This window comes from Mycolicibacter virginiensis, assembly GCF_022374935.2.
Classification (GTDB): domain Bacteria; phylum Actinomycetota; class Actinomycetes; order Mycobacteriales; family Mycobacteriaceae; genus Mycobacterium; species Mycobacterium virginiense.
Window position 1 is genome coordinate 4,565,233 of record NZ_CP092430.2, and the last position, 57,671, is coordinate 4,622,903.

A 57,671-nucleotide genomic window follows, 5' to 3' on the forward strand; every position below is an offset into this window, starting at 1 on the left:
GGTGACCTGACCGACCGTGCCGAAGTTGCCGGTGCGCAGTTCGGTGGCGCCGGAGAGGAAGAAGTTGCGCCAGGTCGCGTTCTCCGCGCCGTAAGCCAGTTGTTCCAGCGTGTCGGCGTAGAGCCTGCGTGCCCCCGCGTGGTCGGCGTCGGTGAACATCGCATGGTCGAGCAGGGTTGCTGCCCAGCGGAAATCACCGTCATTGAAGGCTGCCTCGGCCAGTTCGACAACGCGGTCCACTCCGCCCAGCGCCGCCGTGTAGCGGGGTCCCAGGGCCTCGGGCGGGTGCGGCCACAACCGGGCCGGGTTGCCGTCGAACCAGCCCAGATACCGCTGGTAGACGGCTTTGACGTTGTGGCTCACCGAGCCGTAGTAGCCGCGGGCGTGCCAGGCGTTTTCCAGCGCGGGCGGCAGCTGGAACTGTTCGGCGATCTCGACTCCGGTGAAGCCGCGGTTGAGCAGCCGCAGCGTCTGGTCGTGCAGGTAGGCGTACAGATCGCGCTGCAGCCCCAGGTACTGCGCGATCCGCTCGGTGCCCCACGTCGGCCAGTGGTGCGAGGCGAAGACGACGTCGGCCCGCCCGGCGAAGGTGTCGATGGCCTCGGTGAGGTAACCCGCCCAGGCCCGCGGATCACGAACCAGCGCGCCGCGCAGTGTCAGCAGATTGTGCTGGTTGTGGGTGGCGTTCTCGGCCATGCACAACGCCCGGAATTGCGGGAAGTAGAAATGCATTTCGGCCGGCGCCTCGGTGCCCGGCGCCATCTGGAACTCGATCTGTACGCCATCGATGACATGGGACTCGCCGGTCTGGGAGATGGTGACGGTGGGGACGATGACCGACACCTCCCCGGTCGAGGTGTTCTGCCCCAGGCCGCAGCCGACCTGCCCGCGCGGGCCGCGGGACAGCACGGTGCCGTACATGTAGCCGGCCCGGCGCAGCATCGCGGTGCCGGCGTAGACGTTCTCGGCCACCACGTGCTCGATGAAGCCCTCGGGGGCGAGCACGGCCACCCGCCCGGCGTCAACGTCGGCCTGCGACGTCACGCCCAGCACGCCGCCGAAATGGTCGGCGTGACTGTGGGTGTAAATGACCGCGGTGACGGGGCGGTCCCCGCCGCGGTGCTCCCGGTAGAGCTTCAGTGCGGCGGCGGCGACCTCGGTGGAGATCAGCGGATCGATGACGATGACCCCGGAGTCGCCTTCGACGAAGGTGATGTTGGAGATGTCGAAGCCGCGCACCTGGTAGATGCCCTCGACCACTTCATAGAGACCCTGCTTGGCGGCCAGCTGCGATTGGCGCCACAGCGACGGGTGCACCGAGGTCGGCGGGTCACCGGCGAGGAAGTCGTAGCTGTCGTTGTCCCAGACCACTTGGCCGTCGGCGGCGGTGATGACGCACGGTGTCAGTGCGGCGATGAAGCCGCGGTCTGCGTCGGCGAAATCCGTTGTGTCGCCGAAGGGCAGCGCCTTGAGGTGCGCGGCGTGGGCGGCTTCGATCGTTGCACTCACCGGCTGGTTCTCCATGGCGTCCAGCTTGCCATCGACGCCGTGCCGCGGTGCGGTTGTCGCGTCAGTGGCGCCGACGCAACGAGGTCAATGCGTGGCGCAGTCGCGTGGGCCACGACGGGCGGGCGACCCGGTCGCGGGTCTCGCGGGCCTCGTGGGCGTAGTCGCGAATGGATTCGTCGCCTTCTTCAGCACGCATCAGATCACTTCTCCGGTGAGTCGTCGGGCGGGGCCGGCGGGTCTTCGGGAACCAGCCGTTCGGGCACCTCGGCAGGAGCGAGTCGTTCCGGCGGTTCCGCGGGCACCAGTCGTTCCGGCGGCTCTTCGGGAACACGCCGGTGTGGCGGCTCTTCCGGCCGGCCCGGTTCGGGTGGCAGTTCGGGATTCATCTGGGTCGCCTACCCGCGGGGCGGCGGGAGCAAACCCCGGGGCAGACGCACGGTGAACGCGGTCCGGCCGGGTTCGCTGCTGACGGTGATGGTGCCCCGGTGGGCCCGGACCACCGCCGAGGCGATCGCCAGCCCGAGACCGGTGCTGCCGCCCTTGCGCGACCGGGAGGTGTCGCCGCGGGCGAATCGCTGGAAGATCTCCGGCAGGAACTCCGCGGGGATTCCCGGGCCGTCGTCGGTGACGCTCAGCACGGCGTCATCTCCGTCGACACCCAGCCGAAGGGTCACCACGGTTCCCGGACCGGTGTGGACGCGGGCGTTGGTGAGCAGGTTGGCCACCACCTGATGCAATCGGGCGGCGTCACCGGGCACCGTCACCGGCTCGTCGGGCAGATCGAGTTGCCACTGATGGTCCGGTCCTCCCACGTGGGCATCGCTGACCGTGTCGACCGCCATTCGGGACAGGTCCACCGGTTCGTGCTCCAGCGGACGGCCGGAGTCCAACCGGGCCAACAGCAGCAGGTCTTCGACCAGTCGGGTCATCCGCTCGGTCTCGGACTGCACCCGGCTCAACGCATGCGCCAACGCTTGCGAGTCCGCTCCGTCTGATACCGGAATTCGTTGCGCCAATTCGGTGTAACCGCGGATCGCAGTCAGCGGCGTGCGTAACTCATGACTGGCGTCGGCGACGAACTGGCGCACCCGGGTCTCACTGTCCTGGCGGGTCGACAGCGCGGCAGCGATGTGGTCGAGCATCCGGTTGACCGCCGCGCCCAGTTGTCCCACCTCGGTGCGGGGATTGGCGTCGGATTCGGCGACGCGCACCGGCAGCGTCGCCTCACCGCGGTCCAACGGCAGGCCGGCGACTTCGCCGGCGGTCTGCGCGACGCGCCGCAGCGGGGTCAGTGCTCGCCGGATCACCACACTGCCGGCGGTGGCCACCGCGGCCACGGCGACCAGGGTGACCAGCCCGAAGATCAGCAGCACCCGGACCATGGTGTCGTCCACCGCGGCCAGCGGCAGCCCGGTGACGATCACGTCGTCACCACGTCGAGCGGTGGTCGCGACCACCCGGTAGCGGCCCACGCCGTCGAGGCGCCGCGTCACCGGGGGTTCGCCGGCCGACACATCGGTCAATCGCGTCGTGGCGGAAGGACTCAGCTCCTCCCGCTGACCCGAGATGCTCAGATAGCCCGCCTCGACGTCTTGACCAGACCCGGGAGTACTCCCGCTTTCCATCACGGCACCGACCATGCCGGCCGGCTGGCCGGGGGCGTCCAGGAAGTCCGGGCCGGGCCCCGGGCGCGGTCGGTGATGCCGATGTCCGGGCGGCGGCAGGGGCTGGCCGTGCAGCCGCGCGGAGCGGCGCGAGGCGTCGGAGAGCTGGTGGTCGAGTTGGCCGACCAGATACTGGTAGAGGGCCAGTTCCGTCACCGCGCCGATACCCAGGCAGGCCACGGTGAGCAGCACGATCTGACCGGCCAGCAGCCGCGCCCGCAGCGACCAGGTGCGCCACAGGCCGGCTTGCCGCGATTTACACAGCCGGCTTGAGCACATAGCCCGCACCGCGCAGCGTGTGGATCATCGGCGGTCGGCCGTTGTCGATCTTCTTACGCAGATAGGAGATGTAGAGCTCGACGATGTTGGCTCGGCCGCCGAAGTCGTAGTCCCACACCCGGTCCAGGATCTGCGCTTTGGACAGCACCCGCTTGGCGTTGTGCATCAGGTAACGCAGCAGCTCGAATTCGGTGGACGTCAACGTGATCGGATCACCGCCCCGGGTCACCTCATGGGAATCCTCGTCGAGCACCAGGTCACCGACCACGATCTGGGCCCCGGCCTCGGCGGTGCTCACCCCGGTGCGGCGCAACAGCGCTCGCAGCCGCAACACCACTTCTTCGATGCTGAACGGCTTGGTGACGTAGTCGTCGCCGCCAGCGGTCAACCCCGCAATGCGGTCCTCGAGGCCGTCCTTGGCGGTCAAGAACAGCACCGGCAGCCGCGGGTTGATCTCGCGCAGCTTGGGCAGGACGTCGAGTCCGCTCATGTCGGGAAGCATCACGTCGAGCACCACCACGTCGGGGCGTTCGGCCTTGGCGGCGGCGATCGCCGAGGCGCCATCCCCCGCCGTCGCGGTGGTCCAGCCCTCGTAGCGCAGCGCCATCGACACCATCTCGGCCAGCACCGACTCGTCGTCGACCACCAGCACCGTGATGGGCTTGCCGTCGGCGCGCGACATCACGACGCGTTCGACCGATCCCCGTGGCGCAGACATCACGTTCCAGTATGTCGGTCGCGCCGATATGTTCATCGCATGGCACGCTCACCGCAGGAAATCTTCGACCACCATCTCCAGGCTCTGCTCGCCCGCGACGTCGACGAGCTGCTCGTCGATTACACCGACGAATCGGAGCTGATCACCGCCGCCGGCGTAGCGCGGGGCAGCAGCGGCATCCGGGCCGCGTTCAGCCAGCTGTCCGCCGCGCTGGCCGACGCGAACTTCGAGATCAAGTCGCAGACCTACAGCGGCAACGTGCTGCTGCTGGAATGGACGCTGGAGGCAGCGGGTTTCAGCGTCGACGGAGTGGACACCTTCCTGTTCGGCGAGGACTCGATCCGGGTGCAGACGATCTCCCAGCAGGTCCGGCCCAATAGCTGACGCCGCTGGAAACGGGGCCCGCGAAATCACCGAATCGCTGCGGGCTGACGGGTTAGGTTTCCCCCCGTGAACCTCGAAGCGGTCGCGGACTGGATGTCCGCCCAGGGCCTGGGCGAGGGCCCGCTGGAAAACGTCACCGAGCTGTCCGGCGGCACCCAGAACGTCATGCTGCAGTTCACCCGATCCGGTCGCAGCTACGTGTTGCGGCGCGGCCCACGGCATCTGCGACCGCGCAGCAACGCGGTGATGCTGCGGGAGACCCGGCTGCTGGCCGCGTTGGCCGGCACCGATGTGCCGCATCCGGGATTGATCGCGGTCTGCGACAACCCAGCGGTGCTCGGTGACGCGGTGTTCTACCTGATGGAGCCGGTCGACGGGTTCAACGCGAGTGGGGAACTGCCCGCGCTGCACGCCGGCGACCCGACGGTCCGGTACGGCATGGGACTGTCGATGGCCGACGCGCTGGCGAAGCTCGGTGCTGTCGACCATGTCGCGGTGGGATTGGCGGACTACGGCAAACCCGACGGCTTCCTGGAACGCCAAGTGCCGCGGTGGCTTTCCGAGCTGGACTCCTACCGGCAGTTCGAGAACTACCCCGGGCCCGACCTGCCCGGACTCGACGACGTCGCCGACTGGCTGCAGCGCAATGTGCCGACATCCTGGCAGCCGGGGATCCTGCACGGTGACTATCACGCGGCCAACGTGATGTTCTCCCCCACCGGCCCGGAGGTGGCGGCCATCGTGGACTGGGAGATGTCGACCATCGGGGACCCACTGTTGGACCTGGGCTGGCTGCTGGCCACCTGGCGCCAGGATGACGGGTCCAGCGTGTTCAGCCACACGCTGACCGGCATGGACGGGCTGGCCTCCCCCGATGACCTGGTGCAGCGCTACGCCGCGGGCAGCTCTCGCGATCTGACGCACATCGGGTGGTACACGGTGATGGCCGCCTTCAAGCTGGCCATCGTGATCGAGGGCACCCTGGCACGGGCGTCGGCAGGCATGGCCCAGAAGGAAGTGGGCGATCAGTTGCACGAGGCCGCCGTCTGGCTCTTCGACCGGGCCCAGACCTGGATGGCGAGCGCGAAATGACGGAGCGTATCGACGACATCGACAGGATCGTTGAGGCCGACACACGGCGTCTGGTCGACATCTTCAAAGACCTGCACCGCAACCCCGAGTTGGGCTTTCAGGAAGTGCGCACCGCGCGCACCGCCGCGCAGGCACTGGGCAACCTCGGCTTCACGGTGACCACCGGGATCGGTCGCACCGGCGTGGTGTCGGTGCTGGCCAACGGCCCCGGCCCAGTGGTGATGTACCGGGCCGACATGGACGCGCTGGCAGTCCCCGAGACCACCGGCCTGGACTACGCCAGCAGCAACCCGGCACTGGGGCACATGTGCGGGCACGACGCGCACGTGACCTGGATGTTGGGGTTGGCCAAGGTGCTCGCCGAGACCACCGACTCCTGGGCGGGCACCGCGGTGCTGATCGGACAGCCCGCGGAGGAACTGATCACCGGCGCCCAAGCCATGATCGACGCGGGCCTCTATGACGTCGCCCCCCGACCGGACGCTTTCCTGGCGCTGCACACCGCGCCGGTACCGGTCGGCATGGTCGCCGCGGTCGGCGGAGAACGAATGGCCGGTACCGATCAGCTCGACATCGTGTTCCACGGCGTTGGCGGGCATGGGTCGATGCCCCAGCTGGCCCTCGACCCGGTGCTCATGGCGGCGCAGGCGGTCGTGCAGTTCCAAAGCATCGTCAGCCGGGCCGTCGCCCCCAGCGAGACGGCGGTGCTGACTGTCGGCTCGGTTCAGGCCGGCAGTACCTACAACGTCATCCCGGACCGGGCACTGCTCAAAGTCAATCTGCGCTGGTTCAACCCCGAGGTACGCGAAACGATGCTGGCCCGTATTCGGGCGATCTGCACGGGCATCGCACGCAGCTACGGCATGCCCGAAGACCGGCTGCCGGAGATCACCATGGCCGGTGGCGCCACCCCACTGGTCAACGACACCGCGCTGACCGACCGGGTGGCAACCGCGCTGGGTGATCTGCTCGGCCCGGACAACGTCGTGCGTCAGCTTCCCGCGCTGACCGGCTCAGAGGATTGCCACCTGCTCAAGGGACCGCACGTCGATGTACCGCTGGCATATCTGCTGGTCGGCGTGGCCGATCCACAGGTGTACGCGAAGTCCGCGGAAAAGGGCCAATTGTTCCCCTATACACCGCACTCGCCGGACTATATGGTCGACCTTTCCGCTATCCCGCTCGGAACCAGGATTGCAGCCCGTGCAATGCTTGAATTGCTTACTCCCAGTCGGTTTTAGTACTGATTACACTCCGCCGAGTTTCTGAAACACTTGTGCGGTCCACGAAGACGAGCTAAGGTGTATTGCTGTGGACGATCGTCACAAAGACCCAACCGTCGTGTTGCCCTACCTCGTGGGCAGGCCGCTAGGAGCGACCGAGGTCTACGAGGCATTCGGCTATCGCAAGTCCGCCTATTACAAGGCGGCCCATGAGGGCCGTCTGATCAGCGCGGACAATCTGATCCGAGTCGCCAGGTACTTCGGCCTCAACCCCGTCGACCTGCAGGTACGGTTCGGATTGATCGAGCACGACGCCGTCGCCGAATACCTGGAGTCCTCAGCGCGGCCGCTGCGGCTGGGTGATCTGAAGGCGGATCTGGACAAACCGCCCGTCTAACCGGACCGCCAGGAAGTACCGTCGACGCATGACGTCGGCGTTAATTGGTGCCACCGTGGCGGTGGCGCTATACACCCTGTGGGTACGCCGTGATACGTGGTGGTCGCGGTGGGAGATCGGTATCACCCTGGCGATCGCATTGGAGACGCTCGCGCTCGTACTGATGTCGCCATGGGCAGCCGAAGCCCTTGGCCCGGCGCTGCACCACGTCACCCGGATATGGAACATCCAGCAGCTGGCCGGTCACATCTGCTTCGTCGTCGCCATCGCGGCCAACATCTACCACGTGCTGGCCCGCCTGGCCGACTTCGACCAATTCCGCCCGCTGTTCCGCCTGCACGTGCAGTTCCCCCTACAGGCCGGCGTGGTGGCGATGGTGGCAGTGTTCCTCGTCGCCGACGCCGGCTATCGGCCAGACGGTTTCTCATCGCTTGGGGGCGGCGGCGCCTGGGCGCGCGCATACTGGGTGCTGCTGTCCCTGATGCTGATCTACCTGTCCGGCTACGCGACGCGGGTGCTATCGATGCTGCGATCCGATCCACGCGCCAAAGAGACCGTCGAGCTCTACACGGCCTCCACGGCCTTCGCGGTGGCGGCCATCATGGCGCTGTTGAGCAATGCTTGGTCCAAAGCCGATGTCAGCCCGCTGATTTGGCTGTGCGCATGTATATCCGTGGCGATCTTCGCCTACGGTTCGGCCCGTTCCTGGCAGGCCAAAGCCGCGTGGTTCACCAGCAGTGACCGTCCGGTTGCGCAGCAGAATCCTCCACAAGCCCTGTCGTGAGGGCACCCGATGACGTCCGGAATCATTGTCACCACATTGGCAGTCGTCGCCTATAGCCTCTGGGTTCGCCGCGACACCTGGTGGACGCGCTGGGAGAACGCCGCCACCTTTGCGTTGGCGCTGGAAGCCGGTGCGCTGCTACTGATGTCGCCATGGGCCGGAGCCAAGATCGGCCCGGTGCTGCACAACGGCCTCGGGGTGTGGAACGTTCAACAGCTGATCGGCCACCTGTGCCTGATCGTGGCCGTCACGGCGAACATCTATCACATGCTGGTGCGCCTGGCCGACCCCGATCAAGTGCGGTTCATCATGCGCCGCCAGCTGATGATCCCGATATGGTTGGGCATCGCCGTGATGGTGCCGGCCTACCTGCGCTCCGACCAGGACTACCAGCCTGATGTGTTCGCCGCACCCAGGACCGACGCCTGGATGGAGCTGTACCAGGTGGTCGGCTGTGCGCTGGTGGTCTACCTGAGCGCCTATGTCACCCGGCTGATGCTGACGCTGCGGCACGATCCGCGCGCCAAGCCCACCATCGACCTCTACCTGGTCTCGATGGCATTCGCCACGGCGGCATGCCTGATCGTGGTCGGTTCGACGTGGGTCGACGGTGACAACGCCAGCCCCGGGATCTGGCTCTGCATCTGCTTGGCGGTGGGCACGTTCGCCTACGGGTCCGCGCGATCCTGGCAAGCCAAGAGCGCCTGGTTCACCGCCAACGGCGACGAGTCGGTGATCGGCGCGCAATGACACCTGCGTTCATCCTGGCCACCGTAGCGATGGTCATCTACTGCCTGTGGGTTCGTCGCGACACCTGGTGGTCACGCTGGGAGGCCGGCGCCACCTTTGCCATCGCGATGGAGGGCCTTGCCCTGCTCTTGCTGACACCCTGGGCGGGCGCCGAGCTGGGGCCGACCCTCTACGCCCTGCTGGGGCGGTGGAACGCCCAGCAGGCACTCGGGCTGCTGTGCCTGTTCGCCGGGGTGATCGGAAACATCTACCACATGCTGGTGCGGCTCGCCGATCCCGCACACGTGGGGCCGATCATGCGCAAGCACCTCCTGGTACCGGTGGGCTTGTGCATGACGGTGATGCTGGTGGCGTTCTTCAAAACCGACCGGGGCTTCGAGCCAGACCTGTTCGCCACGCTGTCCGGGGATCACTGGGTGACCGCCTTCGAGGTGACCGGCAGCGCGGTGTTGCTGTACCTGACCGGTTACGTCGCTCGGCTGATGTTGTCGCTGCGGCACGACCACCGGGCCCGGACGACGCTCGTGCTGTACCTGGCGGCAATGACTTTCGCGATGGGGGCCTGCCTGGCCGGGATCATCTCGATCTGTATCGGCCGCGACGCCGGCCCGGCGATCTGGGCCTGCGTCTGTCTCTCGGTGTCGATCTTCGCCTATGGTCTGGCGCGGTCCTGGCAGGCCAAGAGGGCATGGTTCGCACCGAACGCCTCCGCGCGGCGCAGCGATAAACAAAGCGGGCACTCCTAGCCGACGAGGCGTGGCCCCGGTTCGTCAGGCGCCATCGAGTTCAGTCAACGCTCGCCTGAGCGCGGTGGCTTCGTCGGCGCCGACGCGTTCGACAAAGTGAACCAACGCGGCCTCGCGCCCGCCGGAGTCGGCGACCTGATCGAGCGCATACGACATCAGTTCGGCGACCAACTCGGCACGGCCCTGCGTCGGTACATACCGGTGGGCGCGATTGTCACGCCGCTGGACCACCAGGTTCTTCTTCGCAAGTCGTTGCAGCACAGTCATGATCGTGGTGTAGGCCAGGTTTCGCTTCACCGCCACCGACGCGTGGACCTCGCGGACGGTCAACGCCCCCGACGCCGACCACAGGCACTCCATGACCGTGCGTTCGAGATCACCCAACCCAATGCGCGCAGCCACAACCCATAACCTCCCGCGATGATCCGGAACACGACTACATCCCGACAGAAGGTAAGGCTAACCTAATTCAAAGAATTTGGGGTCCGGAGCGGCCACGCCGAGCCACACCCGGCCCATGAAACAGAAAAACCCCGGCAAAAGCCGGGGCAATCTGTCACCGATGAAAAATGTGCGCCCGAAGGGATTCGAACCCCCAACCTTCTGATCCGTAGTCAGATGCTCTATCCGTTGAGCTACGGGCGCCTGTCTTCAGTTGTCGGTCGAGCAAGCCCGGCCGTTGCGGAGGCGAGAGGATTTGAACCTCCGGTCCCCCGTAAAGGGGACAACTCATTAGCAGTGAGTCCCATTCGGCCGCTCTGGCACGCCTCCTCGAACTCGTTGAGGGTACCGGATCACTCCCCCAGTTCTGAAACCGCGGGGTGAGTGCGGGGAAGTAAGCCGCCGACGACACACATATGCTGTGGTCCGTGACCGCCCGACTGCGCCCGGAGATCGCCGCGCTGCCAGCCTACGTCGAAGGTAAGACGGTCCCCGGATCGATCAAACTCGCCAGCAACGAGACGGTGTTCCCCCCGCTGCCCAGCGTGGCCAAAGCCGTCGAAGCTGCCCTGGCCACCACCAACCGCTACCCGGACAACGGCTACGCCGCGCTGCGCGACCGGCTGGCCGAGCATGTCGGGTTCGGCCGAGAGCACGTGGCGGCCGGCTGCGGATCGGTGAGCCTGTGCCAGCAGCTCATCCAGATCAGTGCCGGCGCCGGCGACGAGGTGGTGTTCGGGTGGCGCAGCTTCGAGATCTACCCGCTTCAGGTACGCACCGCCGGCGCCGTTCCGGTGCAGGTGCCGCTGCGCGAGCACACCTACGACCTGGACGCGATGCTGGCCGCCATCACCGAGCGCACCCGGCTGATCTTCGTCTGCAACCCGAACAATCCGACCTCCACCGTCGTCGACCCCGACGCGCTGGAACGGTTCGTCGCCGCGGTGCCACCGCACATTCTGATCGCCATCGACGAGGCCTACGTGGAGTACATCCGCGACGGCCTGCTCCCCGACAGCCTGGGACTCGTGCGCCGCCACGCGAATGTGGTTGTGCTGCGCACGTTTTCAAAAGCGTACGGGTTGGCCGGTCTGCGTCTGGGCTACGCGGTCGGCGATCCGGAGATCATCACCGCACTGGGCAAGGTCTACGTGCCGTTCACGGTGTCCAGCGTGGCGCAGGTCGCCGGGATCGCCTCCCTGGACGCCGCCGAAGAGCTGATGGCGCGCACCGACGCGGTGGTCGCCGAGCGGGCCCGGGTGTCAGCAGCGCTGCGCGAAGCCGGGTTCGAGCTGCCGGATTCGCAGTCCAACTTCGTGTGGCTGCCGCTGGCCGAGCGCACCGCCGACTTCGTAGCCGCTGCCGCGGCGGCCCGCATCGTCGTCCGCCCCTACGGGCAAGACGGAGTCCGGGTGACCATCGGCGCGCCGGAGGAGAACGACGCGCTGTTACGGTTCGCACAGACGTACCGCTGAGGAGGAACGAAATGCACGCGACCGCGACCGCCACCGTCGCCGCATCCACCGCTCAGGTGTGGGCGGTGCTCTCCGACTACGAGGGCATGTCCAGCTGGGCCCCCGGACTGAAGATCACCGTGATCCGGCCGGGCACACCCGAGCCCAACGGCGTCGGCGCCCAGCGTCGCATCCAGGCGGTGCCGGGCATGGCGCCGCTGGTGGAGGAGATCATCGCGTTCGAGCCGGATCAGCGGCTGAGCTACCGGGGCGTCTCGGGCATCCCGTTCCGCAACTACGTCGGCAACGTGGCACTGCGGTCGACCGGATCCGGCACGGAGATCAGCTACACCGTCAGCGCCGACAACCGGCTGCCCGGCGTCGCCGCGGTGCTGGCCCAGGGCCTGCTGTTCGGCCTCAAGCGGGCCGTGAACAAGGCCGCCTGAGACGATGACCGCCATGAATGACGAGCTGGCCCGCAAGACTTTCAATGCGCTCAAGGAGCGCACCGGGGAGATCCCCGACGCCGAGATCGACGAGTTCTGGGCGACGCTGCCACCGGCCACCGTCGAGCAGATGATCGGCGAGTGGCGCGGCGGGGAGTTCGTCACCGGCCACAAGATGAACGGCCTGTTGGAAAAGGCCCGCTGGTTCGGCAAGACGTTCAACTCGATCACCGACGTGCAGCCGCTGGTGTGCCTGGACGAGGACGGCAACAAGTTCTCCAACACCCAACTCGGCAAGGGCGAGGCGAGCCTGTGGGCCGAGGAGTTCCGCGGCGAGGTGGTGGCGACCATGGTCTACGACGGTCAGCCCACCCATGACCACTTCAAGCGGGTCGACGACAACACCGTGCTGGGCATCATGAACGGCAAAGCGGGAGTGCTGGACAACGGGCGGTACTTCTACTTCTATCTCGAGCGGGTCTAGCGCCACGCCCTAAGCGTGATTGAGGCGGATCGCCACGATTCGCCATGCCGGCCGGCGGGAACCCCCTAGGGCATGTCTACCTACCGAGTACTGAACCCACAGGGCGAAGTCGTGGACACCAAAGACATCGCCAGTGCCGAAGACGCGCACGCCTGGTTCGTCGACGTCAAAGCCGACAACACCGAGCTGGGGTGGCGGATGGAGGTCGATCTCGACGGCCAATGGCGGTTCTTCGACGACACCGAAGGCGACCGCCGGTAAGCCGACCCGCTACGCCGTCAACGGCGCAGCACCAGTCCGGGATCGGTGTCGCTCCGGGTTGCGTCCGGTGCTTTCCGGCGGTGGCGCAGCGAGGCGATGACGGTGCCCGTGAGCACACCGACGATCACCAGCAGCGACGGTCCGGTGCCGATCTCGATGCCGCCGGCGCCCTGTTCGTGCATCGCGTGCATGATCAGCTTCACGCCGATGAACCCGAGGATCACCGCCAGTCCGTAGGACAGGTACACCAACCGGTCCAACAGGCCGTCGATCAGGAAGTAGAGCTGCCGCAGGCCCAGCAGGGAGAAGGCCGTCGCGGTGAACACGAGATAGCTGTTCTGGGTCAGGCCGAAGATCGCCGGGATCGAGTCGAGCGCGAAGAGCACATCGGTGCCGGCGATCGCCAGCATCACCAACACCATCGGGGTGATCGCCCAGCGCCCGTCGATGCGGGTGAACAGCCGGTCGCCGTCATAACGCTCGCTGGTGTGCACCACCTTCTTCACCAGCCCGACGATGACATCGGGAGCTCGGTGAGCCTCCTCTGCGCTGCCCGACCTGAGCATGTTGCCCGCCGCCAGCAGCAGGAGCAGGCCGAAGAAGTAGAAGACCCAGGCGAAACGGTTGATCAGCGCCGCGCCGAGCAAGATGAAGCCGGTGCGGGCGGCCAACGCCATCACAATCCCGAACAGCAGGACCTTCTGCTGGTCGGCGCGCGGCACTCGGAAGCTGGCCATGATGACCAGGAATACGAACAGGTTGTCGACCGAAAGCGCCTTCTCAGTGACGTAGCCGGCGAAATACTCCGAGCCCGGATCAACTCCACCGAAGACAAACACCCCAACCCCGAAGAGCACGGCGACACCGACGTAGCCGGCGGACCAGAGCGCGGATTCCTTCAACGTCGGAATGTGTGCCTTGCGGACATGCATGAAGAAGTCGAACGCCAGGAGCCCTAGTAGGCCGACGATCGTCAATGCCCATAACCATCCGGCAATGTCCATGTCCTACCCACGCTAGGCACCTTGAACGACGCTGGACTGGACAGCAGGTTGCGAGGCTATGACCGTCCGGTAAAGGCGATCAGCTTCTGCAGGCTAGACGCCGAATCGGGGACGTCGACCGGGTCATCGAACCCCGCCCGCACCCGGCCCGCCGGGGTGATGATCACGTGCGCCAGGCTCAACACGTACTCGGCCAGCGGTTCGGCCACCTGCACCGGGCGGCCGGTCGCCGTCGCGTAGTCCCACGCATGCACCAGGAATTCGAGCGACAGAATGCCCACCACCATCGTCGCAGGCAGCTCGTTGGGGCCGATCGCGACGCTGCCCTGCAGGCCACGCGCGTGCCAGGCATCCAAAGCCGGCCGGGCCGCGGCGATGACTTGGCGTTCCGGCGACTCAGCGGTGTCATGGTCGGCAAACACAGCGCCAGCCGCGCCACCCAGCACGCGGATGGAGTTCAGCAGATGCTCGGTCAGCGCTGCGACGTCGAATTCCGAGCACGGCGTCGGATTGGTCAATTCGTCGCTGCTGATGTGATGCAGCACCTGCGCCAACACCCCCAGGGCGGCTTCGGCGCCGGCCAACTCGTCGGCAGGGGGTGCGTCGGGACCGGGTCGCAGATCGGAGGCCATGGTTCCACGCTACGGTCTGGAGTATGGCCGAGACCTATGAATCCCTCACCGTCGAGATCAAAGACCACGTTGCCCAGGTCACACTGATCGGGCCGGGCAAGGGCAATGCGATGGGCCCGGCGTTCTGGGCGGAGCTCCCGGGGGTCTTCGCCGAGTTGGACGCCGACCGTGACGTGCGGGCGATCGTGCTGACCGGCTCCGGCAAGAACTTCAGCTACGGGCTGGATCTGGCCGCGATGAGCGGCACCATGACACCGATGCTGGCCGAGGGGGCGCTGGCCCGGCCGCGGGCGGACTTCCACCGCGAGCTGCAGCGCATGCAGGGTGCGATCACCGCGGTGGCCGACTGCCGCACCCCGACCATCGCCGCGATCCAGGGCTGGTGCATCGGCGGCGGGGTCGACCTGATCTCGGCGGTCGACATCCGCTACGCCGCGGCCGACGCCAAGTTCAGCGTGCGCGAGGTCAAGCTGGCCATCGTCGCCGATGTGGGCAGCCTGGCCCGGCTTCCGCTGATCCTGTCCGACGGTCACCTGCGTGAACTCGCGCTGACCGGCAAGGACATCGACGCCGCCCGGGCAGAGAAGATCGGCCTGGTCAACGACGTCTATGCCGACGCGGAGGCCTGCCTGGCCGCCGCCCACGCCACCGCGACCGAGATCGCCGCCAACCCGCCGCTGACCGTAGCCGGGGTCAAGGATGTGCTCGACGAGCAGCGCACCGACCGGGTGGCGGCCAGCTTGCGCTATGTGGCGGCATGGAACTCGGCCTTCTTGGCGTCCAAGGACCTGATGGAAGGCATCGGCGCGATCATGGGCAAACGCAAGCCGGAGTTCACCGGCGAGTGACGGCCTGGCTCTTCCTGTTCGGGGCGATCAGTTTCGAGGTCGCCGGAACGCTGTCGATGCGCGCCTCCGACGGCTTCGCTCGATGGCAGTGGGTGATCCCGGTGGCTGTCGGTTATGTGGTGTCCTTCGTTTTGCTGGCGATGGTGCTCAAGCGCGGTATTCCGGTCGGAGTGGCCTACGGGGTCTGGTCGGGTGTCGGAGTGGCGTTGACCGCGGTGCTGGCCCGGTTCTTGTTCGACGATCCGTTCACGCCGGTGATGGCCGGTGGCGTGGTGCTGATCGGCGCGGGTGTGTACCTGATGGAGATGGGTGCGCACGGGTGAGCGACGACGTTCCGCACCGCCAGCCGGCGCTGGCCGACATCATCGCCACCCTCGACGTCGACCGCGTCGATGACGAGCACTTCGTGGCCACCCAGCTGGACAATCGGATCCACCACATCGTCGGCGGACATATCGCCGGCCAGGCGCTGATCGCGGCCAGCCGCACCGCGCCGGGACGGGTGCCGCACAGCGTGCACGTCTACTACCTGCGCGCCGGGGATGCCCGCCGCCCGGTGGACCTGCATGTGGAGGTGGCCCGCGACGGCGGCACGCTGTCGACGCGCCAGGTCACCGCCCGCCAGGACGGCCAGATCCTGCTGGAAGTACTGTCGTCGTTCACCACCGCGGTCGACGCACCGGAATACCAGCAGCCGATACCGGATGTCCCCGACCCGGATTCGCTGCCGTCGTCGCAGGAACAATTGGCCGCCTACGCTGAGGAACTCGGTGGCTACTGGGTCCAGCCGCACCCCTTCGACCTGCGCTACGTGGACGCACCGCCGCGGATCGCCATGGAGCGTGCCGAACCGTCGCCGCGGTTGCGGTTGTGGTGGAAACCCGCCGAGGCGGTGCCCGCCGATCCGGCGATGCACAGTGCCCTGCTGACCTACCTGTCCGGCACCACCATGGTGGAGGCCGCGCTGGCGATGCGGCGCACCAACCAGGCCAGCACCTTCAACGCGCTGATCGACCATGCGCTGTGGTTCCAGCGCCCCGTCGACCTGTCGGACTGGGTGCTGTCGGATCAGTTCACGCCCAGCGGTATCGCCGGGCGGGGTCTGACGACCTCGACGATGTACAACCGGGCGGGGCAGCTGGTCTGCGTGGCGACCCAGGAGCTCTATTTCGGCCGGGGCCGCGCCGTCTGAGGCCCGCCGGGCCTCGCACGTAACCTGGCGGGCATGACTCCTGACGGCACCATCCGTGTCCCCGCCGACCTCGACGCCGTGACCGTGATCGGCGACGAGGACCACTCCGGTATCGACCCGGCGGCCGTGGAACGGATCTGGCAGGCCGCCCGGCACTGGTATTCCGCCGGCCTGCACCCGGCCATCCAGTTGTGCCTGCGCCACAACGGTCGCGTGGTGCTCAACCGGGCGATCGGGCACGGCTGGGGCAACGGTCCCGAAGATCCCGAGGACGCCGAGCTGGTCCCGGTGAGCGTGGACACCCCGTTCTGTGTCTACTCGACCGCCAAGGCCATCACCAGCACCGTCATGCACATGCTGGCCGAGCGCGGCGCCTTCTGCCTGGATGATCGCGTCAGCGACTATCTGCCCGACTACGGCCGACATGGCAAGCACCGCACCACCATTCGGCACGTGATGACGCACAGCGCCGGGGTGCCGTTTGCCACCGGACCCAAGCCCGACCTCAATCGCGCCGACGACCCGGAGTACGCCCAGGCGCAGCTGGCCAATCTGCGGCTGGTGTACCCGCCCGGGCTGATGCACATGTACCACGCCCTGACCTGGGGACCGCTGACGCGGGAGATCGTGCGGGCGGCCACCGGCAAGGACATCCGGGATGTGCTGGCCACCGAGATCCTGGACCCACTGGGCTTCCGGTGGACCAACTATGGCGTTGCCCCACAAGATATTCCGCTGGTAGCCCCCAGTCATGCCACTGGCAAGCAGCCAACCGGCGCGGGTGTCGCGGTGTTCCGAAAAGCGATCGGCGGGTCGGTCCACGAGATCATCCCGGTCACCAACAGCCCGTTCTTCCTGACCACGGTGGTGCCGTCGTCGAACACCATCTCCACCGCGTTCGAGCTGTCGCGGTTCGCCGAGATCTGGCGTCGCGGAGGCGAACTCGACGGAGTGCGGGTGCTGTCGCCGGAGACTTTGCGGGGCGCGACGGCCCAGTGCCGCAGGCTGCGGCCGGATGTCGCGACCGGGCTGGCGCCGCTGCGCTGGGGCACCGGCTACATGTTGGGGTCCAAGCGGTTCGGGCCGTTCGGCCGCGGCGCGCCCGCCGCGTTCGGGCATTTGGGCCTGGTCAACTGCGCCATCTGGACAGACCCCGAGCGGGGGCTTTCGGCCGGCCTGATCTCCAGCGGCAAGCCGGGCCAGGACCCGGAGGCCAAGCGCTATACCGCGCTGATGAACACCATCGCCGCGGAGATCCCGCGCGCGTAACAGGCGCCACATCCGTCACCGCCCGGGGTCATGTGGGTTAGCGCCCGCCTCACTCACTCGAAAATAGAAGGTGACCAGAGGCTGGTGAGCGGTCTCTGCGCTGGTGTTAGGCAGCGTCGGTGCGGGGTTGGAGTGTCACGCTGTATCCGAGGGCTTGGAGTTGCTTGATGGCCCTGGCCTTGGCTTTTGCCGGCTGGTGTCGGGTGTAGTAGTCGGGTCCAGGGTCTTGGTAGAAGGTGCCGTTGACGATCATGTGCCATGCGCAGGTGAGCATCTTGTGTTCGATTGCAACGATGGCGATCTGGCCGGCGAGGGACTGGCGACGCGACTTTGTGGTCCCGGACCGAGACGGCCGGCTACCGGCGATGCGTCGGTAACGGATACCGAAGTAGGTGTTGGCGCTGCGCGACGCGGAGAGGGCAGCTACCCCGAGGGCGGCTTTGAGGTGGTGGTTGCCGGGTGGGGTTTTCGCCGATTTGACCCGGCCCGCTGATTCGTTGCTGCCGGATGCGACGCCTGCCCAGGACGCTAGGTGGTTGGCGGTGGGGAACACGCTCATGTCGGCGCCGGTCTCGGCGATGAACACGTTGGCCACGGTGTAGGAGAAACCGGGGATGCTCACGAGGAGCTCCCGAACGGCCTGAAAGGGGACGATCAGCTCCTCGATGCGCGCATCCAGGCGGGCGATGTCGGCGTCGTGGGCGTCGATACGGTCCAGGTAGAACCGCACCATGAATGCGTGGTGGCCGTTGAACCGTCCGGCCAGCGCCTCGGTCAGTGCAGGGATCTTCTTGCGCAACTGTCCTTTGGCCAGATCAGCCAGCACGGCCGGGTCGCGTTGACCAGCGATGAGCGCTTCGAGCATCAGGCGCCCCGACACTCCGATGATCTCGCAGGCCACCGTCGACAGTTTGATCCCGGTGTCTTCGAGCAGCGTCTCCAGCCGCCCGATCTCTTTGGTGCGGGCCTGGGCGATGGTGGTGCGGGCGCGGGTCAGATCGCGTAGCGCCCGGATCGGTTCAGGTGGCACGAACGAGGCGCGGACCAGCCCATGAGCACCCAGTTCAGCCAGCCAGGCCGCATCGGAGACATCGGTCTTGCGGCCGGGCACGTTGCGGGCGTGGCGGGCGTTGACCAGCATCACGTTCAACACGTCGTCGAGCAGAAAGTAGAACGGCTTCCAGTACGCCGCAGTCGACTCGATCACCACACATGTCACCTTCTCGGCAATCAGATGCTCGCGCAGTGCCATGATGCTGGCGGTCATCGATGTCCAGGTGGTCACCGTCGACGACGTCGCTTTGCGCCCGCGGCCCTGGATGCGCACACACACTTTGGCGTCCCTTTTCGACACGTCGATTCCCGCGCACCGCGGGTGAATGACTTCCATGGCAGTTCATTCCCCTTCCGCTCAAATCTGCTGCGATGGAACGTGTTTCGGGGAGGACGTACATGAAACAGAAGTCTCACTCGCGTGCTCACAGGCAACAATCCACATCCCTCGCACAACCGCAAAGGGATGCCCTCCAGCCCCACGCTCTAGAGACGTACTCGACGGCAACAAGGCGGGACGGGGTCGCCGAAACACCCCTTAAGCGTCAACCCGGACCACGACGAACGCAACCACGCACCCCACCCGCACCGGCCCGCGATTTTCATTCCCCACATCGGGGCGCAGCCCCATGCCCGCTCTGAGCGACAGCCCGGATTATGTCAACCGGATTGAGCCCCTACCGCGGCACTCCACGTTGTTGATGACTCTGCGCTCAGGGCGGGAAAGCGCGAGGGGGGTGCGACGTGAGCGCAGAGTGAACGGTTAGGCCGCAAACGCGACCGCGGCCGCCGAGTCCGGTGAGGGACCCGACGGCCGCGATACGCGATCTCTCGGCGTTTAGCCGGCTTTGCCGTTGGTGCCGTTGGCGCCAGTGGCGCCAGTGGTGCCGTTGATTGCGCCGGGACCACCCGCCGCACCACCGGTTCCACCGGTTCCGCCGGTTCCGCGGGTGCCGCCGGCACCACCGGGGCTACCGCCGTTACCGCCGTTACCGCCCTTGCCCCCGGCCGGGCCAGCGCCGCCGTTGCCGTTGGCGCCGTCGGTTCCGCTGGTGCTGTCGCCACCGACGCCGCCCTTACCGCCGGTACCGCTGTTGCCACCGTCGCCACCGGCACCGCCGGCCTGGCCGACACCGGCGTTGACACCGCCGGCGCCACCGTTGCCGCCAGCGGCTCCGGCACCGCCGGCGCCACCGACGCCGCCCTTGCCACCGTTGCCGGTGACAGACGTGCCGCCGTTGCCCGCGGCCCCGCCGTTGCCGCCGTTACCGCCGTCGGTTCCGTTGCCGCCGGCCGTGGTGGTTCCCGTGATGCCAGCGGTGCCTGCCCGGCCGCCTCCACCGGCCCCGCCGTTACCGCCGTTGCCACCGTTGCCGCTGATGGAAGCGCCACCAGTGCCACCGATACCGCCGTTGCCGCCGTTGCCGCCGGGCCCACCGGGCAGCGCCAGGGCCCCGGTGCCGCCGGTGCCACCGACACCGCCGTTCCCACCGTTGCCGCTGCCGGAAGTGCCACCGGCTCCGCCGTTGCCACCGTTACCGGAGGTCGCGCCCGTTCCGATACCACCCGAACCACCGGCGCCACCGGTACCACCGTTGCCGTCGAGGCCACCGTTGATGCCGGCACCACCGGCACCGCCGATGCCGCCGTTGCCACCGTTCAGACCGTTACCGATGGCGTCGACGCCACCGCCGCCGCCACCACCACCCGTGCCACCGACGCCGGCCTTGCCATCGGTGCCGGTACCGGAGGTACCGGCGACACCGCCCTTACCACCGTTGCCGCCATCACCGCCGGCGTTGGTGGTGCCGGTACCGTTGTAGCCGAATCCACCGCTGCCACCGGCACCGCCGTTGCCGGCGGTGCCGCTGGCGGAAGTGCCGCCCGAGCCACCGGTCCCACCATCACCGGCGACTCCGCCAAGGGCTCCTTGGCCACCGGAGCCACCGGTCCCGCCGGTACCGCCGGGACCGGTACCGGAAGTACCACCGGTACCGCCGTTACCGCCGTCACCGGAGGGCCCGCCATTGACTCCGACACCGCCGGCGCCACCGGTGCCTCCGCTGCCACCGGAGCCGTCGACACCACCGTTACTCCCCGAACCGCCGGCACCGCCGTTGCCGCCGTCACCGCCGTTCAGGCCGTTGCCTGCGGAGTCAGAGCCGCCTACGCCACCGGAACCGCCGAACCCGCCGCTGCCGGCGTTTCCGTAAGTGCCAGAGGTGGAGGCACCGCCGACACCGCCCTTACCGCCGTTACCACCGTCGCCGCCAGCGGTTCCCGTGACCGTGCTGCTTCCGATCGCGCCCGCAGCACCCGTACCACCGCCGCCACCGGCGCCACCGGCACCACCGTTGCCGGTGCCGGAAGTTCCGCCCGCACCACCGTTTCCACCGTCACCCGAGGTTCCGCCGTTGACTCCGACACCACCGGTTCCGCCGGCACCACCGGCGCCACCGTTGGCGTCGATACCACCGTTGCCGCCGCTGCCGCCGGCACCGCCGATGCCGCCGTTGCCGCCGTTGAGACCGTTGCCTGCCGCGGTGACACCACCGACCCCGCCGGTACCACCCGCGCCACCGACGCCGGCGTTACCCCAGGTGCCAGTGGTGGAGACTCCGCCGACGCCGCCCTTACCGCCGTTGCCGCCATCGCCACCCGCGGTCCCCGCCACCGTGCTGCTGCCAACCGCGCCCGCAGCACCGGCACCACCGGCACCACCTGCGCCACCGGCGCCACCGTTACCGGTGCCAGACGTTCCGCCGGTACCACCAGTGCCACCGTCACCCGAGGCCCCGGTGGTGCCGATGCCGCCGGCGCCACCGACACCGCCGGCGCCACCGTTGCCATCGAGGGCATCGGTACCGGCAACACCACTGGCGCCGCTGGTGCTGACGCCACCGGCGCCACCCTCGCCGCCAGTACCACCGGTACCGCCGGTGCCACCGTTACCGCCTCTGAGGCCGTTGCCGTCGGCGTCTACGCCACCCTTGCCGCCGGCCCCGCCGACACCACCGGTACCGCCGACACCACCGGTACCGCCCAAACCGCCGGTACCGGTGACCGCGGTGCCGCCGACGCCGCCCTGGCCGCCGGCCCCGCCGTTGCCGCCGGCAAAGCCATCACCACCGGCCGCGCGCGGGTGCGGTACTCCCGTGGTCCCGGCAAGGGCGGTACCGCCCGAGCCGCCAGCGCCGGCATTACCGCCATTGCCGGTGCCCGTTGCAGCACCGCCATTACCGCCATCGCCGGCATCTCCGCCGGAGGTACCGCCACCGCCCGAGCCACCGGTGCCGCCAGCGCCGCCGCTGACCGCGCCAGCTCCGGTGCCACCGACACCGCCGTTACCGCCGTCACCGCCCGGACCGACCGGCAACTTGGAAGTGCCGGGATTGCTAGCGCCCCCGGCCCCGCCGGAACCACCGTTACCGGCGCGGCTGGCACCAAAGGGATTGCCGGGGTTGGTGGCGCCGTCACTGTTGCCACCGGCACCGCCTTGACCGCCGTTGCCACCCGCCAGCTGTGCGGCGCCACCGGCACCGCCGCTACCGCCGTTACCGCCGGAGGCGGTGCCGTCGCCGCCGGCCCCGCCGGTACCGCCGTCCCCGCCCCAGGCGCCGGCAACAATCAGGGTTGGCGGTGCAGCGCCACCCGCGCCGCCGTTACCGCCGTTACCGCCAGTGCTGATGACGTTGGCCCCGGTTGCCCCATCGGCACCGGCTCCGCCGTCACCGCCGAGCCCCGAATACCCGTTGGGCAAGGCCTTGCCGCCGACCCCACCGTTACCGCCGTTGCCACCCTTGCTGAAGATGGTGCCGTCGGTGGACTTCCAGCCTGTGCTGGTGGCGCCGTCAGCACCACGGCCGCCCTCACCGGCGATGCTCGTCGCACCGCCACCGCCCTGGCCGCCCGCACCACCGTTGCCGCCGTTACCGCCGACGTAGGTGCCGGTGCCGGCCGCGCCGCCGTCGCCGCCGTCGCCGCCGGTGCCGATTCGGGTGGGGTTGTTGAGACCTGCGAAACCAGCAGCGCCACCGACACCGCCCTGGCCGCCGTTACCGCCGGTGGTTTTCACGGTGTTGTCATCAGTGGCTGCGTTGCCACCGGCGCCACCGGCACCGCCCTTGCCGCCGACACCGCCGTCGGCAAGGTTGGAAGTGGACGCACCGCCGGTGCCACCGTTGCCGCCATTGCCGCCGGTGATCGCGCCGAAGCCGCCGGCACCGCCGTCACGACCGTCGCCGCCGACGCCGCCGGGCGAAGCGGCGCCACCATCGCCACCTTCGCCACCTTTACCGCCGGTGATTCCGGCTCCACCGTCTCCGGCTGCGCCACCGGCGCCGGCGACCGCTCCGGCCCCTCCGATACCGCCGCTGCCCCCGGCACCACCGTTGCCAAGGTAGTCACCGGTGACCGCGTCCTGGTATGCGTCGCCACCGTCACTGCCGGCGCCGCCCTCGCCGGCAGCCCCGGCTGCGCCGGCGCTGCCGTAGGAACCGTCGAACTTCACGCCCGCCGCACCGGCAGCACCAGCATTGCCGCCATTTGCACCGGCGGCACCATTGAGGTGGGCGGCAATGCCGTCGCTGACGCCGTCGGCAGAGGTGCCCGCTGCACCGGCCTTTCCACCGTCGCCACCATTGCCACCGTTGCCGAACAGGTAGCCGCTTCGGCCACCGGCGCCGCCGGCAGCGCCGCTGCCGCCGTTGCCGCCGACGCCGGTGCCGCCGTTGGCGTAGGTGCCATTGGCGCCGTTGATGCCGTTACCGCCGACACCGCCGTTGCCGCCGTTGCCGAAGAACCAGCCGACCGCGTCGCCGCCGAGACCGCCGGCGCCGCCCCCGCTACCCGCACTGGCCCCGTTACCGCCGGCGCCACCGTCGCCGCCGATACCCATGAACGAGCCGCCGTTACCGCCGTCACCACCGGCACTGCCCTCGAAACCGTCACCGCCGGCACCGCCGTTGCCGAACCATCCCGCGGTGCCGCCGTCGCCGCCGGCCAGTGCGCCGTCATCGCTGTTCCAGCCAGCACCACCATCGCCGAACCACAGGCCGGCGTCGCCGCCGTTGGGGTTGAGCGCGGTCCCGTCGGCACCGTCGCCGATCAGGAACAGCCCGGAGGATTCGTTGATCCAGCCGTTGACCAGTGCGCCGAGATCGCTGTCGATCCAGGCCTCCATACCGAAGTGCAGCGGCTGGTAGAACCACTGGTCGATGATCGTGGACATGTCGAAGAAGCCGCCGGCCGCGGGCAGTGCGACATCGGCCGTCGAGGCCGCGGGGTCGAACAGGTCCAACAGCCAGTCCAGGCCATCGTCGGCCTGCGCTGACGGCAGGCCGGCCAACGGGGTCATCCCGAACGCCAAGAACGCAGTGGCTGCACCACTGGCACCGATCACCCGCTTACGGCGCGACTGGCCAGCCTGCTGCTGACCGCGACGCCGGTTGCTGCTGTGACGACGACTCATTGAGGAACACCTTTCATCAGATGTAAAGCTTTGGGGTAGTTGTGGATTGCGATGACGGATCAGCTGAAGAGCCCGTTGAGCAGGTCTTCCAACCCGCTGAACACGTCAGTGGCCTGCGCGCTCTCGCCGCCGTCATCGAGGAAGGTGTCCGGAATGATCGGCAAGCCGACACCGAACCAGGGCGGTGTCACGGGAACGTTGTTCTTCCCGTCCCAGCCCGAGCCCAGCAGCGATCCGATGATCTGGCCCCACGCCTGCCAGGCCGCGATCGGGCCGATCGCCTGGCCCTCGACGTCGATCTTGTTCAGGACCGGAACACCAACCATTTCCAGTCCTACGGCGTTGAACAGGGAGCCGCCGACCGCGGGAACCGTAGCCAACACTTCGTCGTTCGCGCCGATCACCTGGTAGTTGCCGATCTGCACATTGCCGGTGCTCAGCAATCCACCGAAGGTGAAGTCCAAGCGGTCCAGGGCCATGCCTTGGGGGAGGAACCCGGCGTCGTTGATCATCGGCAGCAGCGAATCCAGGTGCAGGACAGCGCCATTGAGGAAGCCGTTCCAACCGCTGGCGATGATCTCGTTGAGGTCGTCACCGTCGGCGATGCTGTTCATCATGGCAATCCACGGGCTGATGCCGGGGCCCAGCGAGCCCATGATGACGCCGGACATCGGCGAAATCATCCAGTTCAAAGCTGCGTTGACCCCGTCAACATCGGTGCCCGCCGGCAGGTAGCCCGGAACCTGGGAAATCAGTACGAGATGGCCTGACGTGATGGACCCGTCGATGGTGTGGTGGGTGACCAAGTTGTAGGTCTCCTTGGCGACATCCAACGGCAGCGCCCAACCGTCGCGCACCGCCACCCAGTGCTCCTGGATCTGGGTGTTGATGTCGGCGAGCGTGGTGGCGCTCGGGTCGTCCAGGAATTGCTGCGCGTAGCCCATGACGTTCGCGTACAGCTGCTGCCATGCCACCCCCGGCGCCAACAAGAAGTTGTTGATCAGGGTCGTCGCGTTGGCGGCCGATTCGTTGTACACGTCAATCCAGGGCTCGGCGACACTGGGCAGACCCCCGGCGGTGAGCGCGACGTCAATGACCGTGCGGGCCATAGGCGCCGGCGCCACAACCGGCGTCGCGGCGATCAGGCCGGTCCCGGCGATGACGACGCCGGCCGTTGCGTAGGGGCGAAGAATGGCGTGCAAGGGAACTCCTTCAGGTCATGTGACTCAGCACACGGAACGTAACTGAGGGAGACCTGAAAATCACCAGTCAGGACGGGGCCGCCGGTAAAGGGGTGCACCCAGTGCGCGATTGGCAATCTAGCTGGGCAACAAAATCCCAGGCACAGGCGTTAACATGCAGTTCTAGCAAACTTAAAGACCCCACTGAATGGTTCAACTGGAAATTACCGGCGAGTAAGAATTGAAACACGTTCATTCGTGCCTATTCCGAGTCTCGGCGGCGCGTAATGACCGTTGACCTGCGCAGTACCGCTGCTGCGATAAAGTTCAAGCGCGCTTTGTAGAAACAGGTGTCAAGTAATTTCGCTACAGCACGGATCTCTATTAGGGGAACTTTAGCTAACATGCTATTGCCAGCCATCAAGGCAGGTAGCGGGCGTGTGCCCGGAGTGATGTGTCAGGGTCGGGGCGTCTGGACCCGCCGCCGAAAGCCGCATTACCTGAGAATTTTTGAGCGATATCCGGGGGGGCAGATCCAGCCCGGAAACCACGCTCGATCTCAGGTCAGCGGGGGAAGGCCGGTCCGCCGGCAGACGTCACCGAGTGCGATCACCTGCTGACGCGACAGCTGGCCAAGGTAGTGCGCACGAATCCCGCGCGCGTAGGTCACCACCGCGGATGCGAACCGCGCCCGGCCCTCAGCGGTGATGTGGGCAAGCACCGCTCGGCGGTCGCCGGGATGCGGTCGCCTACCGACCAGCGCCTGGGCCTCTAGATGGTCGATCAGTGACGTCACCCGGCTGGGCGCCAGCGCGAAAGCCTTTGCCAGGTCCCGCATTCGGGCCGAACCGGACTCCGAACTGGCCAGCCGGTCCAGTACCAGGACCTCAAAGAGGGTCAATCCATGGGCATGGATCAGGCTGTCGTTCAACGCCGCGATAAGGCGATCGGACGCGTCCACGAACTGGTGCACGCACGCGCTTTCGGCGGCGTCGAGCACCGGCAATTCCCACACTGGCCGCTCAAGCGCCCGCAGGTGCCCCATCGGGCAATGCTAGCGACGCGAAGTGGCGATCGGTGCTTGATTCAGCAACTTGACGCCTCCAACTTGGGCGGGAGGCTAGGTGCTCAGTCGAGCGTCGACTTTTTCGGAAGCTCTGCGGCTTCTAGTGAGGCGCTGATCTGATGGCAACTGGCACCCAGGGCAAGCATTTGCTGCCGAGACATCTGGTTCACGTAGAGCCGGCGGATCTGTTCGGCGTAGGTTTTGCGGGCCTCCCCCAGCCTCGTTCGGCCCTCGGGCGTGAGCTCGGCCCGCACTCCCCGGCCATCACCGGGAATAGGTATCCGGCGGACCAGGCCGCGACTTTCTAGCCGCCGGGTCAGCCAGGTCACCCGGCTGCGGAGCAGCATCAGCGCCGCGGCCAGTTCGCTCATTCGGACAGATCCGCTGTCGGACTTGGCGAGAAGATCCAGCAGTCGAAGCTCAGACAGGTCCAGCCGGTGGCGGCCCAGCAGGCTACGGTTAAGCGCGCCCAACAGATTGGTCGATGACTCGACGAACTCTTGCCAAGAATTCTGCTCGATGTCCTCGAGCCCCGGCAGCCGCATCGCCGGCGCTTGGCCCCCTGTGTCCTCCACGGCGGGCGACGGTACCGAAACCCTTCCCACAATGACCACGAAAAACGGGGGCATTTGCATGCTTCTACATACATCAGTGACGCGCGCCGCCAGCCCGCAACGTCGGAGACCGTCACATCCAGGCTTTTCACAGGCCCTTTTAGGATAGTGCCAGCAAATATACAAACCCCGACGGTTGATTCAACCGGCAACTAACTCGCGAGTAGCAATCAGAACGTGTTCTAGCAGCGGGTCGAAAGCGCCGTTAAGGCCGACGGCAGGCCGGTAACTGCTGGCCACCCGCGATGTCCGAGCTCAACGCGCATTGACCAAGAACCTTGGCAATTAACGTCCGTAGTGCATTTCCCAGCAACTTCACAGGGAATGGGAAACAGCGCGTGAGCAAACCGCGAGACGCCGCTGCGTTGGCGCAGATCAGATCGGCGGCTTGGCCACGAGCTCGCCACCGGGGGTTCGGGAGACATACAGCGTCGAGTCTGCCTGCCTCAGGCCGGAATTAATCCGTCGGCAATTCTCCTCGAGAGTGGCGAGCTGGCGCCGCGAGAGGGTCCCGATGAGGTGGGTCTTGACCCCTTGGGCGTAGTTGTGGCTGGCGTGCCCGGCTACCCGCCGGCCGTCGTCAGTGATCCGAGCGACCACCCCTCGCCGGTCATCGGAATTCTGTTCGCGCTGAACCAAACCCCGCTCTTCGAGTCGACGGATCCGCTTGGTCATGTGGTGCGGGTTCGCGCCCAGCGCGTCGGCCAAGTCGCCCATCCGTGCCGCGCCCTCGTCAGACTTGCCCAGGATGTCGAGCACCCGCAAGTCAATGACGGACAGATTGTGCGCTTCGGTCAGCCAGCGGTCCATCGTGGCATGAAAGCGCAGCGCAGCGTGCAGAAAGTTCTGCCACGACTTCTGTTCGGCGATGTCCAATCCGGGAAGATCACTGGGGGTGCGGCGACGAGCCGGACGTTGCATAGCGTCATGGTAGCCAGGATTAGTTCCAGTGCGCCAACATCATTCCGCACCTGAGTACTGCGTAGCCGTTATCGATCGACGTTTCCGGTGGATCGTTGAATACATTTAATGCGGCCAAGCCGGTCGGTACAAATATCGACCAAGGCCAAGTGGCGCGCGGCATGCACTCACCGGGCCAGAGCCCCAAGGAATTCCAGGACCTACAACTCGTCCATATTTTGCATACAAACATATCGGTAAGCGATGTAAAGGGTGTATCGGAACTGTCGCGGCAGCGTCCGAATTTGCCGCAGAATCCCTACGCGCTGAATATGCGTGCCACCGGGAGGGGGCGACGGCGTCCTGGGGGCCGCCTTGGCTGAATAGGGCGGGGTTGCACGGTATCCGGCCACACCCTGCCGCGGTCATCGGTGAGGTCCCCGCGGACAGACTCGGCCTAACCCGGAGTGTTCGGATGCGAAAAAGGGCGGTGGCGGAGGGATTTGAACCCCCGGACGGTGTTAGCCGTCTCTCGCTTTCAAGGCGAGTGCATTAGGCCGCTCTGCCACGCCACCGCGGGAAATCGTACCTTGGCCGGGTCAGTGCTCCCGCGGGGTCAGCCGGGTTGACCGCTGCCGCCGGTGGTGCCGGGCTGGCCCGGCGGAGTGCCGGTACCGGCCACACCGCCGGCACCACCCGCGCCCGCTGCGCCGCCCGCGCCGTGTGACCCGTTGGTGCCATTGGTGCTGGTGCCGCCGGCACCGCCGGCCGCACCGTTGCCACCGGTTCCGCCGTCGCCGCCATCGCCACCGGGCAGGGTGGTGCCGGCAGAGTCGGTGCCGCCGTTGCCGCCGCGGCTGCCCGCACCGCCGGTGCCGCCGGCTCCACCAGTACCGCCGCTGCCGCCGTTACCGGAGACCGCGGTACCGCCGGCGCCGCCCTTGCCGCCGTTGCCGGCGGCGCCACCGTCGTGGCCGTTACCGCCTGGTTCATGCGCGGGGTTAGTCGCCGGCGCGCCCGTGTAGCCGGTTCCGCCGACGCCGCCGGTACCGCCATTGCCACCATCGACGTTGCCTTGCGCACTCCCGCCTGTCCCACCGGCTCCGCCGTCGCCGCCGGCGCCGATGGTGCCGGTTCCGCCCATCCCGCCGTTGCCGCCGTTGCCGGCGTGGCTGGGGCCGGCACCGTAGGGGTTGTTGGCGGGCATGGCGATTCCGCCACTGTTGCCGCCGGTCCCGCCGGCACCGCCGTCACCGGCGGTGCCGCCTGACCCACTACCGCCGAGAAGGACCATGCCCGCGCCCCCACTGCCACCGGTGCCGCCATTGCCGCCCGACGCCGTGCCGTTGCCGCCGTTTCCTCCTGCGCCGCCCGTGCCGGCATTGCCGCCGCCATACGCGGTGCCGCCGGTACCGCCGCTGCCGCCATTGCCACCAACGCTGATGACACCCGGCCCGGAAGCGCCGTGACCGCCGTTGCCGCCGGCGCCGCCGACCGCACCATCGCCGGTGTAAGCGCCTCCGCCCGACGAGCCGCTGCCGCCGTTACCGCCGTGGCTCCAGATGGTGCCGGTTCCGTCGTCCCACCCGGTGCTGTCGCCGCCGTTGCCGCCGCGGCCGCCAGCCCCGCCGGTGGCACCCGATCCGGCGCCGAAGAAGCTGTCACCACCATTGCCGCCGGCATAGGTTCCGGCACCGCCGTCCCCGCTGTCGCCGCTGGCCCCACCGACTCCGGTCTGACTGCTTCCTCCCATGCCGCCACCGCCGCCGTCGCCGCCGATGGTCTTGACGGTGTTGTCGCCGGTAGCCCCATTGCCGCCGGCGCCGCCGTTACCGCCCACACCACCGGCACCGCTTTGGGACGGAGCGCCCCAGCCGCCCCAGCCGCCGCTGCCGCCGGTACCCGCGGTGGCATCTCCGCCGGCGCCGGCGTTTCCACCCGCGCCGCCAGTGTTGTTGCCGGCGGACTGGCCGCCGTTACCGCCCCAGCCGCCGCCACCACCGTTGAGACCGGCGCCACCGGCGCCGCCGTCACCGCCGTTGCCACCGATATAGCCGTTGCCGGCGATCCCGCCGTCACTTCCGGCCCCGCCGTTGCCCAGGTAGTCGCCGTTGACGTCTTGGTAGGCGTTCCCGCCGTTACCGGCGTCGCCGCCGTCGCCACCGTTTCCGAGTTGCCCGGCATGTCCGTACATGGGGCTGGTGTAGATGGAGGATCCGCGCCCGCCGGCCGCACCGCCGGCGCCACCACCCCAGGACCAGCCGCCGTTGCCGCCGTCGACGTGCTCGGCGGTGCCGGTGGCGCCGTCGCCACCTTTGCCGCCGGCTCCGGCGTTGCCGCCGTTGCCGCCGTTGCCGAACATGAAGCTGCTGCGCCCACCGGCGCCGCCGTTGCCGCCGTAACCGCCGGCTATCCCATTGCCATCGCCACCGTTGGCGAATGTGCCTGCGGCGCCGGCCGTTCCATCCGCCCCGTTGCCGCCGATCCCGCCGTTGCCGAAGAACCAGCCCGACGCGTTGCCGCCGGCCCCACCGTTGCCGCCGGCAACACTGGCATCCAGGGCGATCCCACCATTGCCGCCGGCACCGCCGTTGCCCATCCAGAGTCCACCGGCTCCGCCGTCACCGCCGTTGGCGCCCGCTCCACCATCACCGCCGACACCGCCGTCGCCGAGCCAGCCGGCCGCATTGCCGCCAGCACCGCCGGCCACACCTGCTTCGGTGCTGTCCCAACCGTTTCCGCCGTCACCGAACCACAGGCCACCGTTGCCGCCGTCGGGATTGGCTTCGGTGCCATCAGCACCGTCACCGATCAGGAACTGCCCGGCCGAGGTGTTGATCCAGCCGTTGACCATCGACCCGAAGTCACTGTTGATCCAGGCCTCCATCGAGGTGTGGATCGGGTCGTAAAACCACTGGTCGATCATCGAGGTCCAGTCGAAGGTGCCCGCGTCGACCGGGCCGGCTACCAGCCATGCGGAGGAATCGAAAAGGTCGACGATCCAATCGAATTCATCGGCCTGAGCCGGCGGCGCCACGGTCAGCGGAACCATACCGAAGGCCAGGAATGCGCCGACGGTGCTGGCGGCGCCGATCGCGCGCTGGTGACGACGAGTCATTTCGGACATACCTCTTTCATGACAAACATGCTGTGGGTCAAATGTTTTAGAGAAGTCGGGGGTCGCGGTCCGGTTAGCCGGGTTGCCCGTTGCCACCGACCGTGCCCGGCTGGCCATCGGGATTACCGGCTCCGCCCGTGCCACCGGCGCCACCCGCGCCGGCTGCACCGCCTGCGCCGTGAGTTCCGTTGGTGCCTCCGGTGCTGGTGCCGCCCGCTCCGCCGGCCGCGCCATTGCCGCCGGTTCCACCGTCGCCGCCATTACCACCGGGCAGCACGTTGCCGTCCGAGTCGGTGCCGCCATTGCCGCCCTTGCTGCCGGCCCCGCCGGTTCCGCCCTTGCCGCCGGTACCGCCGTTTCCGCCGTTACCGTCGACGGCGTTGCCGCCTTGGCCGCCGACGCCGCCGTTGCCGGCGGTGCCACCGTCCTGGCCATCACCGCCGGGGCCGTGCGCGGGGCTGGTGGCGGGTCCGCCTGTGGAGCCAGTGCCGCCCTGGCCGCCGTTACCGCCATTGCCGGCGTCGACGGTGCCGAGCGCATTGCCACCGGTACCACCCACCCCGCCGTCGCCGCCGACACCCATCGTTCCGCTGCCGCCCATGCCGCCGTTGCCGCCATTCCCGCCGTGGCTGGGCCCCAGGCCGTAGGGGTTATCAGTGGGCATGCTCACGCCGCCACTGTCGCCACCTCTACCGCCCGCACCGCCATTCCCGGCGGTGCCGCCTTCGCCACCTTGCAACGGAATAGACGCGGTACCTCCAGCACCACCGGCGCCTCCGTTGCCGCCGGTCGCTGTGCCGTAACCTCCGGACCCGCCGGCACCACCGTCGCCGGCCGCACCACCAGTCGTCATCGCTCCGCCTCGACCGCCGTTACCGCCGTTACCGCCGACGCTGATGGTGTTGGGTCCAGTCGCGCCGTCGCCGCCCCTGCCGCCTGCACCGCCAGCCGCAGCGCTGTCGCCGATACTTGAGGCGCCGCCGGTACTGCCGTTGCCGCCGTTGCCGCCGTGGCTCCAGATCGTGCCGGTCCCGTCGTTCCATCCGGTAGCCGCGCCGCCATCGCCGCCGTTACCACCGGTTGCACCGGTGGCGCCGCTGCCGCCGCTGATAAAGCCGGCATTCCCGCCGTTGCCACCGGCGTAGGTGCCGATGCCGCCGGCACCCCCGTCGCCGTTGGCGCCACCGGCCCCGGTTTGACTGGATCCGCCTCGGCCGGCGCTGCCGCCATTGCCACCGATGGTCTTGACAGTGTTGTCGTCGGTGGCCCCGTTGCCACCATTGCCGCCGTTCCCGGCGGCGCCCCCAGCGCCGCCCTGTGCGTTACCGCCGTGGCCGCCGCCGCCGCCGCTGCCGGCGGTACCAGCGGTGGAGTTGCCGCCATTCCCGCCGCTGCCGCCAGCACCGCCGGTGTTGTCGCCCTGGGAACTGCCGCCGCTTCCTCCGGAGCCACCAGCACCGCCGTTGAGGCCGTTTCCGCCGTGACCGCCGTCACCGCCGTTGCCGCCGATGTTGCCGCTACCGGCGGAGTTGGCCCCGCCGCCGTTGCCGCCGTTGCCGAGGTAGTTGCCGTTGACGTCCTGGTAGGCATCGCCACCGTTGCCGCTGCCGCCGCTGTCACCGCCGTTGCCCATCAGCCCGGCTTGCCCGTACGCCGGGCTGATGTAAATGGTTGACCCGCGCTCACCAGCCGCACCGCCTGCGCCGCCACGTCCGGCGTAGATGCCGTTGCCTCCGTCGACGTGGTCGGCGGTGCCGGTGGCGCCATTTCCGCCGGCGCCGGATACGCCGCCGTTGCCGCCGTTGCCGCCGTTGCCGAATATGAAGCCGCTTCGTCCGCCGGCCCCGCCGCTACCGCCGTTGCCGCCTGCACCACCGGTGCCGTCACCGCCGTTGGCGAAAGTGCCCGCAACACCGGCCATCCCAGCCGCTCCATTACCGCCAACCCCGCCGTTGCCGAAGAACCATCCCGACGCGTTGCCGCCGTCTCCGCCGATCCCGCCGTTCCCGCCGGCCTCCACAGCTGTGCCCCCGTTGCCGCCAGCACCGCCGTTGCCCATCCAGAGTCCACCGGCCCCGCCGTCACCACCATTGGCGCCCGCACCACCGTCACCACCGACACCGCCATCGCCGAGCCAACCGGCGGCGTTACCACCGTTGCCGCCGGCTACGCCGGCTTCAGTACTGTCCCAGCCGTTTCCACCGTCGCCAAACCACAATCCGCCGTTGCCGCCGTCGGGATTGGCCTCGGTGCCATCAGCACCGTCACCGATCAGGTATTGACCCGCAGCGGTGTTGATCCAGCCGTTGACCATCGACCCGAAATCACTGTTGATCCAGGCCTCCATCGAGGTGTGGATCGGGTCATAGAACCACTGATCCAGCATGGAAGTCCAGTCAAAGGCACCCGCATCGGCCGGCTCGGCGACCAGCCACGCCGACGAATCGAAAAGATCAGCGATCCAATCGAATTCATCGGCCTGAGCCGGCGGCGCCACGGTCAGCGGAACCATCCCAAAGGCCAGGAATGCGCCGACGGTGCTGGCGGTGCCGATCAGGCGGCGGCGGACGGTGTGGTGACGACTCATATTGCGGTTGCCTCTCTAAGCAACTGGGAGTTAAGGATTTAGAGGATCAGAGCCCGAGCAGGTCGCCCAGCCAACCGAACGCATCAGTCGCTGCCGCACCGCCGTCATCGAGGATGGGCAGTTCCGCACCGGCCAACGGCGGGGTGACCACGACCGGGCCCTTGCCGTCCCAACCCGACCCCAGCAACGCGCCCACGGTTTGACCCCAGGCCTGCCAGGCGGCGATCGGCCCGATGCCGGCACTGTTGAGATCGAGGGTGCCAATTACCGGGACACCGCTGAATTCGATTCCCACGCTTTGGAAGATCGAGCCGCCGACCGCGGGCACTTCCGCCGCGACGCCACCCCCGGGGCCCAGCGTCTGGTAGCTCACCGCGGCCGCACCCGTGGACAACAGCCCACCGAAGGCGAAGTCGAGGTGGTCCATGTTCATGCCGGCCGGGAAATAGCCCGACGAGTTGATCATCGGCAGCAGCGAATCCAGGTTCAAGGTTGCGCCGTTGAAGAACGCACCACCCATGTTGGCCAGGATGTCGAACGGGTTGTCGCCGTCGGTGATCCCGTTGAGCAACGCGATCCACGGGCTGATCATCGGGCCGATCATCCCCATCAATACCGCGCTGGCAGGCGATCCCAGGTAGTCGATGATCGGCATGATCGACTCTTTGTCCACGTCGGCAGGGATGTAGCCGGCGACCTGGCCGAACATCAACTGATGGGTGCCATCCATGGTGTGGTTGAGCACCGTGGCGTGGGTCGCGTCGGTCTCGTTCTGCAGCGCCCAGCCCGAGATCACCGCGTTCAGGTGCTTCTGGATTTCCTCGTTGACGTCGTTGGTGGAGCCCGATGGGTCGTTGAGCAGCCGGTCGGCATAGTCCATCTGGTTGGCCCAAAACTGTTGCATCCCTACACCGGGTGCCAGATACCAGTTGTTGAGCATCGTTGTGACATTCGCCGACGCGGCATTGACGACGTCCTGGAACGCCCCCGTCAATGCGACCGCGTGGGATTGGACATCAGAGGGAACCGGCACCGGCGCAGACAACGGCGTGACCGCGACGAGACTGGCTCCGACCAGTGCCACGCCAGCGGTGGCATAGGGGCGAACGGTGGCGTGCAAGGGGAACTCCTCGGCTGATGGATTGGTAACGCAGTGAACAGCGATGAACGTAACTAAGCGAGGACTGAGTGTCTCTAATCGAACGTTGTTATCTCTGAATACGTTTGCTGTCACCCCCGGCCGGTTTGCGACAACTGATCGTGGATTCCCAGGTCAGCACCGTGATCGGCGGCCGCAGATCGGCCGCCACAGCGGGTTCAACTGTTTCAACCTGTAACTACCGGTGGGTAACCATTCCGCTTGTCCCCCACGCGGAATGGTTGCCTACCATCAGCAAACTGTGGAAACGCTGGGAAGCACAATGTGGGCAGGGGTCAGGCGTAGTTCGAGCGGCGGGTTACCGCCGACCGGTGTCGCCTTCGACAGCAGCTGTTGGCGCACTCCGGCGAACGTTCCGCACCTGCCGGTCGGCACGGGTGTTGGAGGGCAAGCCGATCCGACGGCACGCGTCGCCGAGCGCGATCGCCTGCTGGCGCGACATCGGGTCCAAGTAGGTCCGGCGAATTTCCCTGGCGTAGAAGGACAGTGCAGGACCTAGCCGCACCCGGCCGTGCAGCGTGATGTTGACAACGACGCGTCGCCGATCGCCCGGAACGGGTGCACGACGCACCAGGCCCTCGGATTCCAGACGGGTGATCTGCTGAGTTATCCGGCTGGGCTGCAGGGAAAACGCGCGACCCAACGCGCTCAAGGGCGCTGATCCGCCCGGCGACTTGGCAATCAGTTCTAGCAGCAGAATGTCGATGAATCCGAGCTGGATCGCCTGGGTCAGATGTTCGTTCAATACCGGGAAGAGCGTCGCCGACGACGACATGAACTGATGCCAGCAACGCTTCCCAGCATCATCAACCCCGGGCATATAGCACGTGGGCGCCTCCGGAAAGGCTTGGGAATCAACGCGAACCGAAACGGGCGTGCCAGGTTCGACCAAGGCACGCCGCAGTTCGGAAAGCCGCAGACCCTCGCCGATGCGCCAACAGTTCTCCGCGACAGTGCTGACCTGGCGAGTCGATAGTGGTCCCAGCAAGTAGGTCGAGACAGCTTTCGCGTAACTGATGGTCGCCTGATCGATCATGGTGCGCCCGTCGTCGGTGAGCAGCGCGACCACCCCGCGTTTGTCCTGCGGATCAGGCTCGCGACGTACCAGGCCCCGCTCCCCGAGACGATCGATCCGTGTCGTCATCTGACGGCGGGTCGCGCCGAGCAGTTCGGCCACATCGCCCATCCGCGCAGATCCGTCCGCGGACTTGACCAAGATGTCGAGCACCCGCAAGTCGATCACCGACAGTTGGTGTTCAGCGTTGAGCGCCCGGTTCAGCACCGCGTCGAATCGCAGCACGGCTACCAAATAGTGTTGCCATGCTTGACGTTCGGCGAGATCCAAGCCGGGTAAATCACTCCCCGTCCGGCGGCGATCGTTGCGCTGCACAGCGTCATGCTAAGCCCACCACTTAGCTTTCCTCATCGTTTCGACCGCGTCGGGCCGGTAGTAGCGTGTCCGACATGCACGCCATCATCGCTGAAGCCCCCGAAGTCCTCGCTTGGCGAGAGGTCGCCGATCTACAACCGGCTCCCGGCGAGGTGCTGATTCGGGTTGCCGCCGCCGGGGTGAACCGGGCCGATCTACTGCAGGCGGCGGGTTTGTATCCGCCCCCACCCGGGGCCAGCGACACCCTCGGCCTGGAGGTTTCCGGCGTCATCGCCGCGGTGGGCGACGAGGTGTCGGATTGGACAATCGGCCAACAGGTTTGCGCGTTGTTGGCCGGGGGCGGCTACGCCGAGTACGTCGCGGTTCCTGCGCCCCAAGTGTTGCCGATTCCGGCCGGGGTGGACCTGGTGGATGCTGCCGGCCTGCCGGAGGTGGCCTGCACCGTCTGGTCGAACCTGGTCTTGACCGCTGGGTTGTCCGAGGGCCAGTTGCTGCTGGTGCACGGCGGAGCCAGCGGCGTGGGCAGCCACGCCATTCAGGTGGCACGTCAGCTGGGGGCGTGGGTGGCCGTCACGGCCGGATCCGAGGCCAAGTTGGCGTTCTGCCGTGAATTGGGCGCCGAGATCACCGTGAACTATCACGACGAAGACTTCGTGGCGCGGGTGCGCGAGGCCGGCGGTGCCGACGTGATCCTGGACATCATGGGGGCGGCCTACCTGGACCGCAATGTCGATGCGCTGGCCAGCGACGGACGACTGGTGGTCATCGGGATGCAGGGCGGGGTCAAAGGCGAGCTGAACCTGGGGAAGCTGATCTCCAAACGCGCCCGGGTGATCGGCACCGCCTTGCGCGGCCGGCCGGTGGAAGGGCCGCACAGCAAGGGCGCGGTGGTTGCCGCGGTGACCAGTGAGCTCTGGCCGATGCTCGGCGACGGCAGGATCAAGCCGGTGATCGGTGCACGGCTGCCCATCACGCAGGCCGCCGAGGCACACCGGATGCTGTCATCGGGTGAGGTGACGGGGAAGGTTGTGCTGACTGTCTGAGCGCCGGGACCGCGGGTGTCCATCCGACTGACTTTTGCGGCAGCGACCGGCATTTCGGCGCTGACACGCGTGCCTCAACGTAGCATCATTCTTGAGAAAGATTGCGACGGCGCTGCCGTCAACGGATACCAGGAGGCACGTGCAATGACCACCGAAACCGGAGCAGCTACAACGGATTCGGGTGCGCTATGAGTTCGCGTATGCCGCGGCAACGGCTGGGCCTGAGCGACTACCTCCTGAGTGTTCCGGCGCCGCCGCTACCGATCCTCGCCGATCCGTACAGTGTCCGTTTCGCAGACCAGCCCGGCGACCCCGAGATGATCTCCGAATGGATGAACCGGCCGCATCTGGCCGAAACCTGGGGCTACGCCTATCCACCCGACGAATGGCGCCGTCATCTGCAAACCCAGTTCGACGGTGCCTACTCACGCCCGTACATCTGGCTCCTCCACGGCGAGCCCCTCGGATATATGGAGCTGTTCCGGGTGGCAAAAGACGACTTGGCAACGGTGTATGACGCCCTTCCCTACGATGTGGGCTTGCATGGAGCCATGGCGGATGCCGCCGCGGTCGAAAAGGGCCACGGCAAGAACATCTTTGGCCCCTTGGTGTCCAGCATTTTCGCGGCCGAACCGGAATGCCGTCGGATCATCGGGGACACCAATGCCGGTGCGGGCTCGTACGGTCGCCGGTTCTGGGAGCGACGCGGCGGGGTCTTCCTGGGTGAGCACTATATGGCCAAGTGGGATCAAAACATCGCCCTGTTCGCCTGGCTGCGGACCCCGGAAGACATGCCGGGCTATCGCAAAGAGTAAGCGTAGCGGCACAGAAGGGCGGTGACAGAGCAGCTGTCGCCGCCCTTTTTGTTGGCGTGAGTTCGCTTGGCCCGCCACGTACGAATCCCCGGACCCGACACCGAAGTGTCGGACCGGGGATTCGTACGTTCGCGCCTTGCCTAGGCGTCTGGCTAGGGCGCGCCCGTGCCACCGGCGCCGCCGGCGCCGCCCACACCGGCCGGGCCCTTGCCAGCACCGGCGGCCGTGCCAGCGACACCATTGGATCCCGCATTACCGGCGACACCGTCACCATTGGTTCCGCCGGCACCACCTTGGCCACCATCACCGCCCCCGCCCGCCCAGTTGGACTTGCTGGGTCGGGAGGCACCGTTGACCCCGTTGCCGCCCTTACCGCCCATGCCACCGGCACCGCCCTGAGCCTGGGTGCCGTCGGCGTTGGCGCCGCCCTGGCCGCCGGTGCCACCGGTACCACCGGCACCGCCACTGCCACCGGTACCGCCACCACCAGTGCCCTGACCGACGAGGCCGTTGTAGCCGGCACCACCGGCACCACCATTGCCGCCGACGCCTGCCTTACCGCCGACACCACCCTGACCGCCGAGACCGCCGGCGCCGTGTTCACCGGCATTTCCAACGCCCAGCGCAATACCACCGGCGCCACCTTGACCAGCCGCGCCGCCGACGCCACCGTCGCCGCCCTGACCGCCGACGCCGCCGGTACCGCCGGTACGCCCGGGCAAGCCGAGGCCACCCGCGCCGCCGGCACCGCCGGTGCCGCCGTTACCACCGGTACCGCCGGTGCCGCCGATCCCGCCGCTGCCGCCGAGGCCGCCCTTGCCCCCGTCACCGGTCACCGTGCCGCCCGCACCGCCGACACCGCCGGTGCCACCCACTCCACCGGCAAACCCGGTGGCGCCCTTGGCGCCGGCGCCGCCGGGGCCACCGGCCATCGCGTTACCGTTCGGGTCCTTGGGCATGGAACCCGTGCCGCCGTTCGCGGCGACGGAGGTGTTGGCTCCGGCATTGCCACCCTTGCCGGCGTTACCACCGGCGCCACCGTCGCCGTGTTGGCCGGCCGCACCGCCGTTACCACCGTTACCGCCGGCGGCGCCGGCGCCGTTGGCGGCGTTGGTACCCGACGTGCCGTTGGCACCCGTACCGCCGTTACCCCCGGCACCGCCGTTGCCGTACTCGCCGGTGTAGCTACCGCCGGTGCCGCCGTTGCCACCGGCCTGCGCCAGGCCGCTGCCCAGCGTCGTGCCAGTGCCGCCGTTACCGCCGGTGCCACCGGCGCCGACCGCGCCGTGGTTACCTGCGGCCCCGCTGTCGGCTTGGGTCACACCGTCGCCACCGAGACCGCCGGCACCGGCCGCGCCGCCGGCGCCGTAAGTGCTGCTGCTGTTACCGCCCTTACCGCCGTTACCGGCTGCGGCATTCGTTCCACCACCCGCGCCGTCACCACCGCGGCCGCCGACACCGGCGTTACCGCCCTTGCCGCCGTTACCGCCATGGCCGCCTGACCCATCCGCACCGTTGTTGCCAACCGTTGCCGTACCGCCGGCGCCACCTTGGCCACCGGCACCGCCGGCCCCGCCAGCCCCGGCCGCGCCGGTGGCGTCACCGCCGACACCACCGTTGCCGCCGGTTCCGGCGGTGGCGTTGGTTCCCGCGGTGCCGTTGGCGGCGTTTCCGCCGGCGCCACCGTCACCACCGATACCGCCCTGGCCACCGGCGCCACCGTCACCGGAGATGGTGCCACCGGCACCACCGACACCACCGTTGCCGCCGGCCGTACCGGCCGTACCGTCGGTGCCATTGACGCCGCTGGTGCCTCCAGCCACACCGTTGGATCCAGCGCCGCCGTCACCGCCGATGCCGCCGTGTCCGATCGTGCCGGCAGCGCCACCGGCCCCGCCGTTACCGCCGGTCTGGCCGAGCGCGGCGTTGCCGCCATCGCCACCGTTGCCGCCGTTGCCGCCGAGCACCAGGCCATCCTGGCCGTCGGAAGCAGCCACGCCGTTGCCACCGATGCCGCCGGTGCCACCCTGGCCCGCCGTACCCGCGGTGCCGCCCTGGCCGCCGTTGCCACCCGATCCAGCGATCGTGTCGCTGCCGCCGCCGGCACCAGTGCCGCCGTTGCCGCCGTTGGCGCCGTCACCGGTGTTACCTCCGGCGCCGCCCTTACCGCCGGCCCCGGCAGCGCCGGTGTTGCCGTTGGTGGCCGTACCGCCGGCTCCACCGCTACCGCCGTTACCGCCGGTTCCACCGTCACCGTTGGTGCTGGTGGCGTCGCCACCGTTGCCGCCGTTGGCGCCGCTGCCGGCCGCCGCATTGGTTCCGGTGGCACCGTTGTCGCCGGCACCGCCGTGGCCGCCGCTACCGCCCGCGCCGCCGGCACCGCCGACACCGCCGTTGCCCGCCTCGGCACCACCGGCGCCACCCTGGCCGCCGCTACCGCCGTGACCGCCGGCCGTACCCGCTGTGCCGTCACCGTTGATGTCGGTGCCGCCGTCGACACCGGCCGAGCCGACGCCGCCGTTACCACCGGCGCCGCCGGTGCCGATCACGCCGGCGTTGCCGCCCTTACCGCCGGAACCACCGTCCTGCGCCGAGCCGTCGCCCAGGGTCTGGCCGGCACCACCGTTACCGCCGGCCCCGCCGTCACCGCCAGAGCCGTTGGTGCCGTCCTGGCCGTCGCCCGCCTGAGCGCCACCCTGGCCGATGCCGCCGGCGCCGCCGGCGCCGCCGAGGCCACGGTTTCCGCCGTCACCGCCACTGCCACCGTTTCCGGCGGCGGCGTCGATACCGCCGTTGCCACCGTGGCCGCCCGCACCACCGTTTCCGGCGTTGCCGGCGTTACCGCCCGCTCCACCGACGCCGCCGGCACCATTGGCGGTCTCGCCGCCGAGACCGCCGGCACCACCGGAGCCCGCGTTACCGCCCTGGCCGCCGTTGCCGCCAGTGTCGCCGGCCAAGCCGATGACACCGTCGCCACCGTTGCCGCCGCTGCCACCGGTACCGCCGGCGCCACCAGCACCTGCAGCACCCGAGGTGGTGCCACCTGCACCACCGTTACCGCCGTGGCCACCGGTACCACCATCGCCACCGAGAGTGCCGTTGCCGTCGATGTCGGTGCCGCCAGCCAGGCCGCTACCACCGTGTCCACCAGCACCGCCCGCGCCACCGGTTCCGATCGCACCGGCCGCGCCACCGTTGCCGCCGTAGCCGCCGGCCTGGCCGGTGACACCGTCGGCGAGCATTGCGCCGTTGCCGCCGGCACCACCGACACCACCGTTGCCGCCGCCGGCAACCACGCCGGCCGCACCGTCGGACCGGTAGGTGACACCGTCACCGTTCAGGCCGCCCTTACCGGCGGAACCAGCCGTACCCCGATCGCCACCGGCGCCGCCGTTACCGCCGTGTCCTGCGGTTTCTTCAATGCCACCGCCGGCACCGTTGCCGCCGCGGCCACCGTCACCGGCCTGACCGGAGGCACCGCCGTTACCGCCGATACCACCGCTGCCGTTGAGGCCGGCCGTGCCGTTGCTCGCGCTACCGCCCTTTCCGCCGCTGCCGCCGGCGCCGCCGGATCCACCGTTGCCGCCGTTGCCGCCATCGGTGCCGTCGCCGCCATTTCCGCCACTGCCCGCAGCGGCGTCGGTGCCAGCGAGGCCTTGCACGCCCGCGCCACCGGCGCCACCGTTACCGCCGGCACCGCCGACACCACCCTGACCGCCGTTTCCGGAGATCGAGCCGCCCTTACCGCCGTTGCCCGCGCTACCACCAGCCGCGCCGTTGCCACCCGTTCCGCCGTTGGCCAGAGCCGTCGAGCCGGTCGCGCCCGCGGCGCCGGCGCCACCGTTGCCGCCGGCACCACCGTTACCCACGGGTCCGGCATTGCCACCGTCACCGCCCGCGCCACCAAGCTGAGCGGTGCCATCGGCGAGCAGCACGCCGGTACCGCCCTTGCCGCCGGCCCCGCCGTTGCCGCCGATGGCCGCGGTACCCGCGTTGCCGCTGGCAGCCTGGGCGCTGTTGTCGGCGTTCCAGCCGCCCGCGCCGGCCGTACCGGCGGTGCCACGGACACCTCCGTCGCCGCCGTGACCACCCGAGCCCGCCACCGCGCCCGTGCCGCCACCGGCGCCGTCGGCACCGCGACCACCGTTGCCGGCGTTACCGGCGTTACCGGCGTTACCACCGACGCCACCAGATCCGTCCACACCGGCAGTGCCGTGACTCGAAGTACCGCCGGCACCGCCGTTACCACCGACCCCGCCGTTACCACCGACCCCGCCGTTGCCGCCGTTGGTCCCGTCCGCGCCGGAGCCGCCGCTACCGGGAGTCACCACGGCACCACTGACGCCGTTGGCGCCATGGCCGGCGTTACCGCCGGCACCACCGACACCACCCTGGCCGCCGGCACCGCCGTTGCCGGCATTCGTTCCGCCGGCACCACCGACACCGCCCGTACCACCGGCACCGCCGTGGGTGCCGTTGGTGCCGTTGCCGTCGTTCAGAGTGACGCCGTCTTCACCAGCCGCACCTGCACCACCGTTGCCGCCGGCACCACCGGTGCCTACCGAAGCCGCGTTGCCGCCGTGCCCACCGGCGCCGCCGCCCTGGCCCGTGTCACTGCCGCTGATCACACCCGCGCCGATGCCACCATTGCCGCCGGCACCACCGTCGCTGCCGATACCGGCCACGCCACCGCTGCCGTCCGCACCGTCGCCATTCGTGCCGGTACCGCCCGCACCGGCCGTGCCCGCAGCGGCGCCATCGGCGCCATCGCCACCCGCGCCGCCCGCGCCCGCGTTGGCAGCGCCGCCGCCACCGAGGCCCTTACCACCGGACCCGGCCGTACCGGCGTTGCCACCGTCGCCGGCGTTGCCGCCGACACCACCGGTGCCGGCGACAGCGTCACCGCCCTGGCCGCCGACACCACCCTGGCCGCCAGCACCGGCGTTGCCACCGTTACCGCCCGCGGCGTCGGCCACGGTCGCGTCCGCGCCCGCGCCGCCGGCACCACCGTTGCCGCCCTTACCGGCGTTGCCGCCAGCACCGCCGTTGCCCGACGTGGAGCCACCGAGACCGCCGGTGCCACCGTTACCGCCGACGCCACCGACCGCCCCCGCGGTCCCGTTGCCGTCGCCGCCCGTAATCCCGTCCACGGTCGCTCCGACACCACCGGCACCACCGGCACCACCGTTGCCGATCGAAGCCGCGTTGCCACCAGCACCACCATGACCGCCGCCCTGGCCGACCGCGCCGCTCAGACCCACGCCGGCGCCGCCCTGGCCACCGACGCCGCCATCGCTGGCAATGCCGTCGGGGCGAGTGGAGCCATCCGCACCGTTAGTCGTGCCGGCACCGCCGAGGCCGACCTGGCCCGCTACACCGCCGTCGGCACCGTTTCCTCCGTTACCGCCGTTGCCCGCGTTCGCTGCACCGCCGCCGCCGAGGCCCTTACCGCCGTTGCCCGCGACGCCACCATTGCCACCCATGCCGGCGTTGCCACCGGTGCCACCAGTGCCATTGGTGGCCGCGCCACCCTGGCCACCGTTGCCGCCCGCGCCGCCGGCCCCGGCGTTGCCGCCGTTACCACCGGCCGTGTCGGCCACCGTGGCGTCCGCGCCCGCGCCACCGGCGCCACCCTGGCCGCCGACACCGCCGTAGCCGCCCGCGCCGCCGTTACCCGAAATGCTGCCGCCGGCACCACCCAGGCCACCGTCGCCACCGATACCACCGACCGCTCCGTCGGTGCCGTGTCCGTCGTTGCCGGTGACACCGTCTACCGTCGCACCGGCGCCGCCGGTGCCACCCATTCCGCCGTTACCGACCGCGGCGGCGTTGCCACCCTGGCCGCCGTTGCCGCCGCCCTGGCCGGTGTTCGTCCCGCTGATCAGGCCGTATCCGTCGCCTCCGCGACCGCCATCGGCACCGTCGGCCGCGATGCCATCGGTGCCGGTGGCCCCGTCCGCGCCCGCGTCGACCCCGACGCCACCCACGCCGGCCTGGCCGCCTGCGCCGCCGAGGGCGCCGTCACCGCCGTTGCCACCGGCACCGGCGTTGGCGCCGCCACCGCCGCCGCTGCCCTGACCGCCGACGGCCGCCGTGCCCGCGTTGCCGCCGGCACCACCGGCGCCACCTTGGCCGCCGGTGCCTTCAGCCGAGGTACCGCCGGCACCACCGGTGCCGCCCGCGCCACCCGCACCGGCGGCTCCACCGTTGCCGCCCGCGAGGTCCAGCAGGTAACCGTCGTCGGCTGCGCCACCGTTGCCACCGTTACCACCGGCGCCACCATTACCACCGGCGCCACCGTTGCCCGAGCCCACACCAGCGGCACCGCCGGCACCGCCGTTGCCGCCTACGGCACCGGTACCACCCGCGGTGCCATCGATGACCACCGTCGTTCCGTTGATTCCCGACGCGCCGTTGCCGCCGTCGCCGCCGACACCGCCGTCGCCGCCGATACCGGCCGTACCACCGGCACCGCCGTTGCCGCCGGCCTGCGGCACAGTTCCGCCGAGCAGTTCACCGTCTCCACCGCGGCCGCCGGCGCCACCGTGGCCGCCGCCGCCCTCGGCACCATCAGCGCCCTGGTCCGCCTGAGCACTGTTGTCCGCGTTCCAGCCACCGGCACCACCGGCGCCAGCCGAGCCTCGGTTACCACCGGTACCGCCCTGGGCACCGGATCCGGCCGTGGCGTTGTTGCCGCCGCCCGCACCGTCACCGCCGCGACCGCCATTGCCGGCGTTACCGGCCGCACCGCCGGTACCACCCTGGCCGCCGTCGCCGTCGGCGCCGGCGTTGCCCGCGGTCGCGGTGCCGCCGGCACCGCCCTGACCGCCGACACCACCGGCACCACCGTTGCCGCTGTCACCGCCGCCGATACCGACCGTGCCGTCGCCGCCGCTGCCAGCCGTCGCGTCGACACCGGCCTGACCATCGAGCCCGTGGCCACCGGCACCACCGGTGCCGCCGACGCCGCCCGCACCACCGGCGCCACCGTTACCCACGGTGGTGCCGCCGGCACCACCGATGCCGCCCGCACCACCGGCCCCACCGACAACGCCGTCCGTGCCGTTACCACTGATGTCCGTGTGCCCGGCCGTGCCGGTCGCACCCTTACCGCCGACGCCACCGTTACCGCCGTCACCGACCGCCCCGGCGTTACCACCGTTGCCGCCCTGGCCACCGGCCTGCACGGTGCCATCGCCCAGGAGCTCACCGGCACCACCGGCACCACCGTTACCGCCGTTGCCGCCGGTGCCATCGGCGCCAGCCGCGCCCGAGGCCGCGTGGTTGCCGCTGCCGCTCGAACCACCGGCGCCACCCGCGCCACCGCTACCGATGGCACCACCGGCGCCACCCTTACCGCCGTTCCCGGCCGCTGCCCCGGTACCACCACCGGCACCATCACCACCGTTACCACCGACACCGGTCGCCCCCGCGGCGCCACCGTCGCCACCGATACCACCGACACCGTGCGCACCCGCGGTGCCGTGCGCCGAAGTACCGCCAGCACCACCGTCGCCACCGACACCACCCACGCCGCCGTTACCGGCCGTGCTGGTCGCGTCACCACCGTCGCCACCGTTGTCACCGCTACCGGCGGCCGCATTCAGACCCGCAGTGCCGTCAGCGCCGGCACCGCCGACACCACCGGTGGCACCGCGGCCACCCGCGCCACCGGCACCACCATTGCCGGCCTGCGAACCACCGGCACCACCAGCGCCACCGACACCACCGGCGCCACCGGCCAGACCCGTGGTGCCATTGCCGTTGGCATCGGTGTGCCCGGCCACGCCAACCGCACCGTCACCACCGGCACCACCGGCACCACCGTTGCCCAGCGAACCGCCGTCACCACCACGGCCACCAGCACCACCGGCGCCACCGGCGATGGTGGCGTCGGCGCCGTCACCACCACGACCACCGTTACCACCACCGGTCGCCGCCGCACCCGCATTACCCGCAGCGCCACCAGGCGCCGCCGCACCACCGGCACCGGCCACACCAGCGTCACCACCGCGACCACCGGCACCGCCGTCGATGTGCGCACCATCGCCGTCTGCGCCGGCACCGCCGTTACCGCCGGCACCGGCGTTACCGCCATCGCCAGCAGCGCCGCCAACACCCGCGACGCCCGACGAGCCCAGCAGACCGCCAGAGCCCGCAGCACCACCGAGACCGGCGGCACCACCGGCACCACCGTTACCACCGTTACCGGCCGCGCCACCATCGGCGCCCGGAGCGGTGGCGTCGATGCCGTCGCCGCCATCGCCACCGTTACCACCATCGGCACCGGCACCACCGGCACCACCCTTACCGCCGGAACCGATCAGCCACGAACCCTTACCACCGGCACCACCATTACCACCAGCACCACCATTAGCACCGGCAAGACCATTCAGCCCAGCACCAACCGCCGCCCCAGCAGCACCCACCGCACCATCGCCACCAAGGCCACCATTACCGCCCGAACCGAACGCCAACCCAAGACCATCACCACCGGCACCACCAACACCACCGGCACCACCAGCGATACCAGCACCCGCAGCACCACCATCACCGCCGATACCCATCCACCAGCCACCGTTACCACCGGCGCCACCGTCACCACCATCAACACCCGCACCACCGGCGCCACCATCGCCGAACATGCCCGCCGAACCACCAACACCACCAGTGCCATCAGCAGCCGTACCACCAGCACCACCATCACCGAACCACAAACCACCAGCACCACCAGCAGCCTGCGCCAGCGTCCCACCATCAATACCGTCAGCACCATTGCCGATCAGAATCTGACCGAACCCAAAAATATTGATGAAGTCATTAACCGCAGACCCAAACGAACTATTGATCCACGCCTGACCCAAGTCATGCCACGGGTCATAGAACAACGACCCAAACCAATCATCAGCAGCAGCCGAACCCGGCACACCCGCCAACGACGCATCAAACGACAAACCCACATTCGACAGCAACGGCTCCCACGAAGCCTGATCAAACAACGTCTCCCACGACGACGCCTGACTCAAATCACCAAGAGCCCCAGCCAAATCCGAACCAACCAGATCAACAACCCAATCCAGCTCATCCGCATGCGCAACAGGCGCCGAAGACAACGGCGACAACCCAAACGCCAAAAACGCCCCAACCGCACTACCGGCAGCTGCTATCCGACGCCGGCCACGTATGCCGTCGCCATGCGATCCACGACGTCCCGCGGTGTGACGCTTGTCAGCCATCTGGAAACTCCCTTATCTGCTTAATCTGTGAAGTCGTGGGTTGAATGCGGTTAGGCGGTCAGGGGGCCGGCTGGCCGTCGAGGCCAGCGGTGCCAGCCGTGCCGTTGGTACCGTTCCCGCCCTTACTTCCGGCGCTACCGCCGGTACCCGCAGCACCGCCGGCGCCACCGGTACCACCTGCGCCGGCAGTGCCGCCGCTACCACCCGTGCCAATCGCACCGTCAGCACCATCGGCGCCGGCAATCCCGGCACCCGGAGCTGCCCCGCCCTGGCCCCCGGCACCTGCGTTGCCGCCGTTACCGCCGTCACCGCCGGTGCCACCATTGCCGCCCGTACCGCCGGCGCCGCCCTTTCCGAACAGGCCACCCTTCGATCCGGCGCCGCCGGTGCCGCCGGTGCCACCATTGCCGCCGCCGCCACCGTTGCCGCCCGAGCCGCCGATGCCTCCGGCTCCTCCGTTACCGGACTGAGTGCCACCTGACCCACCGTTGCCGGCCGCTCCGCCGTTGCCGCCGGCCGTACCGTCGCCTCCGTCACCGCCGGTACCGCCATTGCCGCCCTTGCCGCCCGAGCCGCTGCCCGCGGTGCCGGTGGTGCCGGTGGTGCCGTTGGTACCGGTGTAGCCGACGCCGCCGCTACCGCCGTTTCCGCCTGCACCGCCCGTGCCATTGAGCCCGGCGTTGCCGCCGCTGCCGCCCTTGCCGCCGTCCGCGCCGGCCACACCCGCACTGCCGATGGTGCCGGCCCCGCCGTTGCCGCCCTTGCCACCATCGCCGTACTGCGCGGTGGAGCTGCCGCCAGAGCCGCCGTCACCACCACTCTGGTGGGAACCTTGGCCGGCGCCGCCGTTACCGCCAGCGCCACCGTCTCCGGTACTGCCCGCAGCCCCGGCCGTCCCGCCGGCCGCCTGTACGGAATGATCGGCGTTCCAGCCGCCGACTCCGGCTGTGCCAGAGGTTCCTGCCGTGCTGGAGCTGTTGCCTCCATTGCCGCCAGATCCGGCCACGGCGTTGGCGCCGCCGCCAGCGCCATCGCCGCCGCGACCACCGTCGCCAGCGTTACCGGCGTTGCCACCGTTGCCGCCCTTACCGCCGACGCCGTCAGCGCCCGCACTGCCGTGTGCGGAACTGCCGCCGAAGCCACCGTTGCCACCGATACCGCCGGCCGCACCGTTGCCCGCCGTGCCGGTGGCGTCGCCACCGTTGGTGCCGTTGCCGCCGCTGCCCACAGCCGCGTTCACGCCGGCGGTGCCGTTGGCGGCGTTGCCGCCATTACCACCCGAACCGGCGGCGCCACCGACACCGCCAACACCACCGTTGCCGCCCTGGCTGCCGCCCGCGCCACCGCTACCGCCGTGGCCACCGTTGCCGCCTGCGACACCGTTGGTGCCGTTACCGGACGCCTCGGTGATGCCATTGCTACCGGTCGCACCAGCACCGCCGGCCCCACCGTTACCGCCGTTACCGACTGCGCCACCGGCACCACCGTCACCGCCGCTACCACCGGCCTGGGCGACGCCGTCACCGAGCATCACACCGGCGCCGCCCTGGCCACCATTACCACCGTTGCCGGTGCTGGGGTTACCGTCCGCGCCGGCCTTGCCGTCGGCCGCGATGGTGTTGTCGCCGCCGATGCCGCCGTTCCCTGCGGCGCCGCCGTATCCGGCGTAGCCACCGGCGCCGCCGTCACCGCCGTCACCGGCAGTGTGGTCGGCACCGCCGCCGGCACCGTTACCACCGTTGCCACCACGCCCAGCGGCACCGCCCGCGCCGCCGTTACCACCGACGCCGCCGGCACCTGTGCTGCCCTGGGTTCCGTTGGTGGCGGTGCCGCCGAGAGCACCCGCACCACCGTGACCACCGGCACCGCCGTTACCACTGATACCCGCGTTGCCGCCGTTGCCGCCGTCTGCGCCGCTACCGGCCACCGCGTTCTGCCCGTCGGTGCCCTGGGCGACGCCACCGATGCCGCCGGTACCACCCGTGCCGCCGCGTCCACCAGCGCCACCGTTGCCGGAGATGCTGCCGCCGGCGCCACCCACGCCACCGTTGCCGCCCGAACCGCCGACCGCACCATTGGTGCCGTTGCCGCTGCCGTCGATGATGCCGTTGGAACCGACCGAGCCGGTCCCGCCGTTACCACCGGCGCCGCCGTTACCGATCGTGCCGGCCGCGCCACCGAAGCCGCCGTTACCGCCGGCCTGGGAGGAGCCGTCAGCGAGCACCTGGCCGGTACCGCCGTGGCCGGCGTTGCCACCGTTGCCGCCGATTCCGAGCGCGCCGTCAGTGCCGGCCTTGCCCGAACCACCCGTACCGGTACCACCGGCACCGCCGAGGCCAGCCGCCGCGCGGTCGCCACCGTCGCCACCGTTGCCGCCTGCGCCAGCCTGGGTGTTGTTGCCGCCGCCCGAGCCGTTGGCACCGGTACCGCCGTTACCCGCGTTGCCGGCGTTTCCGCCATTTCCACCGTTGCCCGCGGTGCCGCTGACGGCGCTGCCGCCCTTGCCGCCGGCCGCACCCGCAGCGGCATTGCCGCCGTCACCGCCGCTGCCGCCCGCCGAGCCGCCCGTGCCCGCGGTGCCGTTACCGCCGTTACCGCCACTGCCGCCGTTACCGCCGTTACCGCCGTTACCGCCGTTACCGGAGATGGAGCCGCCGTTACCGCCGTTACCGCCGACAGCACCGGCTGTGCCAGACGTGCCGTCGGTTCCGTTGCCGTCGCCACCGGTGATCCCGGCCGCGCCGGTGGTACCGGAACCGCCGTTACCGCCGTTACCGCCGTTACCGATGTTGCCGCCGTCGCCGCCGTTACCGGCCTTACCGCCGGCCTGAGTGGTGCCTACCGCGTTACCGCCGTTACCGCCGTTACCGCCGTTACCGCCGTGTGCTCCGGCCAAGCCGTCGGTGCCGTCGGCACGCTGGGTCACACCATCACCGTTGAAGCCGCCAATGCCACCGATTCCGGCCGTGCCAACGTTGCCGCCGGCACCGCCGTTACCACCGGAACCGGCAAGGCTGTTGACACCGCCGCCGGCCCCGTTGCCACCGCGACCCCCATCCGCGCCCGTCCCGGCGTTACCGGCGTTACCGCCCACCGTGCCCAGACCATTGAGGCCGGCCGTGCCGTTGGTCGCGGTACCACCGGCACCGCCGTTACCGCCGTTACCGCCGTTACCGCCACTGCCGCCGTTGCCGCCGTTGCCGCCGTTGCTGCCGGCCCCACCGGTGCCGGCGACCGCGTCAAGACCCGCCTTGCCCTGGAAGCCGTTGCCACCGTTGCCACCGTTGCCCGCAGCGCCGGCGCCGCCACCGGCACCGCCGTTGCCCGCGATCGAGCCGCCCTTGCCGCCCGCGCCACCGTCGCCGCCTGCGCCACCGGACTGGCCGCTGATGCCATTGACCGAACTGGACGTGCCGCTCGCACCGTTGCCACCGACGCTGCCGGCGCCACCGGCACCACCGGCGCCACCGTTGCCGTAGGTTCCGGCGTCACCGCCGAGTCCGCCTGCGCCACCGCTCTGCGGGTTGCCGTTGGCCAGGGTCGCACCGTTACCGCCGCGCCCACCGGCGCCGCCGTTACCGCCGGTGGCCGCACCGCCGTTGCCGCCGTTGACGGCCTGGTTGCCGTCGCCGCTCAGGCCGCCCTTACCACCGAGGCCGATCGCGCCACGGTCACCGCCGTCACCGCCGTTGCCGCCGTGTCCGGCAATCGCATTCGAGCCGCCTCCGGCACCGTTGGCACCGGTACCGCCGTTGCCGGCGTTGCCCGCGGCGCCACCCTGGCCGCCGACGCCACCGGCACCGGCCGCACCGTTGTTGCCGAGCGTTGCCGTGCCGCCGACACCACCGGCGCCACCGTTGCCGCCAAGGCCGCCCGAGCCGCCGTCGCCACCGTAGCCGCCGTTGCCGCCGGAAAGCCCGCTACCGAATGCCACCGAGGCGGCATTGGCACCGTTGGCGCCGGAACCACCGCGACCGCCCGCACCACCCGCGCCACCGGCGCCACCGGCACCGGCGTCACCGGAGATGCTCCCGCCTTCGCCGCCGTCGCCGCCCGCACCACCGGCACCGCCGAGACCGCCGTTGGTTCCGCTGCCGCCGTTGCCGGCGCCATCGACGACCCCGTCGACACCTGCGGTGCCGGCCGAACCGATGCCACCGTTACCGCCGGCACCGCCGACGCCGACCGGTCCTGCCGCGCCACCGCGGCCACCATCACCACCGGCCTGCGGCGATGCATCGGCGTGCACCACGCCGGCGCCACCGTTGCCGCCCGCGCCACCGTTACCTCCGGTGGCCGCGGCGCCCGCTGCGCCGTCGGCAGCCTGTTCGGTGTTGTCACCGTTCCAACCGCCTTCACCTGCGGTCGCGCCGGCCTCGCCACGAACACCGCCCTGACCACCGGCACCACCGTTGCCGGCCTTGACCCCGGCGCCTCCGCCGGCGCCGTGGCCGCCCTGGCCGCCATTACCGGCGTTGCCCGCGTCACCGGCGTTACCGCCGACGCCGCCGGCACCGGCCGCACCAGTGGCACCGTTGGTCGCGCTGCCGCCCGCACCGCCGTTGCCGCCTTGGCCGCCGTTGCCGCCCTTGCCGCCGTCGCCGGCGTCGCCACCGTTGGTTCCGTTACCGCCGGTGCCCGCACCGGCGTTGATACCGGCAGTTCCGTCCGAACCGTTGCCGCCGTTGCCGCCGTGGCCTGCTGCGCCGCCGCTACCGCCGGCACCACCATTGCCGGAGACGGAGCCGCCGGCACCACCGGCGCCACCGACGCCACCGGCACCGCCGTCGGCGCCATCGGTGCCGTTGCCGTTGAGGTCGGTAATGCCGTCGACCGTCGCACCCGCGCCGCCGTTACCGCCGGCACCACCATTGCGCACCGACGAGCCTTCACCACCGGCACCACCGGCACCACCGCCCTGACCGGTGTTGGTTCCGCCGATCAGGCCGGTACCAGCCCCACCCTGGCCACCGGCGCCGCCGTCGCTGCCCTGCCCGCTGTTGCCGGCGCCACCCTGGGCTCCGGTCGCAGTGCCGGTACCGCCGACGCCTTGGGCTCCTGCGCTGCCGCCATCGGCACCGGCGCCGCCGGCACCACCGGCGCCCGCGTTGGCGGCGCCGCCACCACCGAGGCCGGTTCCACCCTTGCCGGCGATACCGGCGTTACCGCCGTTACCGGCGTTACCGCCGGCACCACCGGTGCCATTGTTCGCCACACCACCGGTACCACCGGTGCCGCCCTGGCCGCCGGCTCCGGCGTTACCGCCGTAGCCACCCGCGGTGTCGGCAACCGTCGCGTCCGCACCAGCGCCACCGGCGCCACCGTTGCCGCCGTTGCCGGCGTTACCGCCGGTGCCACCATTGCCGGACGTGGTGCCGCCGGAACCACCGGTGCCACCGTTACCGCCGACGCCGCCGAGGAAGCCTGCGGTGCCGTTGCCGTTGGGGTCGGTGATGCCAGCGACCGTCGCGCCGACGCCACCGGTACCACCGGTGCCACCGTTTCCGAGCGCTGCGGCATTACCACCGGCGCCGCCGTGGCCACCGCCCTGACCGGTCAGCCCATCGCTGGCCAGACCACTGCCGTCGCCACCGTTACCACCGGCCGCACCATCGCTGCTCAGACCGGCCTCGCCGGCGCCACCGTCGGCGCCCACCTGCGCACCGGTTCCGCCGGCACCTACGCTGCCGGCCGCACCGCCGTCGGCGCCGTTACCACCGGCGCCACCGTTACCGGCGTTGTCGGCGCCGCCGCCACCAAGTCCCTTGCCGCCGGCCGCAGCGGTGCCTGCCGCACCACCGTCGCCGGCGTCGCCGCCGGTACCACCGGTGCCGTTGGCCGAGGTGCCACCCGCACCACCGGCGCCACCCGCACCACCGGCGCCGGCGCTACCGCCGTTGCCACCGGCCGCACCGGCCACCGTCGCGTCGGCTGCCGCGCCGCCCTTACCCCCGGATGCACCGGTGCCACCGGCACCACCAGCACCGCCGTTGCCCGAGTTGCTACCCGCCGCGCCGCCGACGCCACCGGCACCACCGGCGCCACCGACGCCACCGGTCGTGCCGTTGCCTCCGCCGTCGGTGAACCCGTCAGCGCCAGCGAAGCCCTTACCGCCGGCGCCGCCGGCACCACCGTTGCCGTTCGTGGCCGCGTTACCGCCGGCGCCACCCTGACCGCCGGCCTGGCCGGTCAGCCCGTCGCTGGCCAAGCCGCTGGCGTCGCCACCGTTACCACCGGCCGCACCGTCGCTGCTCTCACCGGCGTCGCCCGCGGCGCCATCGGCACCCGCCTGCGCACCGGTTCCGCCGGCACCGAAGTTGCCCGCCGCACCGCCGTCGGCGCCATTACCACCGGCACCGCCAGCACCGGCGTTGTCGGCGCCGCCGCCACCAAGTCCCTTGCCGCCGGCCGCGGCGGTGCCTGCCGCACCACCATTGCCGGCGTCGCCGCCGATACCACCGGTGCCATTGGCCGAGGTGCCACCCGCACCACCGGCGCCGCCCGCACCACCGGCACCGGCACTACCGCCGTTGCCACCGGCCGCGCCGGCCACCGTCGCGTCGTTGGCCGCGCCGCCGTCACCGCCGGAAGCACCGGAACCACCGGCGCCACCAGCACCACCGGTGCCCGAGTTGCTGCCCGCCGCACCGCCGGCACCGCCAGCGCCACCGGCACCGCCAACGCCACCCGTGGTGCCGTCACCGTTGCCGTCGGTCGTGCCGTTCGCCCCATCGGCTCCCGCACCGCCGGCGCCACCGGCACCACCGTTGCCGTTCGTGGCCGCGTCACCGCCGGCTCCACCAGCTCCACCGGCCTGACCGGTCTGGCCGTCGCTGGCCAGTCCACTGCCGGCGCCGCCGTTACCACCGGCCGCGCCATCACTGCTCAGGCCGTCCAGGCCCGCATCGCCAGAGGCACCGCCAGTGACACCGCTGCCACCAGCGCCACCGCTGCCGGCCGCGCCACCGTCTGCGCCGTTACCACCGGAACCGCCGGCACCGGCGTTGTCGGCGCCGCCGCCGCCAAGTCCCTTGCCACCGGAAGCCGCCAATCCGGCCGCGCCACCGTTACCGGCGTCACCGCCCGCGCCACCGGTGCCGTTGGCCGAGGAGCCACCAGCACCACCCTTGCCGCCCGCACCACCGGCGCCGGCACTACCGCCGTCACCTCCGGCAGCACCGGCCACCGTCGCGTCATCGGCGGCACCGCCGTTACCGCCGACACCACCCTGACCACCGGCGCCACCGGCGCCACCGGTACCGGAGTTGGATCCGGCCGCACCGCCGGCGCCACCCTGGCCGCCGGCGCCGGCGTTGCCACCCGCGGTACCGCTGCCGCTGTTGTCCGTCGTGCCTTGCGTGCCATTGGCACCCGCGCCGCCGGCGCCGCCCGCGCCGCCGTTGCCATCGATGGCGGCGTTGCCGCCCTGACCACCGACGCCACCGGCCTGTCCGGTTACGCCATCGCTGGCCAGACCGACGCCCTTGCCACCGGCGCCACCGGCGCCACCGTTGCTTCCCGCACCGACACTGCCCGCGCTACCGGCGGCGCCGCCGTCGGTCCCGGCACCCGCCGCACCGGCCGCGCCGCCGACCGCGCCATCGCCACCTTGGCCACCGGCGCCGGCTGCGTCGAAGCCACCACCGCCGAGGCCCGCGCCACCATCCGCGGCCTGGCCGGCCGCGCCACCGTTACCCGCGGCTCCGCCGGCACCACCGGCGCCGATCGCGGAGACACCACCCGCACCACCATCGCCACCGATGCCGCCGGCGCCGGCGTTACCACCGGTGCCGCCGGTGTTGCCGGCTGCCGTCGCGTCGTCGGCCGCGCCACCGTTACCACCGGTGCCGCCGGTTCCGCCCGCGCCGCCTACGCCGCCCGTGCCGGAGTTGGTGCCGCCGGCACCACCGATGCCGCCCGCACCGCCGGCACCACCCGTTGCACCCGCGGTGCCGTTGCCGTTGCCGTCGGTGACACCGTGCTCACCGGTCGCACCCCGGCCACCGGCGCCGCCCGCGCCACCGTCGCCATCGGTACCGGCGTCGCCACCGTTACCGCCCTGGCCACCGGCCTGCGCGGTGCCGTCGCCCAGGAGCTCGCCTGCGCCACCGACACCACCGGCCCCACCATTGCCCTCGACACCGTCAACACCCGTCGCACCGGTCGCGGCGTACGCGGACCCGCCGCTGGAGCCGCCCTTACCACCGGTACCGCCCTGGCCCGCAGTGGAGCCGGCCGCACTACCACCGTTACCGCCGGAGCCCGCCGCTGCGGCGTTACCGCCACCGGCACCGGCACCACCGGCACCACCATTGCCGGCCTGACCACCGGCGCCACCGTCGCCACCGATACCACCGACACCGTGCGCACCCGCGGTGCCGTGCGCCGAAGTACCGCCAGCACCACCAGCGCCACCGACACCACCCACGCCGCCGTTGCCGGCCGTGCTGGTCGCGTCACCACCGTCGCCACCGTTGTCACCGCTACCGGCGGCCGCGTCCACGCCCGCGAGACCGTCGGCACCGGCACCACCGATACCACCGGTGCCACCTCGGCCACCCGCACCACCGGCACCACCATTGCCGGCCTGCGAACCACCGGCACCACCAGCGCCACCGACACCACCGGCGCCACCGGCCAGACCCGTGGTGCCATTGCCGTTGACATCGGTGTGCCCGGCCAGACCGACCGCACCGTCACCACCGACGCCACCGGCGCCACCGTTGCCCAGCGAACCACCGTCACCACCACGGCCGCCAGCACCACCGGCTGTGCCTGCGATGGTGGCGTCGGCACCGTCACCACCACGACCACCGTTACCACCACCGGTCGCCGCCGCACCCGCATTACCCGCGGTACCCGGGGTCGAACCGGCACCACCGGCACCGGCCACACCGGCGTCACCACCGCGACCACCGGCACCGCCATCGACATACTTCGAGTCGCCGTCGGCGCCATCGCCGCCGTTGCCTCCGAGACCGGCGTTACCACCGTTACCGCCGGTGCTACCGGCACCAGCAGCACCGGCGGAACCGAGCAGACCACCAGAGCCACCGGCACCACCGAGACCCGCGGCACCACCGGCACCACCGTTACCGCCATTACCCGCAGCGCCACCGGCACCGCCGGCGACGGTGGCGTCGATGCCGTCGCCGCCATCGCCACCGTTACCACCATCGGCACCGGCACCACCGGCACCACCCTTACCGCCGGAACCGATCAGCCACGAACCCTTACCACCGGCACCACCATTACCACCAGCACCACCATTAGCACCGGCAAGACCATTCAGCCCAGCACCAACCGCCGCCCCAGCAGCACCCACCGCACCATCGCCACCAAGACCACCATTGCCGCCCGAACCGAACGCCAACCCAAGACCATCACCACCGGCACCACCAACACCACCGGCACCACCAGCGATACCAGCACCCGCAGCACCACCATCACCGCCGATACCCATCCACCAGCCACCGTTACCACCGGCGCCACCGTCACCACCATCAACACCCGCACCACCGGCGCCACCATCGCCGAACATGCCCGCCGAACCACCAACACCACCAGTGCCATCAGCAGCCGTACCACCAGCACCACCATCACCGAACCACAAACCACCAGCACCACCAGCAGCCTGCGCCAGCGTCCCACCATCAATACCGTCAGCACCATTGCCGATCAGAATCTGACCGAACCCAAAAATATTGATGAAGTCATTAACCGCAGACCCAAACGAACTATTGATCCACGCCTGACCCAAGTCATGCCACGGGTCATAGAACAACGACCCAAACCAATCATCAGCAGCAGCCGAACCCGGCACACCCGCCAACGACGCATCAAACGACAAACCCACATTCGACAGCAACGGCTCCCACGAAGCCTGATCAAACAACGTCTCCCACGACGACGCCTGACTCAAATCACCAAGAGCCCCAGCCAAATCCGAACCAACCAGATCAACAACCCAATCCAGCTCATCCGCATGCGCAACAGGCGCCGAAGACAACGGCGACAACCCAAACGCCAAAAACGCCCCAACCGCACTACCGGCACCCAACAGACGGCGGCCACGCCGACGTGAGTGACCGTTGCCCGAAGCGTTACGTCCTACTGCCATTTGGGTTTTCCTATCTGTGTGGCCCACAGTTGTGCTCGCTTTGTCTGTCATGAAGTTGGATTTGGCGGCTTACCCGCTCAGCAGGTTCAGCCGTAGAAGCCCAATGCCGCGGCGATCTGGTTCGGAATGTCGTTGAGCCACTCCGACGCCACGCCGAAGAAGTTGCCGTTGATGCCGAACAGGCCCAGGTCGGACAGCCCCAGCCCGTCGATCAGGCCGTTGATGTCGAGGCTGCCCAGGCCGAGGTCGGTGAGCAGCGAGTTGATCGTGATGCCATCGAGACCCAGGTTGGAGACGATGGTGTCCAGATCGAAGGTGTCCAGGCCGATCCAGCCGAGGAAG

The 57,671-nt window shown here is 69.7% G+C and carries 38 protein-coding genes and 3 tRNA genes (2 of these 41 only partly in view); 17 read left to right on the plus strand and 24 right to left on the minus strand.

Annotation, left to right across the window (positions count from 1 at the left end; translation table 11 throughout):
- The 5 genes in view from MJO54_RS22085 to MJO54_RS22105 are tightly spaced (at most 46 nt apart) and all read right to left on the minus strand, a layout consistent with a single transcriptional unit that may run on beyond the window.
- Positions 1-1,524, minus strand: partial view of an alkyl/aryl-sulfatase gene (locus MJO54_RS22085; protein WP_105295341.1) — the 5' portion only. 348 nt of this gene lie to the left of the window's left edge; the window shows 1,524 of its 1,872 coding nt (coding positions 1-1,524); its start codon is at positions 1,522-1,524; its stop codon lies beyond the left edge, outside the window.
- Between the two features lie 46 nt (positions 1,525-1,570).
- Positions 1,571-1,705: a hypothetical protein gene (locus MJO54_RS22090; RefSeq protein WP_256364631.1), complete on the minus strand. Its 135-nt coding sequence runs from the start codon at positions 1,703-1,705 to the stop codon at positions 1,571-1,573.
- Between the two features lie 4 nt (positions 1,706-1,709).
- The gene (locus MJO54_RS22095; RefSeq protein ID WP_064889696.1) at positions 1,710-1,895 is read right to left on the minus strand and encodes a hypothetical protein; all 186 of its coding nucleotides are present in this window, start codon (positions 1,893-1,895) and stop codon (positions 1,710-1,712) included.
- A gap of 9 nt (positions 1,896-1,904) precedes the next feature.
- Complete coding sequence (locus MJO54_RS22100; RefSeq protein WP_105295340.1) at positions 1,905-3,452, minus strand: sensor histidine kinase; 1,548 nt, start codon at positions 3,450-3,452, stop codon at positions 1,905-1,907.
- Positions 3,430-4,134, minus strand: coding sequence for a response regulator transcription factor (locus MJO54_RS22105; RefSeq protein ID WP_064889726.1), 705 nt, complete (start codon positions 4,132-4,134; stop codon positions 3,430-3,432). Before MJO54_RS22105 ends, MJO54_RS22100 begins: the two co-directional genes overlap by 23 nt.
- 75 nt (positions 4,135-4,209) lie before the next feature.
- On the opposite strand from MJO54_RS22105, the gene MJO54_RS22110 reads away from it, so the two are divergent.
- From MJO54_RS22110 to MJO54_RS22140, 7 genes are all read left to right on the plus strand, one after another.
- Positions 4,210-4,554, plus strand: coding sequence for a nuclear transport factor 2 family protein (locus MJO54_RS22110; protein WP_105295339.1), 345 nt, complete (start codon positions 4,210-4,212; stop codon positions 4,552-4,554).
- A 93-nt stretch (positions 4,555-4,647) separates the two neighbouring features.
- The gene (locus MJO54_RS22115; RefSeq protein WP_105295343.1) at positions 4,648-5,646 is read left to right on the plus strand and encodes a phosphotransferase family protein; all 999 of its coding nucleotides are present in this window, start codon (positions 4,648-4,650) and stop codon (positions 5,644-5,646) included.
- The gene (locus MJO54_RS22120; protein WP_105295338.1) at positions 5,643-6,887 is read left to right on the plus strand and encodes an amidohydrolase; all 1,245 of its coding nucleotides are present in this window, start codon (positions 5,643-5,645) and stop codon (positions 6,885-6,887) included. The genes MJO54_RS22115 and MJO54_RS22120 overlap by 4 nt, the downstream gene beginning before the upstream one ends.
- A 70-nt stretch (positions 6,888-6,957) precedes the next feature.
- Entirely contained in the window at positions 6,958-7,266 is a 309-nt protein-coding gene (locus MJO54_RS22125; protein WP_046282676.1) for a hypothetical protein, read from the plus strand.
- Positions 7,267-7,294: 28 nt separating this feature from the next.
- Positions 7,295-8,050, plus strand: coding sequence for a hypothetical protein (locus tag MJO54_RS22130; RefSeq protein WP_064889705.1), 756 nt, complete (start codon positions 7,295-7,297; stop codon positions 8,048-8,050).
- Positions 8,051-8,059: 9 nt separating this feature from the next.
- Positions 8,060-8,800, plus strand: a complete 741-nt coding sequence (locus MJO54_RS22135) for a hypothetical protein (protein ID WP_064889707.1) — start codon at positions 8,060-8,062, stop codon at positions 8,798-8,800.
- Entirely contained in the window at positions 8,797-9,546 is a 750-nt protein-coding gene (locus tag MJO54_RS22140; protein ID WP_046282673.1) for a hypothetical protein, read from the plus strand. Before MJO54_RS22135 ends, MJO54_RS22140 begins: the two co-directional genes overlap by 4 nt.
- A gap of 24 nt (positions 9,547-9,570) precedes the next feature.
- Here the strand turns inward: MJO54_RS22140 and MJO54_RS22145 are convergent, their stop codons facing one another.
- The 3 genes from MJO54_RS22145 to MJO54_RS22155 form a co-directional block, all read right to left on the minus strand.
- The gene (locus MJO54_RS22145; protein WP_256364630.1) at positions 9,571-9,948 is read right to left on the minus strand and encodes a BlaI/MecI/CopY family transcriptional regulator; all 378 of its coding nucleotides are present in this window, start codon (positions 9,946-9,948) and stop codon (positions 9,571-9,573) included.
- Between the two features lie 170 nt (positions 9,949-10,118).
- Positions 10,119-10,191, minus strand: a tRNA-Arg gene (locus MJO54_RS22150).
- Between the two features lie 37 nt (positions 10,192-10,228).
- Positions 10,229-10,317 (minus strand) — tRNA-Ser (locus MJO54_RS22155).
- A gap of 98 nt (positions 10,318-10,415) precedes the next feature.
- Between MJO54_RS22155 and hisC the strand changes: the two genes are divergently transcribed.
- The 4 genes from hisC (at position 10,416) to MJO54_RS22175 (ending at position 12,632) form a co-directional block, all read left to right on the plus strand.
- Entirely contained in the window at positions 10,416-11,462 is a 1,047-nt protein-coding gene (gene hisC / locus MJO54_RS22160) for a histidinol-phosphate transaminase (protein WP_105295342.1), read from the plus strand.
- Positions 11,463-11,473: 11 nt separating this feature from the next.
- Entirely contained in the window at positions 11,474-11,887 is a 414-nt protein-coding gene (locus tag MJO54_RS22165) for an SRPBCC family protein (RefSeq protein WP_065042127.1), read from the plus strand.
- Positions 11,888-11,900: 13 nt separating this feature from the next.
- A complete protein-coding gene (locus MJO54_RS22170) occupies positions 11,901-12,371 on the plus strand; it encodes a DUF4334 domain-containing protein (protein ID WP_046287115.1) in 471 nt (156 codons plus the stop codon).
- A 72-nt stretch (positions 12,372-12,443) separates the two neighbouring features.
- On the plus strand, positions 12,444-12,632 hold the full coding sequence (locus MJO54_RS22175) for a hypothetical protein (RefSeq protein WP_064889711.1): 189 nt from the start codon (positions 12,444-12,446) through the stop codon (positions 12,630-12,632).
- A gap of 17 nt (positions 12,633-12,649) precedes the next feature.
- Here the strand turns inward: MJO54_RS22175 and MJO54_RS22180 are convergent, their stop codons facing one another.
- Positions 12,650-13,636 (minus strand): TerC/Alx family metal homeostasis membrane protein, encoded by a 987-nt coding sequence (locus MJO54_RS22180; RefSeq protein WP_046287022.1) that lies wholly within the window; start codon positions 13,634-13,636, stop codon positions 12,650-12,652.
- A gap of 56 nt (positions 13,637-13,692) precedes the next feature.
- On the minus strand, positions 13,693-14,268 hold the full coding sequence (locus MJO54_RS22185; RefSeq protein WP_046287023.1) for a TIGR03086 family metal-binding protein: 576 nt from the start codon (positions 14,266-14,268) through the stop codon (positions 13,693-13,695).
- Positions 14,269-14,291: 23 nt separating this feature from the next.
- On the opposite strand from MJO54_RS22185, the gene MJO54_RS22190 reads away from it, so the two are divergent.
- From MJO54_RS22190 to lipE, 4 genes are read left to right on the plus strand one after another with little or no spacing between them, the layout of a single operon-like run.
- Entirely contained in the window at positions 14,292-15,116 is an 825-nt protein-coding gene (locus MJO54_RS22190; RefSeq protein ID WP_105295337.1) for a crotonase/enoyl-CoA hydratase family protein, read from the plus strand.
- The gene (locus MJO54_RS22195; RefSeq protein WP_233428685.1) at positions 15,113-15,439 is read left to right on the plus strand and encodes a DMT family transporter; all 327 of its coding nucleotides are present in this window, start codon (positions 15,113-15,115) and stop codon (positions 15,437-15,439) included. The genes MJO54_RS22190 and MJO54_RS22195 overlap by 4 nt, the downstream gene beginning before the upstream one ends.
- Positions 15,436-16,308 carry an acyl-CoA thioesterase gene (locus MJO54_RS22200; protein ID WP_064889715.1) on the plus strand — a complete coding sequence of 291 codons (873 nt, stop codon included), beginning with the start codon at positions 15,436-15,438 and terminating at the stop codon, positions 16,306-16,308. Before MJO54_RS22195 ends, MJO54_RS22200 begins: the two co-directional genes overlap by 4 nt.
- Before the next feature lie 33 nt (positions 16,309-16,341).
- Complete coding sequence (gene lipE, locus MJO54_RS22205; RefSeq protein ID WP_064889717.1) at positions 16,342-17,577, plus strand: lipase LipE; 1,236 nt, start codon at positions 16,342-16,344, stop codon at positions 17,575-17,577.
- Positions 17,578-17,683: 106 nt separating this feature from the next.
- Here lipE and MJO54_RS22210 read toward each other — a convergent pair whose 3' ends face one another.
- The 11 genes from MJO54_RS22210 to MJO54_RS22265 form a co-directional block, all read right to left on the minus strand.
- Positions 17,684-18,967: an IS110 family RNA-guided transposase gene (locus MJO54_RS22210; RefSeq protein WP_105295336.1), complete on the minus strand. Its 1,284-nt coding sequence runs from the start codon at positions 18,965-18,967 to the stop codon at positions 17,684-17,686.
- Positions 18,968-19,468: 501 nt separating this feature from the next.
- Positions 19,469-24,100 carry a PGRS repeat-containing protein gene (locus tag MJO54_RS23680; RefSeq protein WP_205843439.1) on the minus strand — a complete coding sequence of 1,544 codons (4,632 nt, stop codon included), beginning with the start codon at positions 24,098-24,100 and terminating at the stop codon, positions 19,469-19,471.
- A 59-nt stretch (positions 24,101-24,159) separates the two neighbouring features.
- Positions 24,160-25,302, minus strand: a complete 1,143-nt coding sequence (gene gjpA / locus MJO54_RS22225; RefSeq protein WP_105295335.1) for an outer membrane porin GjpA — start codon at positions 25,300-25,302, stop codon at positions 24,160-24,162.
- Positions 25,303-25,840: 538 nt separating this feature from the next.
- Positions 25,841-26,326, minus strand: a complete 486-nt coding sequence (locus MJO54_RS22230; protein WP_105295334.1) for a MarR family winged helix-turn-helix transcriptional regulator — start codon at positions 26,324-26,326, stop codon at positions 25,841-25,843.
- An 83-nt stretch (positions 26,327-26,409) separates the two neighbouring features.
- Positions 26,410-26,976, minus strand: coding sequence for a MarR family winged helix-turn-helix transcriptional regulator (locus MJO54_RS22235; RefSeq protein ID WP_240175432.1), 567 nt, complete (start codon positions 26,974-26,976; stop codon positions 26,410-26,412).
- A gap of 360 nt (positions 26,977-27,336) precedes the next feature.
- Positions 27,337-27,882: a MarR family winged helix-turn-helix transcriptional regulator gene (locus MJO54_RS22240; protein WP_064889724.1), complete on the minus strand. Its 546-nt coding sequence runs from the start codon at positions 27,880-27,882 to the stop codon at positions 27,337-27,339.
- Positions 27,883-28,349: 467 nt separating this feature from the next.
- Positions 28,350-28,436: transfer RNA gene (locus MJO54_RS22245), tRNA-Ser, on the minus strand.
- Positions 28,437-28,477: 41 nt separating this feature from the next.
- A complete protein-coding gene (locus MJO54_RS23685; protein WP_275564474.1) occupies positions 28,478-30,979 on the minus strand; it encodes a PGRS repeat-containing protein in 2,502 nt (833 codons plus the stop codon).
- Between the two features lie 73 nt (positions 30,980-31,052).
- The gene (locus MJO54_RS23690; RefSeq protein ID WP_275564475.1) at positions 31,053-33,566 is read right to left on the minus strand and encodes a PGRS repeat-containing protein; all 2,514 of its coding nucleotides are present in this window, start codon (positions 33,564-33,566) and stop codon (positions 31,053-31,055) included.
- 46 nt (positions 33,567-33,612) lie between these two features.
- Complete coding sequence (gene gjpA / locus MJO54_RS22260) at positions 33,613-34,686, minus strand: outer membrane porin GjpA (protein WP_105294866.1); 1,074 nt, start codon at positions 34,684-34,686, stop codon at positions 33,613-33,615.
- Positions 34,687-35,023: 337 nt separating this feature from the next.
- Positions 35,024-36,115, minus strand: a complete 1,092-nt coding sequence (locus MJO54_RS22265) for a MarR family winged helix-turn-helix transcriptional regulator (RefSeq protein WP_240175433.1) — start codon at positions 36,113-36,115, stop codon at positions 35,024-35,026.
- A 74-nt stretch (positions 36,116-36,189) separates the two neighbouring features.
- Here MJO54_RS22265 and MJO54_RS22270 point away from each other — a divergent pair, with 74 nt between their 5' ends.
- On the plus strand, positions 36,190-37,158 hold the full coding sequence (locus tag MJO54_RS22270) for an NAD(P)H-quinone oxidoreductase (RefSeq protein WP_240175434.1): 969 nt from the start codon (positions 36,190-36,192) through the stop codon (positions 37,156-37,158).
- A 200-nt stretch (positions 37,159-37,358) separates the two neighbouring features.
- Positions 37,359-37,973 (plus strand): GNAT family N-acetyltransferase, encoded by a 615-nt coding sequence (locus MJO54_RS22275; RefSeq protein WP_052741341.1) that lies wholly within the window; start codon positions 37,359-37,361, stop codon positions 37,971-37,973.
- Between the two features lie 152 nt (positions 37,974-38,125).
- Here the strand turns inward: MJO54_RS22275 and MJO54_RS23695 are convergent, their stop codons facing one another.
- The 3 genes from MJO54_RS23695 to MJO54_RS22315 all read right to left on the minus strand — a co-directional run.
- Positions 38,126-46,540: a PE family protein gene (locus tag MJO54_RS23695; protein ID WP_275564476.1), complete on the minus strand. Its 8,415-nt coding sequence runs from the start codon at positions 46,538-46,540 to the stop codon at positions 38,126-38,128.
- Between the two features lie 727 nt (positions 46,541-47,267).
- A complete protein-coding gene (locus MJO54_RS22310; RefSeq protein ID WP_240176028.1) occupies positions 47,268-56,672 on the minus strand; it encodes a hypothetical protein in 9,405 nt (3,134 codons plus the stop codon).
- Between the two features lie 743 nt (positions 56,673-57,415).
- Positions 57,416-57,671, minus strand: partial view of a hypothetical protein gene (locus MJO54_RS22315; protein WP_046285841.1) — the final stretch only. Its footprint extends 2,153 nt past the window's final position; the window shows 256 of its 2,409 coding nt (coding positions 2,154-2,409); the start codon falls outside the window, past its right edge; the stop codon is at positions 57,416-57,418.

Excerpts from the sequence above, each read along its gene's own strand:
- MJO54_RS22210 (WP_105295336.1), bottom strand. The coding sequence starts at position 18,967 with ATGGAAGTCATTCACCCGCGGTGCGCGGGAATCGACGTGTCGAAAAGG.
- MJO54_RS22190 (WP_105295337.1), top strand. The coding sequence starts at position 14,292 with ATGGCCGAGACCTATGAATCCCTCACCGTCGAGATCAAAGACCACGTT.
- MJO54_RS22275 (WP_052741341.1), top strand. The coding sequence starts at position 37,359 with ATGCCGCGGCAACGGCTGGGCCTGAGCGACTACCTCCTGAGTGTTCCG.
- MJO54_RS22135 (WP_064889707.1), top strand. The coding sequence starts at position 8,060 with ATGACGTCCGGAATCATTGTCACCACATTGGCAGTCGTCGCCTATAGC.
- MJO54_RS22140 (WP_046282673.1), top strand. The coding sequence starts at position 8,797 with ATGACACCTGCGTTCATCCTGGCCACCGTAGCGATGGTCATCTACTGC.
- MJO54_RS22270 (WP_240175434.1), top strand. The coding sequence starts at position 36,190 with ATGCACGCCATCATCGCTGAAGCCCCCGAAGTCCTCGCTTGGCGAGAG.
- MJO54_RS22090 (WP_256364631.1), bottom strand. The coding sequence starts at position 1,705 with ATGCGTGCTGAAGAAGGCGACGAATCCATTCGCGACTACGCCCACGAG.
- MJO54_RS22105 (WP_064889726.1), bottom strand. The coding sequence starts at position 4,134 with ATGTCGCGCGCCGACGGCAAGCCCATCACGGTGCTGGTGGTCGACGAC.
- MJO54_RS23695 (WP_275564476.1), bottom strand. The coding sequence starts at position 46,540 with ATGGGTATCGGCGGTGATGGTGGTGCTGCGGGTGCTGGTATCGCTGGT.
- MJO54_RS22130 (WP_064889705.1), top strand. The coding sequence starts at position 7,295 with ATGACGTCGGCGTTAATTGGTGCCACCGTGGCGGTGGCGCTATACACC.
- lipE (WP_064889717.1), top strand. The coding sequence starts at position 16,342 with ATGACTCCTGACGGCACCATCCGTGTCCCCGCCGACCTCGACGCCGTG.
- MJO54_RS22240 (WP_064889724.1), bottom strand. The coding sequence starts at position 27,882 with ATGCAACGTCCGGCTCGTCGCCGCACCCCCAGTGATCTTCCCGGATTG.
- MJO54_RS22310 (WP_240176028.1), bottom strand. The coding sequence starts at position 56,672 with ATGGGTATCGGCGGTGATGGTGGTGCTGCGGGTGCTGGTATCGCTGGT.
- MJO54_RS22115 (WP_105295343.1), top strand. The coding sequence starts at position 4,648 with ATGTCCGCCCAGGGCCTGGGCGAGGGCCCGCTGGAAAACGTCACCGAG.
- MJO54_RS22180 (WP_046287022.1), bottom strand. The coding sequence starts at position 13,636 with ATGGACATTGCCGGATGGTTATGGGCATTGACGATCGTCGGCCTACTA.
- MJO54_RS22185 (WP_046287023.1), bottom strand. The coding sequence starts at position 14,268 with ATGGCCTCCGATCTGCGACCCGGTCCCGACGCACCCCCTGCCGACGAG.
- MJO54_RS23685 (WP_275564474.1), bottom strand. The coding sequence starts at position 30,979 with ATGACTCGTCGTCACCAGCGCGCGATCGGCGCCGCCAGCACCGTCGGC.
- MJO54_RS22165 (WP_065042127.1), top strand. The coding sequence starts at position 11,474 with ATGCACGCGACCGCGACCGCCACCGTCGCCGCATCCACCGCTCAGGTG.
- MJO54_RS22100 (WP_105295340.1), bottom strand. The coding sequence starts at position 3,452 with ATGTGCTCAAGCCGGCTGTGTAAATCGCGGCAAGCCGGCCTGTGGCGC.
- MJO54_RS22095 (WP_064889696.1), bottom strand. The coding sequence starts at position 1,895 with ATGAATCCCGAACTGCCACCCGAACCGGGCCGGCCGGAAGAGCCGCCA.
- MJO54_RS22230 (WP_105295334.1), bottom strand. The coding sequence starts at position 26,326 with ATGGGGCACCTGCGGGCGCTTGAGCGGCCAGTGTGGGAATTGCCGGTG.
- MJO54_RS22235 (WP_240175432.1), bottom strand. The coding sequence starts at position 26,976 with ATGCCCCCGTTTTTCGTGGTCATTGTGGGAAGGGTTTCGGTACCGTCG.
- MJO54_RS23690 (WP_275564475.1), bottom strand. The coding sequence starts at position 33,566 with ATGAGTCGTCACCACACCGTCCGCCGCCGCCTGATCGGCACCGCCAGC.
- MJO54_RS22110 (WP_105295339.1), top strand. The coding sequence starts at position 4,210 with ATGGCACGCTCACCGCAGGAAATCTTCGACCACCATCTCCAGGCTCTG.
- MJO54_RS22175 (WP_064889711.1), top strand. The coding sequence starts at position 12,444 with ATGTCTACCTACCGAGTACTGAACCCACAGGGCGAAGTCGTGGACACC.
- MJO54_RS22120 (WP_105295338.1), top strand. The coding sequence starts at position 5,643 with ATGACGGAGCGTATCGACGACATCGACAGGATCGTTGAGGCCGACACA.
- MJO54_RS23680 (WP_205843439.1), bottom strand. The coding sequence starts at position 24,100 with ATGAGTCGTCGTCACAGCAGCAACCGGCGTCGCGGTCAGCAGCAGGCT.
- MJO54_RS22170 (WP_046287115.1), top strand. The coding sequence starts at position 11,901 with ATGAATGACGAGCTGGCCCGCAAGACTTTCAATGCGCTCAAGGAGCGC.